Genomic DNA, 48,575 nt, shown 5'->3' with positions numbered 1-48,575 from the left:
ATGATTGCTTTATATTGTTAAAGAACGTTGCGATTAAAGCGTTAAACTTTATCTCGCTAGGGCTGCGCATCTTACGCCCTCCTATTTTTTTGTCAATACTTAATTTTGTTAAACTTGAAAGTTTTTAAAACTAAGTTTTACTCGACTCACTGAGTAGCTCGTTCCTCGCTATGCGTTGCGCTCTGCCGTCTCAGTGGGGTCGCATTATAGGGAGAACGGATTTTTACGCAAGCGTTTTTTGATAAAAACTATAAATAAAAGCTCTTTCGTGCATTTTTCACTCTAAAGAGCTAAAAGCAGTACAAAAAACAAACTAAACCTAAACACAAAGGCCAGTTTGTTTTAAATATAGCGATGTATAAAACGCAAAAAGCACCTATAAGGTGCTTTTAAGTTAATTTATTAACTGCGCGTATTAATACAAAATACTATAAAGCTTTCTTCTGTATTTCGCTGCAAGTGCATCTCCATCTGGTAGAGAAGCGATAATTGCTAAAAAGCTTGCTTTAGCGTCATTAAAGTTAAGATCCTTTTTAAGTACGCTGAACAGTGTTTCGAGTGCTTCTTCTTTTCGTCCTGCATCATTTAGCAATTGGCTTAGCTCTATTTTCAGGTCTAAGTCATTTGGGTACTTTTCTACTTGAGATTGCTTTTCTTTTATCTCTGGCGAGTCGGTAGCTTCTAGAGCCGCTTCGCATTTAGCTTTTATATTATGAAAATAAGCATCTTGCTCTTGGGCGTCAATGGTATCAATGAGTGCTTGCGCATCATCTAACTTGTGTATTTGAATGCATATATCGGCTAACACAAGCTTTATACGTGCGTTTGCACTGTCTATTTCATACGCTTGCTTTGCGTAATTAAATGCAGCATTTAGATCCGACTTTAATAATGCTTGTTTTGCTTGTTCAAGAAGTAGGTCCTGCTGCGCTGGTAAATGCTTACTCAGGGCTTCGCGAATTTGCGCGTCTGTTTGTGCACCCGCTAATAAATCTACTGGAGCTGAATCTTTTAACAACACAAGTGTAGGTAATGTTTGCAAGCCAACCTGCTGCGCTAATTGCGAGGCGAGTGCTTGTTCTGCGTCACAATCAAGATTAGCCACTACAATATGGTCTTTATATTGCGTAGCCAAATTTTCTAATATACCGATTTGGCTAATACACTCAGGACTTTGTGGCGAGTGGAAGTTAAGCAGCACCAACTTTTGTTGTGATGTTTCACCGAGTACTTGCTGAAGGTTTTGTGCGTTGATACTAACTATGTTGCTCATTGAATTAATTGCCATATTCATTTATTTAGGTTTTTATATGGAGACGAACATAATAAATACAAGTATTAAATACTTTCAAATAATGAGGGAAAACATGAAAATCACCTATCTAGCTGCAGCATTTATGATAGCAAGCCCACTTACTTACGCTAAGTCACTAAACTTAGATTTAACTAAGAGTATGCCAGCTATTGAAAAGTTTTACCTCGACTTACATCAATCTCCAGAGCTTTCATATCACGAACAAGAAACTGGCCAAAAAATAGCATCGCAATTAACAAAACTTGGGTTTGATGTAACAGATAATGTGGGCGGCTACGGTGTGGTAGGGATTTATAAAAATGGCACCGGCCCTACAATAATGATTCGTACTGATACCGATGGCCTACCAATCACAGAGCAAACCGGTAAACCTTATGCATCTAAAGTACAAGTGACCAATGAGCATGGGAATAAAGTAGGTGTAATGCATGGCTGTGGCCACGATATACATATGAGCTCGTTTATTGGTACTGCTGAGCAACTTATTGCCCATAAAAATAAGTGGCAAGGAACGTTAATGATGGTTGCGCAACCTGCAGAAGAAGTTGGCGGTGGAGCAAAAGCCATGTTAAGTGAAGGCTTATTTAGTAAATATGCTAAGCCTGATCATGTTATTGCGCTGCATGTTAGTGCCAGCGCGCCTGCGGGTAAGGTATCAATGAAAAATGAATACACCATGGCAAGTGTTGATTCGGTAGATATAACTATAAAAGGTAAAGGCGGACACGGCGCCTACCCACACACTACCGTAGACCCTGTAGTTATTGCGGCGCGTACGGTATTAGCATTACAAACAATCACAAGCCGCGAGCTTTCTCCACTTGAGCCTTCTGTTGTGACTGTGGGCTCTATTCATGGTGGCTCAAAGCATAATGTGATTTCCGATGAAGTAATACTACAGCTTACGCTTAGAAGCTACAACCCAGAGGTACGGACGGCGCAAATAACAGCAATAAAACGTATTACAGCGGGTATTGCTCAAAGTGCTGGCCTTACTGAGTCACACTACCCTGTTGTTCACGTTCATGAAGATGAATCTATTCCATCTACTTACAATAACCCTCAGCAAACTAATATTGTTAGGAGTGCTATTGCTGATGCAATTGGCGAAACTAATGTACTTGAGACAAAAGCGGTTATGGCTGGTGAAGATTTTGGGCTGTACGGTAGAACTGACGAAAACATTCCTATTACGTTATTTTGGTTAGGTGGAGTAAACCAGCAGCAATATACAAATGCGATGAAAAGTAACCAAATACTTCCTTCATTACACTCAAGTAAATTTGCGCCAGATTATAAAGTAGCATTACCGACCGGTATAAAAGCCATGAGTAACGCTGTAGTCGCGTTATTTAATAAAAAATAAGCCGTATTTGAGAGCTCAGCGATTAAGTGGTTGCTGAGCTCTTTTTATAATTTGATTTTTTAAATGGTGCTTTTTTACCACCCTTAGCAAAGCGCTTTTTAGGCGGTGTTTTAGGCAGCTTTGAAAATACATGGCTATCACAACTAGCTGCTTGCTGTACAAAACCTTCAAGCTCCACCAGCAGTGGTTGTAAAAATTGTTGGTAGCTCATTGCTTGTTGAGCAATGTTGCCTAAGCTCGCCTCCCATTTAGCGGTCAAATCGGGGCTAGCTAAGCCCTCTGGTAAAACACTAATAAGTGCCAAGCCTGTTTGTGTAGCTTTAATTGATTTACCTTCGCGCTTTAAAAAACGACGCCTAAATAATAATTCAATAATGCCTGCGCGGGTTGCCTCTGTTCCTAGCCCATCGGTCTCTTTGAGTATTTTTTTAATTTGTGAATCTTTTACATAACGACTAATGCCGGTCATGGCACTTAGCAATGTTGCATCAGTAAAATGAGACGGTGGCGTAGTATGTTTTTCTACCACTTCATCTTTAGTGCAGTTAAGCGCCATGCCTTTTGTTAAATGAGGTAAGGTTGCTTCATCTTTTAGCTCGGCTTTGCCCATTAATACCTTAAACCCTAAGCTTACATCTTGCTTTGCATTGGCTTTAAATAAACCTCCCGCAATTGTTACCTCTACTTTAGTTTCGTTATAAATATAATCGGGGTAAAACTGAATTAGGTAATGCCTGCTAATAAGTTGATATACTTTTGCTTCATCAGGCGCCAAAGTCGCTGTTTTTAGTTGTTTAGCGGTAGGTACAATTGCATGGTGTGCAGCCACTTTTGCATCGTTAAAACATTTGCTGCGTTTTTTAGCGTCTGCCCCATTCACAAACTCAGTATTTTGACCGCCATTAGCTGCAATTGCTTTTAAAATTACAGGCGCATCTAAATGATGCTCTTTAGGCAAATAACGATTATCAGAACGAGGGTAAGTAATTAACTTATGACGCTCATAGAGCGTTTGGCAAATATCGAGTACTTGCTGAGCTGCCATACCAAATGCCTTTGCAGCATCTATTTGCAGTGCCGATAAATTATAAGGCAGCGGCGCGCTTTGTTTTTTTTGTTTTTGTTCAAGTGCTGTAACCTCGCCTGGTTGATTGGCTATTCGCGAAGCGACGTTTTCGGCTAATGCATTATTTAAAACGCGGCCCTCTTCATCTTGGTACGGCTCGCAGGCTTTGCTTGGTACCCATTTGGCCACAAAGCTTTGCTGCTCTGGGGTTATTAAATGCGCCAACACTTCATAAAATGGTTTTGACACAAAGTTAGCTATTTCGTTATCCCGGTTAACCACTAAACCTAAAATTGGAGTTTGTACGCGACCCACCGACAACACATTGCCAAAGCCTGCTTTTTGTCCCGCCAGCGTATAAGCACGCGTAAGGTTCATACCAAATAGCCAATCTGCACGTGAACGCGCAAGCGCCGACACACTAAGCGGAATAAATTCACGATTTGAACGCATAGTAGTAAGCGCTTTTTTTACCGCCGCTAAATTTAAATCACTTATAAGTAAACGTTGAATGCTTTGCTTTTTGGTTTTACTTATTTTGGCTTGCTCTATGACTTCATCAACCAACAATTGGCCTTCGCGATCGGGATCGCCCGCATGCACGAGTACTGATGCCTGCTTAATTAGCTTTTTTAAAATAGTTAATTGTTTACGCGTTTTCGTTTTTGCCTTGAGCTGCCATTGCTGTGGCACTATGGGAAGGTGTTCAAATTGCCACTTTTTAAAACGCGCATCATAATCATCAGGTTCAGCTTGCTCAAGTAAGTGCCCTATACACCACGAGACACAGTCACCATTAGCCACTTCTATATAACCATCGTGTTTTTTATGTGGTTTTGGCAATGCATCAGCAATAGCTCTGCCAAGTGATGGCTTTTCTGCGATATAGAGTTTCATGGGAGTTGCTCATTAACTGTTTATATGAACAGTAGTTTAGCACAGCTATTTAGAAGGTGGAGCGCTTTCTATTTTTGAGGGGGAATTACTTTTTTTAGCGAAAAGCATAATTAAAGGTAAATAACACACTATGACGGTGCCAATGTTGATAAAGGGCATTAACGTTTTGTAAATAATGGTGCTGTACGCTAAATCCCAAAGATGACGGTCAACCAATCTGAATAATTGTAATATAGGTGCGCCAATAACCACTAACTGACCAATAACGCATTGCCATAAATAAACTTTATCTTTTATTCCCCAATAAGCTATTAACGCCATCCATATAATATCGGTAGCCGCCCATACTAAATAACGATAGATATAAATATCGTCAAATTCTCTCAAGCTAGAGGCTGTTATCCCCCCAAAAAAGAAAAAAGCGACGGTCAGTAATGCAAATCTAAAGGCTAAGTAATCTTTAAATATAAAAAATATAAAAAGAGCCGGGCTTAGCATAAAGACCCAGCTTTTACTTAAAATACTAACGAAATACAAAAACCAATCAGGCAAAATGTTTTACCTTATTTTTCTTTTGTATCGTCGTCGGTACCATCACCATTACCTGGCATATCACAATATTTAATTATAACTTTCACAGCGCATCCATTACATATGTTAAGGAAATGTACTTTAAGCTAAAATAATGAGCGTGCCAAGATACTTAGGTGATTAAGTACCTTAAAAAGAAACTTAATTAGAAAAATTAGCGCCCGCTACTCGCCTAGCGCACATCAATAGGGTCTGACTCTTTAGCCTTACCTTGTAAGATTGATATTTCTACTCGGCGATTTCTACGCCTATCTTCGTTTGAATCATTCGGAACAAGTGGACGAGTATCAGCACGCCCTACTACCATCATGCGGTTTTTATCAAACCCTTGTACCGTTTGTAATTCGCTTGCTACTGCTACTGCACGCTTTGACGATAAGTCCCAGTTATTAATATATAACTCGTTAGAAACCTGAAAATCATCGGTGTGACCCGATACCGTAATTTCACCAGGTACATCTTTTAATAACTCACCAATATCTTGAATTATGGGCTTAAACTTAGGTTGTAAAAAAGCACTGCCAGAGGGGAATGAGCCATTTTCACGGATACGAATAATGATTTGCTGCCCTAAAGATTCAAGCTCGATTGCACCGTCGATAATTTGTTTTTCGAGCTGTTGCGCTATTTTTTTCACTAACTCGTTAGTTTGTTCTTGATCGGCGGCTGAAGTTGCTTGCTCTGAAGATTGTTGCTGCGATGTACTACGTGACTCGCCACCACGTTTATCGCCACGTTGCTCTTGTCTACCACCAGCTGAGCTTTCATCACCCGCTTGAAACTCTAACATTTGCTGGGTCATTTCAACGGTTTGTTGCTGAATGGTTTCTATCGGGGTAGGTTCAGGCTTACCTGGGGTAAATTCCATAGCAATAACCGAGGTCCCTTTAGGGATATCTTTTACTTCTATTTTGTTTTGCACACCAAATGCAAACTTCATCGAGCCTGCTATTTGCTTAAATTTAAGTACATCCATTTCTGAAAACGCGAGCAAAAGTACAAAAAAGCACATTAAAAGCGACATTAAGTCGGCAAATGTTCCCATCCAAGCAGGCAAACCTGGGGGTGGGCATTTGCACTCTTGATCAGACATGGTTACTCCTCGGTATCTACTTTGCGCTTAGACTCAGCAAGGTAGTTTTTCAAAATACCTTCAATTACTTTCGGGTTTTGGCCATCTTGAATACCTAAAATAGCATCCAGTATTAGACGCTGATTCATGGCTTCTTCGTCTTTACGAAGCTCCAGTTTTACCTGAATAGGAATAGCCACTACATTTGCTAAAAATGCACCATATAAAGTAGTTAATAATGCCACCGCCATCGCGGGGCCAATGGCTTTAGGGTCATCCATGTTAGATAACATAGCAACTAAGCCTATTAACGTTCCTATCATACCCATTGCAGGGGCTATATCGGCAAGTGACTTAAATAAACCGGCGCCCAGTTCGTGACGAGTTGTGGTTAAAGAAATGTCTTTTTGAAGCGTGGCACGAACTACATCAGCATCGTGGCCATCAACGAGCATATCTACACCTTTGCGCATAAAGGGGTTTGGTATTTCGGCTTCTTCGAGGGCTAAAAACCCCCCTTTACGGGCTGAATCAGCAAGTTCAACTGCTTTTTCAATCAGCTCTTCTGGCGATTCGATTTTAAACATAAATGCTTTACCAACAACCTTACCTATGCCCAAAAACTGCGACAAGGTAAAGTTTGATAACACAATAAATAGTGAGCCACCAAATACAATTACACTAGAAGGCGCATCGGCAAACATCCCCATTTCACCGCTACTACTCATAAACATGGACATGACAATTAAACCAATTGCGCCAAGGATCCCAATTATGGTTGCTAAATCCACATTTCCTCCAAAGTATTATACTTTGTTATTCAAACTTTTATTGTTAACTGCTTATCGGCAAGATACTGAAATACTTAAGCCATTTTTGAAAAAAGTGTAAAACACTGTGTTTGGCCTAATTTTAGATCAAGATACCCTACTCGCCTAGCGACTGATTAATTTTATTGTACACAGTGAGCACTAATACGCATCTTATACATGGTAAAAATGCGATTTAAACTGATATAACTCAAAAAACAACGATCATCCTTTGACCTAGTTTAGCATTCCCCCTAAAATTGGCTCCTAAATTTATCATGCTGGCTGAAATTAAACATGGCGACTAAAAAACCTGAAAACCTAAGTTTTGAACAAGCACTCGAAGAACTATCAACCATTGTCGGTGAAATGGAACAAGGTGATTTATCGCTTGAGCAGTCGTTAAAGCAATTTGAGCGTGGTATAGCCTTAGCTAACGCCTCAACGGGTAAGTTACAACAAGCAGAACAAAAAGTGTCTATTTTGATGGGTAATGACGAAAAAGCAGCGCTTACTTCATTTAACAACGATATGGAATAACCGTGAGCATACAAGAAAAAATAGAATGTGCTCAACAAGATGTCGTAAAGACCCTGCAACAGTACTTTGATCAACCCCTTGATACCGCACACACGGTAAAAGAAGCTACGCAGTACGGCTTATTTAACGGTGGCAAGCGTTTACGCCCCTTTTTAGTCTACGCAAGTGGTGAAATGCTCGGAGCTAATAAGCAAGATTTAGATATTCTTGCTGCTGCTATTGAGTGTATTCATAGCTACTCGTTGGTGCACGATGATTTACCAGCCATGGATGATGACGACCTTCGCCGTGGACGCCCAACTTGCCATATAGAGTTTGACGATGCGCATGCAATTTTAGCGGGCGATGCACTACAAACATTGGCCTTTGAGCTTATCTCGACTCACAATTTTACCTGCAGCGCATCAACACAAGTAAAAATGATCAGCGCACTGGCTAAAGCATCGGGGCTTGAAGGCATGGTCGGCGGGCAAGGGCTAGATATTGCCGCCACAGATAAAGTGATTACAGTACAACAGCTTGAACGAATTCATAGATTAAAAACGGGTGCCTTAATCAACTGTGCCATTACATTGGGTGCATTATGTAGCGAAAAAGCAGACAAACAAACCTTAGAAAACTTACGTGTTTTTGGGTATGCTATAGGGCTGGCATTTCAAGTGCACGACGACATTTTAGATGTTGAAGGTGACACATTTACTTTAGGTAAGCCACAAGGCTCTGATTTAGCTGCTAATAAAGCAACTTATCCGGCCCTATTAGGTATGCAAGGTGCCAAACAAATGGCGCAAAATTTAATAGAGCAAGCGCATCAAGCATTAAACAAAATAGATGCTGATACCTCTACTCTAGCGGCGCTGGCAAACTACCTGATTAAACGTGACCATTGAGTGTTACATATACGTATTGCCATTTAGCACTGACATTATTACTCAACAGCGGTAACAACTAATAAGTTAGCACCGGTGTTAGCGAAGGATAAAATAAATACCATGACACTTGATAGTAGCAAGTATCCATTACTTAACTTGGTTGACGAACCAGCCCACTTACGCGATATAGCGCAAGATAAACTCCCTGCGTTTAGCAACGAGTTACGAGACTATTTACTCAACTCTGTTTCGCAAAGTAGCGGCCATTTAGCGTCTGGTTTAGGAACTGTTGAGCTTACCGTTGCTCTACATTATGTGTATAACACACCAGAAGATCGCCTTGTATGGGATGTAGGCCATCAAGCGTACCCGCATAAAATTTTAACGGGACGACGCGATTTAATGCATACAATTCGTCAAAAAGACGGATTACATCCATTCCCTTTTCGTGAAGAAAGCCAATACGATACCTTTAGCGTAGGCCATTCAAGTACCTCTATTTCGGCAGCACTTGGTATGTCTATTGCGGCTCAAAAAGAAGGTAAAGGCCGCAAAACTGTTGCCGTTATAGGCGATGGCGCCATTACAGCAGGTATGGCATTTGAAGCCATGAACCACTTGGGCGATGTAAAATCTGACATGTTAATCATTTTAAATGATAACGAAATGTCGATTTCTGAAAACGTCGGTGCGTTAACTAATCACTTTGCGCGTATTTTATCTGGCAGCTTTTACACAAATATTCGCGAAGGCAGTAAAAAGTTACTCTCTGGCGTGCCTCCTGTTAAAGAGCTTGCCAGTAAAGTAGAAGAGCACCTAAAAGGAATGGTTATTCCAGGTACCTTTTTTGAAGAACTAGGTCTTAATTACATTGGCCCAATTGATGGCCACGATGTAAATATGCTCGTAGATACACTGCGTAATATGCGTAATTTAAAAGGGCCTCAGCTTTTACATATAAAAACTCAAAAAGGAAAAGGCTATAAACCCGCAGAAGCTGATCCTATTGGCTATCACGGTGTGCCAAAGTTTGACCCTAATACATCAAGCTTACCTAAATCTAAACCTGGCGCCGCCACTTTCTCTAAGGTGTTTGGTGATTGGTTGTGTGATATGGCCGAGCAAGATAAAAAATTAATGGCTATTACCCCGGCAATGCGTGAAGGCTCAGGTATGGTGCGTTTTTCAAAAGAGCACCCAGAGCAGTATTTTGATGTAGCTATAGCTGAGCAGCACGCTGTCACATTAGCCGCCGGTTTTGCCTGTGAAGGGTTAAAACCCGTTGTAGCTATTTACTCGAGCTTTTTACAACGTGCGTATGATCAACTTATCCATGATGTTGCACTGCAAAACTTACCAGTGCTTTTTGCTATAGACCGCGCTGGTATTGTAGGCGCCGACGGCGAAACACACCAAGGTGCGTACGACTTAAGCTTTATGCGCTGTATTCCAAACATGGTTATTATGGCCCCAAGTGATACTAACGAGTGCCGCCATATGCTTTATACCGGTTATAAGGCTAATTGCCCTGTAGCAGTTCGCTACCCTCGTGGTAGTGCCGGTACTGCCGAAATTCAAAGCGAAATGACACTACTAGAAATAGGCAAAGCCAATACCATTAAACAAGGCGCTAAAATTGCTATTTTATCCTTTGGTACTTTGCTTGAAAACGCGCAACTTGCTGCAAATGAGCTAGGTGCAACGCTAGTTAATATGCGCTTTATTAAGCCACTCGATACAAGTTTATTAGATGAGCTTAGCCAAACTCATGATGTAATAGTAACGCTTGAAGACAACGCTATTTGTGGTGGCGCAGGCTCAGCGGTTAATGAATATTTAGCAGCGCAAAAAGCTAACCTAAAAGTGCTTAACTTAGGTATTCCTGATGAATTTATTAAGCACGGCACACAAGCACAAATGCACGATGAAATGGGCTTAGGCGAACAAGGCATTTTAAATTCAATAAAATCGTTTATCGCTTAATTAAATAAAAAAAGGAGCTTTTAAGCTCCTTTTTTTTACCTATGCCTTTTACAGCTTAGCTTTCTCATTACTTCATACGTTTGGTTTAACTATCAATAGCCAACACGCATATAAAAGGTATCGATTTAACTTTATCGCATCCACACTTTAATATCTGCTAAGCCATTACTTTGTAAAATACCCAGCTGCTGATCTACATTCGAATTTTGCTCAAACTCAAACGCATCCAACTGTTTATCAAACGTAATATTTGCGACACCGTCACCACCGCGTTTTTTAACCTGATGAAGCGCTATATCGGCTAAGTTTATCGACGTTTCCCAGCTTATTACTTGCCCACCTAAAAGTGGCAGTGGGTAAAAAGACCACCCTAGTGAAGCCGTAATATTGGTTGTTTTACCGTTTGGTAATTGAAACGAATTTAATGCGATTGCTTGGCATAAATCAGAGGCATAGCTGTCAATCATGTTGCACTTAAAATCGCGCAGCAATAATAAAAACTCATCCCCACTCCAGCGTGCTACATAGTCAGAGCCTTGGGTACGCGAATTAAGTAATGCTGCCATTTGTTGTAAACAGCTATCCCCTGCTATTGGGCCATACGCATCGTTTATACGGCTAAAGTTATCAAAGTTGATAATAAGCAGTACAAGTGACTTACCTTGCGCTTGTAAAGACTGTGCATTACGTTGGAAGTGCTCAATATCTTTAGGGAGCTGATCAAACAAAAAGCGGCGGCTACGTAGCCCTGTAAGCTCATCTGAGTGACTAACTAGTTTAAGCTGTGAGTTTACTTGGCCTAATTTATCGTTAGCTTGGCGCAGCTCTAATGTACGCTCTGTAACCAGGGCTTCGAGTACTTCTTGCTTACGGCGCTCTTGCGCTCTAAACACCCAAAAAATAAAGTAAAACAGTAAAATAAACCCACTAACAATTAGCAATCTAAAGTAAATAGTTTCGTCAAAGCGCTGCGGTACTACAAATGCATACTCGACAGTTTGCGCTCTCTCCCAATCTTCGCCTTGGCGTTTTGCCTCAAGCTCAAATAAAAATGACCCTGCCGGTAAGTTTGTATAAATGGCTTCTCGGCGTGCATTAGCATAGCGCCAATCGCTATCTAACCCACTTAACTTATATCTAAACTCAATACTATTTGGCGCATAATAATCGATGGCGGTGTACTTTAACGTTATGTCGCGCTCATCAGTATCTAGTAAAGGCTTTTCGCCCAATGCTGCGGTAGTTAACGCGCGCAGTGGTGTGGTCAGTGTTTCTACTTTAGGCTTTAATACATTTAGGCCAAATAGCTCGGTATTTTTAGGTATTTCTACAATGCCTTGTAAGCTTGGGTACCAAATTGAATAATCGGTCATGGCAACGGCATCGTGTCCTAAACCGTTACAACACTGGCTTGCTTTACCATCGAGCTGCCTATCAAAAGAAGAAATAACCTCTTCCACTTTTAAGCTCGACACCTCTGATTTAAATTGCGCTACTGGCATACGGTAAACACCTTTCATGGTACTTACCCATACACGCTTATAAGTTTCGTCATACTCTAGGCTAAAAATAGAGCCATAAGGTAAGCCGTTGGCTGCATCTAACTGTCGCCAATGCCCTTGCAAACTTCTGTAAAATAAGCCGTCATTAAGCGAGCCAATTAAAATACCTACACCATCTATGTGTAATACGCTGGTGATGTATGCACTTTCGAGCGAAGTTTGGTCACCTATTTTTTCAATGCCACGGTCAGTAAAGTAATACGCCCCTTTACTGGTTCCGATTACACCAAAGTTTGCTTTATCGAGCACATACGTTATAAATTTACTGCCTAAAAAGGCATTGTATGCAAAGGGTGTTAACCCGCCATAACTTAGCCTATACAAGCCACGCCCTGTACCTATCCAAAAACCACCTTTGCTTGATGGGCTAATAGCAAATACAGGGTTGTCGCGCAGGGCTCTGCCAGGAAAACTGTATAGTTTATCTTGCTCGTAAAAAAACAGCCCTCGTCCGGTGGCTATATATAAACGCGAGCCATCAAACTGTAAGTCGTGTACTGTTGCGCGGCCAAATTGCGCACTGGGTATTTTATTGACAAAGTTTTTATTTAAATCGAAATAACCAATACCACTTTTATTTGCCACCCATAAATTACCATCGGGCGCTTGGCTGATTGCCATAACGGCCTCTGTCATTTGCGATAAAGCAGAGTGGCGCTCAATACGCCCTTCGTGTGCAAGCCATAAGCCTTCGCTAAAACTTGCAAGCCAAATATTATTTTGGCTATCGCGGTAAATATCGGCAAACCAAATACTTTGATCTAGCTGACTTGGCTCAACCCATTGCCACTCACCCGACTTAGCTCTAAAAAGCAGTCGTCCATACGTAGAAACCCATAAGCCACCATTGGTGTCGCTCATAAATTTATACACAGCTGAGTTATTCGCATTCGGCAGCGGAAAAGGTCTTAGTTCATCGTCTAAATCCAAAAAGTAGGCACCCAGTTCAGAGGCTAAATATAAATTACCATTTAAAAAAGACAGATCATGAACAATGGTTTGTGCTAACCGCTCAGGCAACGACACCTTAGCTGTTAACTCCAACCTTAGTTTTGAAAAATCTGAGGCGCTTTTAGTTAAGCGTAGTAAATGACGGTCGTTGACAAGCCAAATCCCCTCTGGAGAAAGCGCCATTTGACTAACCGACCCCACTATTTGGGTGATCACGGTGGCATTTACAATAGGTACGAGTTCGTTCGCTTTATCACGTAAATCAACTTGGTTGCGGTCTACATAATAAAGCCCATTAGCTGCAATCCAAATGCTGCCCTTGGCATCTTCTAATATGTCTCTAACTGGGCCTTTAATATTAAATTCTTGTGCGGCAAGCGTTTGCGGGTTTATGACCACCAAGCCACTTTTAGTGCCCACCCACAGATAGCCATTACTATCTATGAGCAGTTTATTAATACCATTGCTTGGCAAAAAAGGACTATTTTGTGTGTTGTAATTAGTAAAAGTTGTGCCGTCAAAGCGACTAAGGCCAAATTGCGTTCCGACCCACATATAGCCTTGCTGATCTTGCACAACACTTTTTAGCGATTGCGAGGGCAAGCCATCTTTGATATTCCATTGCTTAACAACGTAATCAGTAATAGAAGCCCAACTTGGCATGGCACACAACATAAGTACACATACCAGTAAAAATCGCATCATTTCGCTGCCACCTAGTTAAACAAATAAAACACAAAAATTAAAAGGGTAGTAAACCTGCTTTTATTAACGCTTGCAAACAAATAAGCGAAAAAATACCGGCAAGTACATCATCTGCCATTATACCCACGCCGCCGTCCATTCGCTTATCGAGCGTTTTGATCGGGCCAGGTTTGGCAATATCAAAAAATCTAAATAATAAAAAGCCTACAAGTAAGGTTTGCCAACTAAGCGCTGCACCAATCATCGTAATGTAATAACCCGCAACTTCATCCCACACTATGGCTGGATGGTCGTGCACACCTAAATCATCGGCGGTTTTGCCACACGCCCAAATACCAAAAATACTAATAACCACGGCAAACACTATCTGTAGCCAAAGCGGAAAATACATGGTCATAAAAATAAATGGTAAAGCAGCAAATGTACCAAAGGTGCCTGGCGCAACAGGCGCAAGGCCAGTGCCAAACCCTAGGCCAAATAACTGGTGCGGGCGCTTTAAATTAAACTGTTTTTTGCTAGTCAAACCTGCTCCTTGGCAAAGTGCTCAAAGCCCTGTTGCTCAAAATTAAATTTTTCACCGTGGTGTAAAAGCTCAATGTGCCCTTCGCCACTTTTTATTTGCCCTATGCACGTTGCTTCTACGCCGTATTGACGTAATTTAAGCTCCAACATGCTTTTATTATCTTCAGAGACAGTAAAAAGTAATTCGTAGTCATCGCCATAGCCTAAAATATACGGCAATTGCGCCTCAAAGCTCAGGCTTGAACGCATAGCGTCTGAGGTTGGGATGTTTTCAATATTTATACTGGCGCTGACTTGTGACATATCAAGTATGTGGCTTAAATCCGCCACAAGGCCATCAGACACATCAATAGCTGATGAAGCAAGGCCGCGTAATACTTGCCCTGCAGCCACCCGTGGAGTGGGGTAATCAAAGCGGCTATTTATGTACTTTAAGTGCTCAGGCTCAATACTTAGGCCACGCTTGCGAGATTCAATAGCCAAGCCGGCATCACCTAGCGTGCCGGTTACACATACCCAGTCGCCCACTTTAGCACCTGCACGGCGTAAAGCTTTTCCCTCTGGCACAGTGCCTTTAGCGCATATAGTAACTGTTAAAGGGCCCTGCGTAGTGTCGCCACCAATTATTTGTACATTAAAGTACTCAGCAATTTCGTGCATTCCCTCAGTAAATTCTTCAATCCACTGCTGGTTAATATTTGGTAGGGTTAATGCCACCGACACCCAAGTAGGCTCAGCCCCCATAGCTGCTAAATCACTTAGATTTACGGCCAGTGCTCGGTGTCCTAATGCTCGGGGAGAAATGTCATCAAAAAAATGAACACCCGATACAAGCGTATCAGTTGTTACTGCAAGTTGGCAGTTTTGCGGAACGGTAACTAATGCACAGTCGTCCCCTATTCCTAGGCTTACATCACGACGAGTTATACCACGACCTTTAAAGTAGCGGTTTATTAATTCAAATTCCTTCATACACAAAAAAGCCGACCTATGCCGGCTCTCCTTTTTAACGTGTACTAACTGTTAAAGCTAAGCTCTTTAGCAGAGCGCTTTAGCAAGGTTAGTATTACTTGCGTAAATGCTTAACAGCTTTATCAAGTACACCGTTTACAAATTTATGGCTGTCTTCAGCGCCAAATATTTTAGCAAGCTCAATGCCTTCATTGATTGCTACTTTGTATGGCACATCTTCACGGAATTTAAGCTCATACGCGCTTAAACGTAAAATTGCACGCTCTACCATATCTAAATCATCAAATGGACGTGTTAAATGCGGAGATACAGCTTCATCTAGTTGCTTATAATTAACGGCAACGCCACGCGCTAAATCTTTAAAGTATTCAACATCAATTTTAGTCACGTCGTTTTCGATCAACATTTGTTGTTCGATATCGGCAATTAAATTGCCACTTAATTGCCAAGAATAAACGGCTTGAAGTGCTAAGATACGTGCTTTACGTCTTGCTGCTGGTTTCACAAAAATTCCTTAAACTTAAATTTTATCTAACACATTAACCATTTCAAGCGCGCCTAATGCCGCTTCGCCGCCTTTGTTACCCATTTTGGTACCAGCGCGTTCAATTGCTTGTTCAATGCTTTCTGTGGTTAATACGCCAAATGCAACCGGGATATCATACTCAAGCGATACATTTGCAAGGCCTTTGTTAGATTCGCCAGCAACGAGGTCAAAGTGTGGTGTACCACCTCTGATCACTACGCCTAATGCGATGATTGCATCATACTCTTTTTTTGCCGCAATGCGTTTTGCCGCTAAAGGTAACTCTACTGCACCGGGTACATACACAACGGTAATGTCATCATCGGCTACGCCACCAGTACGCTTTAGCTCATCAACAGCACCTTCTAGTAGGCTGCTACCAATAAAATCGTTAAAACGAGAAATAACAATAGCGAATTTTTTGCCTGGAGCGTACTTATTACCTTCAATAATTTTCATTTGATAACCCTAAAAATATGTTCAAGCGGTTGCGATTGCGCAAAAATTGCTGCGCATCATACCATAAAAATAAAAAAATAGACTAGTTAAAAGCTGAGCCCTTATTGTGGCTCAACGTAATCAACCACTTCTAAATGAAAGCCCGAAAGTGCATGGTACTTTTTAGGGCGACTCATTAAGCGCATTTGCTTAATACCTAAATCAGCCAGTATTTGCGAGCCCACACCAACAGTGCGTGATGTGCCTTTAAATTTACGCGGCGTAACATTCTCGCCAGCATCGGCAGCAGCAAACGCTTTTACTGTGGCCTCTAGCTCTTCGGTGCTTTCTTGTTTACCTAAAATAACCAGTGCACCGTTATTTTTTGCAATGTAAGCCATCGCATCTGAAAGCCCCCAACTACGGTCCGCACTTCTGTCTGAAAGCAAAATATCGTTAAAGGTGCTTTGTAAGTGCACGCGCACAAGCGTTGGTTCTTGCTCTTTAATTTCGCCTTTTAGCAATACGTAGTGCAGTTGGCCGTCAATCGTATCTTTGTAGGTTACTAAATCAAACTCACCGTGCTCAGTGGGTAATTTACACTTAGCCACTTGCTCTATGGTGGTTTCGTTAAGGTTTCGGTATTCAATTAAATCTGCAATTGTGCCAATTTTAATACCATGCTCTTTAGCAAATACTTCTAAATCAGGGCGGCGCGCCATAGTGCCATCAGCATTGAGGATTTCTACAATAACTGATGAGGCTTCAAGGCCGGCTAAACGTGCTAAATCACACCCGGCTTCGGTATGGCCTGCGCGCGTTAACACGCCACCTGGCTGTGCCATAATAGGAAAAATATGTCCAGGTTGTACGATATCGCTTGGTACAGCACCCTTTGCAATTGCCGCTTGAACTGTACGCGCTCTATCGGCTGCTGATATACCCGTTGTTACACCTTTAGATGCTTCAATCGACATAGTAAAGTTAGTAGAAAACGCTGCGCCATTGTTTTTAACCATTAACGGTAAATCAAGCTGCTCACAACGCTCTTGCGTCATGGTTAAACAAATTAAGCCACGGCCATGAGTGGCCATAAAGTTAATTGCTTCGGCGCTAATGTGCTCTGCTGCAATGATTAAATCACCTTCGTTTTCTCTGTCTTCGTCATCCATTAAAATAACCATTTTACCGGCTTTAATGTCGTCGATGATTTCTTGTGCGCTGTGTAAATTCATAAATTTGCTCGTGTAAGTTATCAGTGTCGTTATTTAACAAAACCAGCTTTAGCTAGTAAGCTCATTGAAATATCTGAGCCAGTCGGCTGCTCAGCCCCTTTAATAAGGCGCTCTAAATAACGTGCAATTTGGTCGACTTCTAAATTAACGCGTGTGCCCACTTTAAAATCAGCAATGGTGGTTTGCTCGCTTGTGTGCGGCACTATGGTTAATTTAAATGTATTACCTTGTACAGCGTTTACTGTCAGGCTTATACCATCTATACATACAGACCCTTTGTAAGGAATGTACTTCATTAAATTTTCATCGGTGCTTAGCCAATATTCTGTGGCGCGCGCATTACTAGTAATAGCTGTAATGGTTGCAATGCCATCAACATGACCTGACACTAAATGCCCGCCTAAACGTGAAACCGGCTGCATGGCTTTTTCAAGGTTAACTGTTTGGCCAATATTATAATTTGCAAACCCAGTTAAGCTGATAGTTTCGTTTGATAAGTCGGCACTAAAGCCATCAATGTGCTTATCAACTACCGTTAAACATACGCCATTTGTGGCAATGCTATCGCCAAGCTTTACATCGCTCATATCAAGATTAGCGCTTTGAATACGAATGGCTAAATCGCCTTGTTTTTTTTGTAATAGCGCAATTTTGCCTGTGGCTTCAATTATTCCAGTAAACATAGCCCTACTCTTTTAATTAAGTGATTGGAATGTGTTTTGTGGCGGTTATACGTAAATCATCGCCTATTTTCACACACTCTTTAAACGTCAAATTAACGGTGTTTTGCATATCTGTCAGCGGTGCAAAATTAACTAAGCTTTTTGCATCGCACCCCATTAGTTTAGGCGCTAAGTAAAATATATATTCGTCTATTAAATTAAGCTCTGTCATTTTACCGGCAAGTGTAGCACCCGCTTCTAAATAAACATGATTAAATTGCAGCTTAGCAAGGTGCGCTAAAACAGACGTTAAATTAACTTTGTTATTTTGCTGTGGCACTTCTATATGCCTTACAAAATGCGGCCACTGCGTTGATTTATCAACCTTGGTAGTGAAAATTATTATTTCACTTTCAATATTAAATACTGCCAGCTCTGGTGTAAGCCTATTTTGTGAGTCAATTATAACACGCACCGGTTGGCGTAGGGGTAATTCAGTAGGCAAAGCCTGTGGCAACTCGCTTAACCTCACATTGAGCTTAGCATCATCGGTAATAACCGTATCGGCGCCCGTTAAAATAGCGCAGCTTTGTGCTCGGTGTAATTGTACATCTTGTCGCGCAGCGCTGCCGGTGATCCACTTACTTTGGCCATTTTTAAGCGCGGTTTTACCATCAATGCTGGCCGCCATTTTACACGTAACATACGGAAGTCCCTGCTCCATACGCTTAAAAAAACCTAAATTAAGTGCCCGCGCTTGCTGCTCTAAAAGCCCAAATGCAACCTCAATACCGGCATCGCTGAGTATTTTAAGCCCTTTACCTGCTACTTGTGGGTTGGTGTCGACCATAGCTGCAATAACTTTTACTACACCTGCGGCTTTTAAACCCTCTGCGCACGGCGGAGTGCGTCCGTAATGGCTACACGGTTCAAGCGTAACATACGCTGTCGCGCCTTTTGCATTTTCTCCTGCTACAGCAAGGGCATTAACCTCAGCATGCCCCTGCCCAGCTAATTGATGAAACCCTTCACCAATTATGTGGTTATCTTTAACTAAAACACACCCTACATTAGGATTGGGGGTGGTTGTAAATCGCCCTTTTTTTGCAAGCTCGATGGCACGTGCCATGTACATTTCATCTTGCGCGGTAAAGGTTGTTTGGTTTTGCATTATTACTCCCCTAAACGGGCAATTTCTTCACCAAATTCGCGTATATCTTCAAACGAGCGATACACAGAGGCAAACCGCACATAAGCTACTTTATCCAGCTTTTTAAGCGCCTCCATTATGCACTCACCCACAAGGTGACTTGATATTTCTCGCTCGCCGGTAGCACGCAACTGCGATTTAATAATATTAACCACTTCATCCACTTGCTCTGTACTAACAGGGCGTTTTTCTAGGGCGCGATTAAGGCCATTGAGTAGCTTATCTTCATTAAAGGGTTCTCGGCTGCCATCTTGTTTAATTACACGTGGCATAACTAACTCGGCGCCTTCAAAGGTAGTAAATCGCTCGTGACACTCGTTACATTCACGACGACGGCGAACTTGGTGGCCTCCGCCGACTAGGCGAGAATCAATAACTTTAGTATCTTTTGCGGTACAAAATGGGCAATGCATAACTCGGTACTTCCGTTTTAAAACAAAAAAGGCCGCTATTTAGCGGCCTTTTATCTTAGCAAAAAAATAGGGCCTGTTGGCCTTTCAGGATTAAATTTGTTCTATCTAGGGGTGATTTGATCGCGGCGCGAGGTTTGTAACCTAGTGGGCTAAGTAAAAACCGAGCAAAGCTTCCGCGTCCTGCTCACGCCCCTTACCTACATCCATGTAGGCAACAAAGAGTAAATCACCCCTAGGACGAACCCGAGGGCAGTGCATGTTTGGCATTTATGCTGCGTTATCGCCTATTTGTGTGGAGTAACCACACTACATAGACTCTGCCTTGCCTAAAAACCAAACATACTACTGCAAATTAAACCTCGAAAGGTAAACAGGCCCCTTGTTGTGATCTAAATTACTGCTGCTTATGCAATTAAGCGTATACAGGTAGTTTTGCACAAATTGCTTTAACTTTTTCTTTAACTTGCGCTTGTACTGACTCATCGTTGATGTTGTCTAATACGTCACAAATCCAGCCAGCAAGTTCTTTCGATTCAGCTTCTTTAAAGCCACGACGCGTAATTGCAGGTGAACCAATACGCAAACCAGAAGTAACAAACGGTGAGCGAGGATCGTTTGGTACAGAGTTTTTGTTCACAGTAATATTTGCATTGCCAAGCGCTGCGTCGGCATCTTTACCTGTGATATCTTTATCGATTAAATCAAGTAAGAATAAGTGGTTTTCTGTTTTATCAGATACGATTTTGTAACCGCGCTCTTGCATAACAGCAACCATAGCTTGAGCATTTTTAACTACTTGTGCTTGGTATGTTTTAAATTCTGGTTGTAGAGCTTCTTTAAATGCCACTGCTTTTGCAGCAATAATGTGGCATAAAGGACCACCTTGGCCACCAGGGAACACAGCGCTGTTAAGCTTTTTGTAAATTGCTTCGTCGCCACAAGCAGAAATAATTAAACCACCACGAGGGCCTGCTAAAGTTTTGTGTGTTGTTGTTGTTACAACATGCGCGTGAGGTACTGGGCTTGGGTAAACACCCGCCGCAATTAAACCAGCAACGTGAGCCATATCAACGAATAAGTAAGCACCTACTTTATCAGCAATCTCACGGAATTTAGCCCAATCAACAATACCTGAGTACGCAGAAAAACCACCAATAATCATTTTTGGTTTGTGCTCAAGTGCTAGCGCTTCTACCTGTGCGTAGTCAATTTCGCCAGTTGCTTCGTCTAGCCCGTACTGGATTGCATTGTATAGCTTACCTGAGAAGCTTACGTGTGAACCGTGCGTTAAGTGACCACCATGAGCTAAGCTCATACCAAGTACAGTGTCGCCCGCTTCTAATAATGCTAAGAAAACAGCTGCATTTGCTTGAGAACCCGCGTGTGGCTGAACGTTTGCATAGTCAGAACCAAATAGCTCGTTAGCACGATCAATTGCAAGTTGTTCAACAACGTCTACGTGCTCACAACCGCCATAGTAACGTTTGCCCGGGTAACCTTCTGCGTATTTGTTTGTAAGCTGTGAACCCTGTGCTTCTAGTACGCGTGGGCTACAGTAGTTTTCTGATGCGATTAATTCAATGTGCTCTTCTTGGCGAGCAGTTTCTTTGTTTATCGCGTCAAATAACTCTGGATCAAAATCCGAAATATTCATGCTACGTTCTAACATTGGGGTCTCCTAGGGCAACGTGTATGGTGTTTTTTAGAGGCTTTATTGTACGCTTTAAACGACTCTTTGCCTACGCTCTTAAGTTGAGGATATTTAAACAGGGATTGAATCTATTTCACAGCGTTTTTAAGATGATATTTTTTTATAAATGCATTAATAATTTAAATGATTTTTATTTTTTACATTTAATTAGTTAATGATAAATACTTTATTTAGTGCGTTCAAAATACAAAAAAAGCGGCCAAAGCCGCTTTTTTAACGCTAGGTTAGTTAGCCTAACTTAGCGAGTATTTCAGTGCGTAACGCTTCATAATCAGGGTTAATGTCGCTTGCTAAACAAGGTTTAGCAAGTGCGTCGCTAAGTGGTTTTGGCATATCAAGTTCAATATTTAGAATCTCTTCTACGCTTTCTTTAAACTTAGCGGGGTGAGCAGTTGCTAAAAAGATACCTGCTGCGCCGGGTGCTTTATTCTCTACAAGACCTTGGTATGCAATGGCGGTATGCGGCTCTGCAACATAACCAGTTTGTTGAATATTTTTCATCACTGCTTGCGTATTTTCTTCGCTCACACTGGTTGAGTAAAAATTATCGTAGCTAAACCAGTTATTATCTAACATTGTTTGCACACGTGGCCAGTTATTTGGCTTGCTCACATCCATCGCATTTGAAAGCGATTCAAGTGTGGCATTTGGCGCCCAATTTTTATCAAGCATGTAACGTGGCACGGTGTCGTTTTGATTTGTAGTCGCGCTTAGCTTACCCACCGGCAAACCAATTACAGCACCAATCATGGCGGCACATACATTGCCAAAGTTACCACTAGGGACCGAAATATGCGCTGTAGCACGCTTTTCTTTTGGTAGCTGAGCAATGGCTTCAAAGTAATAACATACTTGTGCCACTAGGCGGCTAATGTTGATTGAGTTAGCTGAATTAAGGCCAAGTGTAGATTTAACTTCGTCATCTAAAAACGACTTTTTAACCAGCTCTTGGCAATCATCAAAACTGCCATCAACCGCGTAACAATGAATGTTGTTACCAAGCGTAGTAAATAGCTTTTGCTGAGCAAGCGAAATTTTGCCTTTAGGGTATAGAATAACCACATCTATGTTTGGCTTGTTGTAAAACGCATGCGCAACAGCAGCGCCGGTATCGCCAGAGGTTGCCGTTAAAATCGTGACTTTTTCGCCTTGATTAAACTGTGCTAAACACTCAGCCATAAAGCGCCCGCCAAAGTCTTTAAACGCAAGCGTAGGGCCATGAAAAAGCTCTAAACAATAGTTATTATCTTCAACCTCTACCAATTTTACGGGGAAGTTAAATGCATTTTTAACCATTTGAGCAACGGTATCAGCGGGTAATTCATCACCAATAAGGTGTGATAAAATTTTGCTACTGCGGGTAACAAAGTCCATATCTAATAACGCATCTACATCGGCGAGTGGCGCTAAGCTTTCAGGGAAAAATACCCCCTGATTACGCCCAAGCCCTGTTTTTACCGCTTCAACAAACGACACTTTTTGAGAATTTTCTTTTAAATTATGTAATTGCATAAATGCCTATCCTATAAAACTGTTAATTGACGCGTGCCGTCGTTATCTAATTTACAAATGTGGCAAAAGCCCTGCTCATTTATATAGTTTTGCGCTAACCACTGCGCACATTTTTCAGCAGCTTCTAATGTTTTACACACCGTAAATAACGTAGGGCCCGCACCTGAAATACTGACAATTTCTGCACCAAGCGCTGGCAAATTTGCTTTCGCTTCGCTAAACCCTGTTATTAACGGCGCTCGGTACGGCTCTGCTATATCGTCTTGCATAATACTCAGTGCATCATCAAAACGCTGCGTTAATAACAAACTGCTAAATGCCGATAAACGCTGTGCAAACTCAACCCCTGCATGCATGCTTAGCTCTTTAGGTAATACCGAGCGCGCCTTTGCGGTATTAAGCGAAAACCCAGGAAACGCCGCTACGTAGTACCAGTTTTCATCAACTGGTAGAGCGATTGACTTATCAGGAATTAAATCGCCTGTAAGCTGTAAGCCCCCTAAATAACACGGGGTGATGTTGTCATAATGACGTCCGCCACTGACAATCGCTTCAAAATCAGCCATTAATTCAATCAGCTCAACTTGGCTTAAATTGGTTTGAGCAAACTTATCAAGCGCAGCAAAGGTTGCTACCACCGAGCACGCACTCGAACCTAGCCCTGAGCCAATTGGTAAATTCTTTTTAAGCTCTAATTTTACACTTGGCATATCTGGCGCAACGTGCGCTCTAAAATGCACTAAACATTGATATGCTAGGTTTTCGCTCGCATCGCTTGGTAACTTATGCGCATATTCGCCAGAGCAAACAAACTCATCACTTGCTGCGGCGCTTACTACGGCTACATCACCTAATAAACTGCCATCAATAGGCGCAAGCGCTGCACCAAGTGCATCAAAGCCCACTGCAAAATTACCTATAGACGCCGGAGCATATACTTCTATCATAATGCTCTCCTAGCGCGATAATGTTTTTAATACGTCGGCAAATACGCCTGCAGCGGTTACTGCAGAGCCTGCACCGTAACCACGAATTACAAACGGGCGTGGTTGATAATACTGGCTTAAAATAGCTAATGCGTTTTCACCATCACGAATAACATTTAATGCATGCGATGAATCGACCGCTTCAATGCCTACTTTACAGTGGCCTTCTTTAATTGTACCTACATAACGCAGTACCTTGCCCTCTGCCGCCGCACTTTGAATACGGTCGTTAAACTCAGCATCTAAACTTGGCAGTTTAGCCATAAATTCATCTACGCTGTCACCTTGTGCAAAACCTTGAGGCAATACCGACTCTACTTCTATATCGCTAAGCTCTAATTTCATGCCGGCTTCGCGAGCAATAATAAGTAATTTACGTGCTACATCGGTGCCCGATAAATCATCGCGTGGGTCTGGCTCTGTAAAACCGCTTTCTTTTGCTTTAATAGTTGCCTCAGAAAGTGATAAACCATCTTCTAGTGCACCAAACATGTACGACAGTGAGCCTGATAAAATACCACTAAACTCAAGTAATTCATCACCTGCACCAAATAACGACTGTAGGTTATCGATTACCGGTAAGCCTGCACCTACGTTTGTTTCGTATAAAAACTTGCGGTTATTTTTTTGTGTTGCTGCAATTAAGTCTTGGTAATAATCATACGAGCTGGTTGTTGCTTTTTTATTAGCAGCAACCACATGGAAGCCCGCATTTAAAAAATCCACATACTGAGCTGCTAGCGCATCAGAAGACGTACAATCTACAAGCACGGGGTTTACTAAGTGATTTTGCTTTACAAACTGCTCAACTAAATTTAAATCAAACGCTTGCTCTGATGCTGCAAGCTTTTGCTGCCAGTCATCAAATGCAATACCTTCGCTGTCTAAATGCAATTGACGAGAATTAGCAACGCCATATAGGTTTAACTTAATATTACGTTTTTCAAGCCACGCTTGCTGGCGCTCTAACTGAGAAATAAGCTCTTGGCCTACTAAGCCACAGCCAAGTAAAAATACGTCAATTGAAGGGACGTGCGTAAAAAAGTTTTCATGGCATATTTTCACTGCATCGTTACACAGCTCGCCATCAATAACCGCCGAAATAGCACTTTCTGTAGAATCCTGCGCAATGGCTACAATGTTTACTTGGGCCTGTGCAAGAGAAGCAAAAAACTGTGCTGCTAAACCTTTGTGTGCACGCATGTTATCGCCCACTAAAGTAACAATGGCAAGATTACGTTGTACTTGTACCGGCTCAATTAAGCCTGCTTGTAATTCAAGTTCAAATGCACTTTGTAAGGCTTCTAGCGCGAGCGCTAAATCACTTTCGTGCACACAAAAGCTAATGCTAAATTCACACGATGATTGAGTAATTAATACTATCGATACGTTATCGTGCGCAAGGGCATTAAATACCTTAGAGGCCATGCCCACTTTACCTTTCATGCCAGGGCCTGACACGGTAAGCATTGCTAAGTCTTGCAAGCTAGAAAGCGCTTTTACTGGCTCATCAGATGAATAGTCGTTACCAATTAATGACCCTTGAGCATCTGGGTTATGGGTATTTTTAATTTCGCACGGTACGCCCGCTTTCGCGCACGGTAAAATGGTTTTAGGATGAAGTACTTTAGCGCCAAAGTAAGAAAGCTCCATCGCTTCTTTATAAGATAAGAAATCAACTTTAGTTGCTTTTTTGATGTAGCGCGGATCAGCACTGTACACACCATCTACGTCAGTCCAAATTTGGCAAATTTCAGCATCTAAACATGCCGCTGCAATAGCTGCTGAGTAATCAGAGCCATTACGACCAAGTGTAGTAAGTTCGCCTTGCTCGTTGCTTGCTGTAAAGCCTGGCATAATGTAAATGGTGGCTGGGTTTTCTTTAAGTACTGCTTGAAAGCGTGCTTTACTCGTTACTAAGTCGGCCTCAGCATCAATGTAGCCACCAGTAGAGGCAACACAACGCGTTGCTTCAAGGTATTGTGCATTGTGCGAGCTTAATAAACTTTGCATTAGCGATACGCTAACACGCTCACCAAAACTAATTACAAAAGCACGAATTTGATCTGGGCAACACTTAATAAGCGCCACACCATCTAGCTTATTTTTAAGCTCATTAAAATCAGGCCAGTTTGTTACTTCGCCACTGCTTTTTTCTACTTCTGCTTTTAATGTCTCGCATCGGCTTAGTAAAGCTTGCCATTGCTGAGAAAAATCTTGACCTTGCTCTGCGGCACTGGCCAACGCAACTAATGAATCAGTCATACCTCCGGGTGCAGAAAGTACCAGTAACATTTCATCTTTTAACTGTGCTTTTACCAGCAAAGCTACTTGTTGCAGACAGGCAAAGTCGGCAAGCGAAGAGCCTCCAAATTTTAAAACGCGCATTATTTATGTTCCTCATCCCATAAAACGAAAAAAGGCCTGTGTTCTTAGTGAACACAGGCCTTTAAATTTGTTGCACCGACCTATGCCACTATCCAGTAAGAATGGTGGTTGTAATAATAATGGTCAGTGCGCGATTAATTGTTTTCATAGAGCTAAGACTGCCTTAACAAAGGCTATGCTGTCAACCCCAAATTAAAAGATAAAACAGCCTTTTTAAACATGAAAAAACCTAATGAATGCCAAATTTATGCAAAACTTCACTTAAAGCCGATTTATTAATAGGTTTATTTATAAAGTCGATAGCACCAAGCTGCGCGACTTTTTGCTTCATTTGTTGTTGTATATCAGCGGAGATCACCAGTACAAAACACTCTATTTTTTCTGCTTTAATGCGCTCCAGCACTTGTACGCCGTCAACTTCTGGCATGGTTAAGTCTAAACACAAAAGATCAAATTGCTGCAAGCGTAAAAGCGCCAGCGCATCGGCCCCGTTTGCGGCTTGTTGAATGTCGGCACTCACGCACTCATTTAAACAACGCACAACTTGTTTGCGTGCAACAGTGGAGTCATCACACACTAATATAGAAAATTTCATCATGTTAACTACTAAAATAACCTTTTAAAATTATAAAAACGAGCCGTCCGTTGGTTTTTGCTATTCTAACACGTTCCTAAAACTCTAACACTTTGCTTGTTCGCATAATGTAGTACTTTAACCTTACAATAAAACGTTAAATATTATTAATAATTGCCTTAGCTGCCTATTAAAAATCATCGTTTTTGTAATCTCAGTAGCCATTAAAATTAATTTAAATCAGTTTAGTGCACTATTATTAAAACAAAACGACTCAATAGCTGGGCTATCTCTTTAAAATATAAATTTTTTATTTATTTTTAAGGTTTTATTGACTAACTTTTAAGTTAGAAATTGCAACTTAGATATAATTACACCGGATGAGTAAATCCCATATGTTACAAAAAAGCCTTTCTAAGAAATTGTTAACTAATGTTTTATCAGTGTATTTTTTGCTTACCTTTGTGGTGACATGTGGACAGGTGCTTGCAGAATTTGTAAATACTAAAGACTACATTCGTGATGAGCTAAGTACGCTACAAAAAACCTTTAGCCGAAGCTTAACACGCGCAATTTGGGAACTAAATACAAAGCAAACAATTACAACCGCAGAAGGCTTACTTGCTATACCTATGGTGGAGGGCATTATAGTGCGCGATGACAGCGGTGAAATTATTTCGCAGCTGGGGCGCTCTTTGGATATACACAAACTTTATAACCAACAACTCGTACAAGAGGAAGTCATTATAGAGGACACCAAATCGGGTCTCTTTGGTTATACCTTTCCCCTAATTTTTGAATTTTCGGGACGCGCTACTCAAGTAGGTGATGTGACCTTGTTCTCTAGCCGCGATGTGGTATTTAGCCGAATAATGGTATCTATTTACTTTTTAATTGGTAACGCCATGATCAAAACCACCTTTTTGATCATTCTGTTTTTAATGGCATTTAGAAAGCTGCTCACCGACCCTTTAAACGAGTTAACCGATCAAATAGAAAACTTAGAGCTTGATGACTTAGAAGGTCAACACATAGACATTGAGACCGAAGAGCATAACGAGCTAAACGTTATGGAGCAGTCTTTTAATAACTTAATAGATAAAGTAGTTCAATACAGAAAAGAGCTTGAGCATACCCAACGTGAGTTGATTGTTAGTAACGAAAAGCTCGACCAGCACAATATACAGCTTGAACAAGATGTTGCCCGTAAAACGTCAAACTTAAGCCAAGCTATGATGGATTTACAACAGCAAAAGTACGAACTAGAAAAACAAAAGCTGGTACTAACCGAAGAAGTTGATTTACGCAGACATACCGAAGAAGAGTTATTAACTAAACAAAAAGAGCTTGAACGCTACCTAGACGAGCTAAGCCTTGCTCAAGAGCGCTTAGTAGGCACCGAAAAAATGGCTGCACTAGGCGGATTAGTCGCCGGTATTACACACGACATAAACACACCTATTGGTATTGGTGTAACCGCTATATCGTTTTTACAAGAGCGTTTAAACACGTTAGAAAATGCCTACAAAGAAAAAAAGTTATCGCCCAAAGCATTAGAAGAATTTATAAACGAAGCTAAGCAAAGCACAAGCTTGCTTACAACCAACCTTGATAGAGCCTCTGAGCTTATTGCCAGCTTTAAACAAATAGCGGTAGACCAAGCCAGTGAAGCTGTAAGAACAATTAACTTTAAAGATTATTTAAACGAAGTAATTTTATCGCTCCACCCTAAACTAAAAAAAACCAAGCACACCATAAATTTACAGTGTCCGGATGATTTAGTTCTTAACCTGCCTGCAGGGGCAATTAGCCAAATTTTTACTAACTTAATTATGAACTCAATTATTCATGGTTTTGATAATATTGCGCAGGGCAATATTGATATAAATATTAGCGCCGATGACACACTCCTTATTATTGACTACACCGATAACGGCAATGGCGTAACAAAAGAGCAATTAGCCAAATTATTTGACCCATTTTTTACGACAAAACGCGACCAAGGCGGTAGTGGGTTAGGCACACACATAACCTTTAACTTAGTTAAGCAAACACTTAGCGGCTCAATAGAGGCAAGCAGTGAGCCTGGCAAAGGGCTTCATTACCATATTGAATTTCCTAAAAACATGCCAAAGCCATTATTTAATCAATAACGGCTTTGCTTAAAATCAGCCATTTCGAGAACCCCATTTTATTGCTATGATTGAGCAAATTTAAAAGATGGAAAAGTTACCTTATGTGGTTTAGTAACCTGATTTGTTATCGCTTTAAGCAAGATGTTTCGTACACTCAAGAAGAGTTTGAAAAAGCGTTAGAACAAGATGTATTTCGCCCTTGTGGCTCTCAAGACCTTTCTACATTTGGTTGGACAAAAGCATTTGGTAAGCATGGTGACTCGCTGGCGCATTTTTCACAAAAAAGCATTTTAGTGTGTGCCAAACGTGAAGAAAAAGTGCTGCCTGCATCTGTTGTTAATGAAATGGTTGCCGAAAAAGTAGATCAAATAGAAGCGGAAGAAAACCGCCCTGTTAAAAAGAAAGAAAAAGACGAGTTAAAAGAAAACATTTTAACTACCTTATTACCTCAAGCGTTTAAAAAATCGAGCCTACAGTTTGCTTTTATTGACCAAGAAAACGGTTGGGTTGTAGTAAACAGCGGCAGTTTTAATAAAGCAGAAGAGCTACTTGCATTGCTGCGTAAGTCTCTGGGCACATTACCGGTAGTACCTGCTTTTGCAAACTACGACCTAGATGTATTTTTAACTGATTGGTTAACTAACTTCAGCACCCCTGAAAACTTTGCTATAGGTTTTGATGCTGAGCTAGAAGAAGCCGACGACAGTGGCGCACAGGTTAAACTAAAAGGTCATGATTTATCGTGTGATGAAGTTAAATCGCACCTAGAAAATGGTAAACGGGTGACCAAACTTGCACTTGATTGGCAAGAACGCCTGAAGTTTATGCTGCAAAACGATGGCTCTATCAAGCGTTTAAGCTACTCAGAAACTTTAAAAGAAGAAAACGCCGATATTCCTAAAGAAGATATGGCGGTTAAATTAGATGCTGACTTTATTTTAGCCTCAGAAGAAATCAAGCTACTGCTTGAAGAGCTGACGGCCGGTTTAGGTGATGCAGAAGATTTATAAAACGCTAAAATTATAAGCGCTATTAAAATCGAAAAAAGCACGACTTAGTCGTGCTTTTACCTTATAACTGCTAATTAGCTAAATGTGTCTTTTACATTTTCAAGCATGTCGTTGTATTCGTCACTTGAAAATAGCTGCATAGAAGGAATAACGCCTTTATCTATGTAGGTTTGTAAAGCCGCTGATTTATCAGAAACCTGTAAAGTCCCCTCTAAGATAGCGCCAATTCGAATAAAATCAACATAACCAATCTCTTCAGGGCGATACGTAGGGTCTGCCCAATGTCTAGCAACATTTACAAATTCAGGTGGAAACTCCCACGCTCCCATAATTGAGCCACCAATTTTACCACTGAGCTTTTGAATTGCATGCGCTAAAAAGCTTGGGTTAGCAAACACCTCTGGGTGGCGCTCAGCTTCGGTTAAAATAGGCAGTACACCAATGTTATATACCAACGACGCCAACGTAATAGCGTCACTATTTAACGATGTACGTTTATTATTTTGTAAATAAAACGCCATAAGCGTTATTGAGTGCCCCGCCACATTTAACGTTTTTTGCCACGCTTTACTCATGTAGCCTTTTATTAGCTCATTATTAGAAACAAACAGCTGCTCCATTGCCATTGCGGTTGCTATATTTTTAATTTGGCGTAAACCAATGCGCGTAACCGCTTGCTGTAAGTTAGACACTTTAACCGCTCGGCCCATAACTGCACTGTTAGCCACTTTAATCATGCGCGCTGAAAGAGCCGGGTCTTGCCCAATCACGTCTGACATTTGCATTAGGTTTACATCAGGGTTATCGGCCGCTTGGCGCACTTTAATTGCAACTTCAGGTAACGTAGGTAAAACCAAAGTGTCGTTATTGATTCTATCAACCAAAATCGTTAATAGTGCATTTTCTGTAGACATAGAACTGTCATCCTTTTGTTTCTGGGCCGCAATGCAACTGCTAACCTCGGATAAAATGAGTAATACAATGAGTATTATCTAACTTACCGATAAAGTTAAGAAAATTATATAAATTAATTGTTATTATCGCCTGTAGGCGCGGTACACCGCCAAACACTTGCTATTTACCATTTAGTTTTGCTTTAATGCAGTCACTATAAGGAAGCGTTTGTACGCGCTAGCAATTAAATTTAAGCGTACAAATAATTAAACTTACTTTTTTAACAGGCAATCAAATGATCTTAAACAAAATTAGCCAAGCAATTTTACTCTCAGGCGTCGTTTTTCTTAGTGCATGCTCAGAGCAAGCCCCCTCTTCGACCGAAGCCACAGGTGTAGAACTTGCTCAAAAAAGTGCCGCGCAAGCTGGCCCAGATTTAATTAATATTGATAAACAGCGTTTAGATATTTACACCGACTTTAGCCTAAAAGCCGACCTATCTCATTTAAGTGAGAATCAAAAAGCCATGGTTGCTAAGCTTATCGATGCCTCTAAAATTATGGACGAGCTATTTTGGAAGCAGGCTTTTGGCGATAATAAAGACGCTTTTTTAGCAAAACTAAGTGATGAAAAAGTACGTAAATTTGCTGATATTAACTACGGCCCTTGGGATCGTTTAAATGGTGACGAACCGTTTTTATCAGGTTACAAAGAAAAAGCCCTTGGCGCACAATTCTACCCAGCCGACATAACAAAAGAAGAGCTAAATAATGCCGACGTAGAAGATAAAAAAGGCCTTTACTCATTAATTAAACGTGATGAGCAAGGTAACCTTTACAGCGTGCCTTACTCAAAAGAATACGCTGAGGAGTTAGCTAAAGCAGCAGATTTGTTACGTGAAGCCAGTAAGCTTGCCGATGATAAAGAATTTGCCAATTACTTAAACCTACGTGCTGATGCACTACAAAATGATGATTTTCAGGGTTCTGACTTTGCCTGGATGGACATGAAAAATAACCCAGTTGATGTGGTTATTGGCCCAATCGAAACCTATGAAGATCAACTCTTTGGCTACCGCTCTGCTTATGAGTCGTATGTACTAATTAAAGATTTAAAATGGAGCGAGCGCCTAGCTAAATTTGCGGCCTTTTTACCAGAGCTTCAAAAAGGTTTACCGGTAGATGCTAAATATAAGCAAGAAGTGCCAGGTTCAGACGCTGACTTAAATGCTTACGATGTGGTTTACTATGCAGGTCACTCAAATGCGGGCAGCAAAACGATTGCCATTAACTTACCAAACGATGAGCAAGTACAGCTTGAAAAAGGCACTCGTCGCCTGCAGCTTAAAAACGCAATGCGTGCAAAATTTGATAAAATTTTAGTGCCAATTGCTGAGCAGTTAATTGTACCTGAGCAACGTAAGCATATTACCTTTAACGCCTTTTTTGCCAATACCATGTTTCACGAAGTGGCTCATGGCCTAGGTATTAAAAACACCATTACAAATAAAGGCACTGTGCGCCAATCATTACAAGAGCACGCAAGTGCACTTGAAGAAGGTAAAGCCGATATTTTAGGTTTATACATGGTTGAGCAGTTACTTAAAAAAGGCGAAATTACCGAAGGCACATTAGAAGATTACTACACCACCTTTATGGCGGGTATTTTCCGTTCAGTACGTTTTGGTGCATCAAGCGCACATGGTAAAGCCAACATGATCCGCTTTAACTTTTTTGCTCAAGAAGGCGCTTTTTCTAAAAATGAAGAGGGTTTATACCGTGTAAATATGGAAAAAATGGGCGTGGCTATGGCTAAGCTGTCGCGCTTAATTTTAACATTACAAGGTGACGGCGATTACGAAAAAGTAGATCAACTAATTGCCACTCATGGCGATATTAAAGAAGAGCTTGCTAAAGACTTAGAAAAACTAAGCCAAGCGAATATTCCGGTTGATGTAACCTTTAAACAAGGTAAAGACGTGTTAGGCCTTAACTAACCCAACACGTAATACTTTCTAATACTTTAATAAAGCGCTGTAGTTTATAACTGCAGCGCTTTTTTTAGCGCTATTATTTGCTCATCTGTGTATGGTTTTGCAGGAAACTTACCCCACACCGGTGCAGGCCACGCAGCATCAGTTGTAAAACGTGCAATATGATGAATATGTAATTGCGGCACCATATTACCCAAAGCGGCCACGTTTAATTTATCAGGGCTAAACACTTGCATAATAAGCTTGCTGAGTTTGGCCGACTCTTTTAAATATACAATTTGATCGGCATCAGATAAATCGATGATCTCTTTTAAATTAGGTTTTCTGGGCACCAATACAAACCAAGGGTATTGGCTGTCGTTAAGTAATAGCACCTTACATAAAGGCCAATCTGCCAGTTCTATACAATCGCGCTTAAGCTCTGGGGCGAGTTCAAAAGTGTGGTTCGTCATCGTCACATCCTAGTTAGTCTTTAATAATGGCCACTTTATAGCATTTATTTGCAGTTGCACACGCTTAGCTTTACCATTTAATACAATATTTATAATAAGCTAAGGCAACCTTGTGCTAAAAAAAATAAAACACTTAACCCTCGCACTACCGCTAGCTGTTGGCGCACTAAGCGTACAAGCAAAACCATTATCGCTAGAGCGTATTTTTGATGATCCGAGCTTGTCGGGTAAAGCTCCCGTACAACTTAAATTTTCACCAGACGGTAGCCGCGTAACTTACCTGCAAGGTAAAACCGATGACTACAACCGTTATGATTTATGGGAATACAACTTAAAAGATAACACCAACAGAATACTGGTTGATTCTGCAAAGCTATTTTCAGGCCCAGAAAACCTCTCTGATGAGGAAAAAGCACGCCGCGAACGCCAACGTATTTTTGGTAAAGGTATTTTAGAGTATAAATGGTCTAAAGACGGCAAAGCTCTGTTATTCCCACTCAATGGTGACCTGTATTATTACGAGCTTGCATCTGGTAAAAGTAAAAAACTTACCAATACAGAAGCGTTTGAAACCGATGCCCGTTTTTCTCCTAAAGGTAACTATGTATCGTTTATTCGCGAGCAAAACCTTTACGCTTTAGCACTTGATTCAGGTAAAGAAATACAACTGAGCAAAGATGGCGGCGGCGTTATTAAAAACGGCATGGCCGAATTTGTAGCACAAGAAGAAATGAGCCGTATGACTGGCTACTGGTGGGCTGGCGATGAATCTAAAATTGCATTCACTCGCGTAGATGAAACCCCAGCAAAAGAAGCCATCCGTAACGAAATTTATGCAGACGAAGTAAAGCTATTTAATCAACGTTACCCATTTACAGGCACCGACAACGTTGAAATACAACTGGGCGTGGTGTCTTTAAATAATCAAAACGTTGACTGGGTTGATTTAGGCGACGATAAAGACATTTACATTGCACGTGCTAAATGGCTAAAAGACAGCACTACCCTTTCGTATCAATGGCAAAATCGCTCACAACATAAGTTAGAACTACGTTTTCACAATAGCGATACTAAAACGCAAAAAGTAGCGCTAACAGAAAACAGCGATACGTGGATCAATTTAAACTTTGATCTGCATTTCTTAAAAGACAAAAAGCATTTTGTATGGGCTTCTGAGCGTGATGGTTTTAAACACCTTTATTTGTACCGCACTAACGGCCAGCTAATTCGACAAATCACCTCAGGAGACTGGGTTGTTGATAGCTTAAAAGGCGTGGATGAGAAAAAAGGCATAGTGTACTTTGCAGGACGTAAAGACACCCCGCTTGAAAGCCATTTATACAGCGCACCACTGTTTAAAAAAGGCAATATTAAGCGCATCACCGAACAAGGCCAATACCACAAAGTGGTAATGGCTAAAGACAGCAAAACGTTTATTGATAATAGCTCATCGGTAAACAAGCCTAACTCGGCGGCACTACGTAAAGTAAATGGCGAATTTATCACATGGCTTGAACAAAATAAGCTTGATGATAGCCACCCATTAACACCTTATTTAAGTGATTTAGCAACTCCAGAGTACGGCACAATTAAAGCTGAAGATGGCCAAGTAATGCATTACCGCTTGTTTAAACCAAGTAATATTGCCGACGGTAAAAAGCACCCAGTAATTGTTAATGTATATGGCGGCCCGCATGCACAACGCGTAACAAATAGCTGGCGCAGCAAAAACTTGTACTTTCAATACATGGCGCAACAAGGCTATGTTATTTTTCAGCTAGATAACCGAGGCTCATACAACCGTGGTAAAAAGTTTGAAGACGCTATTTACAAACACTTAGGTGTTGTAGAAGTAGCAGATCAAATTAAAGGCGTTGAGTTTTTACGCACGCTTGATTACGTAGACCCTCAACGCATTGGTATTTATGGCCACAGTTATGGCGGATACATGGCCCTAATGACCATGTTTAAAGCAGGCGATTACTTTCAAGCCGGTGTATCGGGAGCACCAGTTACTGACTGGGCACTTTACGACACCCATTACACTGAGCGCTACCTTGGTCATCCAAAAACCAATGCCAAAGGCTACGAAGACAGCGCCGTATTCCCATACGCTGATGGCTTAAAAGGCCCGTTAATGATTTACCATGGCATGGCCGATGACAACGTGTTATTTACCCACGCCACTAAATTATTTAAACAACTACAAGATAACGAAAAACAGTTTGAAATGATGACCTACCCAGGCTCAAAACACAGCTTACGCGGTAAACAGGTGCAAACACATTTACACCAAACCATCACAAACTTCTTTAATCGACATTTTGATGTTAAATGATCATATGACGACTAAATAGACTAAAGGCTGATTGAAAAATCAGCCTTTTTTTTGTCTTAATAAGTTAGTAAGCCTAGATTAAACGCTTTTTTTAGCTACGCTTATTCTATGCGCTAAGGCGTACACTAATTGAGGACAAATTAATGCTTAACCTACGTAGTTTCAGTATTTTCCAGCGTTTTTTACTGTTAATAGCCATTGTTGTATTTGGCCTAATAGTACTTAGTATATCTAGCTTAACTCATCAATATAGCTCACTCAAAAACGAGCAATATCTAAAAACCCAAAATGTGGTAGAAACGGCATACAGTGTTATTGAGCATTACCACCAGCTTGAACAAAACAATACACTCACACAAGCGCAGGCTCAAACACAAGCACTGTCCGCTATAAAAGCGCTGCGCTATGACAAAACAAATTACTTTTGGGTAAACAACTATCAGCCCCAAATGGTAATGCACCCAATAAAGCCTGCGCTTAACGGTAAAGACTTAAGTAATAATAAAGACCCCGATGGCAAAGCACTTTTTGTAGAAATGGTGAGCATTGTAAAACAACAAAAAGAAGGTTTTATACCTTATAAATGGCCAAAACCAGGAAAAGATCAGCCGGTAGATAAAGTCGCATTTGTAAAAGGCTTTAGCCCGTGGCAATGGATTATTGGCTCAGGCGTATACCTAGATTCAATAGATGAAGCATTTAGCGAGCAGCGTAATCTCATCATAATTAGCGCTTTAGTTATGATTATTGCTGTCATTTTATTAAGTTACTTTATTGGTAAAAGTATACTCACGCCTACTCGTCTTGCCGCAGACATGATGAAAAACATATCGCAAGGTGAAGGTGACTTAACACGTACGCTAAACGAATCGGGCAATGATGAAATATCAGAGCTGTCACGCTCTTTTAATTTATTTGTTTTAAAAATGCGCGAGTCGTTAGTACATGTATCGCACAGTGCTGATGATGTAAGCAAACACGCTCATACGGTGGATGAGTCAAGTAAAACAAGCCACTCCTTCATTGAACTACAAAACGACAGTTCCACACAAGTAGCCGCCGCCATGGAGCAAATGACGCACCAAATTCATGATGTGAGTCGTAATGCCGAAGCCGCTGAACAAGCAGCCAATGATGCAGCGCACAATGCCTCAACCGGTAAAAACGTGGTAGCGAATACCATTACCGCCATAGAAACACTTTCAAGTAATATAGAAACAGTGAGCCAAGTAACTGAAGATTTAGCAAACGAAAGTAACAATATAGGCTCTGTGCTTGATGTGATCAGAAGTATATCGGAGCAAACAAACTTACTTGCACTCAACGCTGCTATAGAAGCGGCTCGTGCAGGCGAGCACGGTAGAGGGTTTGCAGTTGTTGCCGATGAAGTGCGCACATTAGCCAGCAGAACTGGGCAAAGCACAGATGAAATTCAAGCCATGATCACTAAATTACAAGAAGGCGCTAAAGCGGCAGTAGAGGCGGTAAAATCAAGCCAAGCACTGTCGGTGACGACGGTAGAGCAGGTTTCATCTGCAGATACATCGCTCAATGAAATAGAAAGGCTGGTATCTATAATTACCGACATGAACAGCCAAATAGCCCGTGCCACCGAGCAGCAAACACAAGCTGCTGACGAGGTTAATTTACGTATTAACGAGCTATCTCAATCAACCGAGCAATCACTAAATAATACAAAGCAACTTACCGATGCCAGCGATAACCTTAAACAAAGTAGCCAAGGGCTTTCGAGCGTGGTTAATCGCTTTAAATTAAAATAATTAAAAAACAAAAGCCCTGAATTAACAGGGCTTTTTATTACATAAGCGTTTTTAGCTTATACCATTTCGCATAATTAAGTGATCTATTTTTAGGATGGAAAAACGTGTTGATGGCTAGGCAAAAAATTTGCTATTTAGTTGTTCTAAATGAGAATTTTTTAACACAGATAGCGACACGTTTAGCCCCGAAAAATGATTAAGTATTATTGCGGATTGGTATTACATACAGTAGCGCGCAAACAAGCTCGTTACTGATGCTGCGGTTGGCTTGCCGTGCTGCCAATCACCGCCTTCAACACCACTACCAGCAATGTCCATATGTACATAAGGAAGCGGCTGCTCAGAGTCGTTACCGTGTTTATCAAGCCCACCAACAACGGCTAAAAACGCCATAGGGAATTGATGCCCACGGGCTGTAACAGCAGAGGCGGCATTATTGCTTGATAAAACATCATCAGCGAGGGTACGCGGTTTGATAAAGTCGTAATCTTCACGGCGAGAGCGAGAAACCTCAGCTGCATCTGCCCATAAATCACCACAATCCGCTATTTGACGAGAGGTATTAGCGCTACGTGCAGGTCCGTTTTCAACATACGCTCCGTAAGGGCCCATAGCACGTGCCGCATGGCCTGTAAGGGTTGCCACGGTGAACAGTGTTGGGTTAACTTCACCTTTGGCGACATCTTTCATTTCGCTAAGTAGGTCACCCATAGCTAAACGCCCTTCTGCATCGGTGTTACCAATGCGTACACGTACGCCTTCACGGCTAGTGATAATTTCATCTGGTACAAAACAATCTGAGCCAATTGAATTACGAACCACAGCTAAGTAAGAAATAACTTTAACGCCTTTAGGTTGGTAATCTGCCACGGCTTTCATAAAGCCCGCAACGGATGCAGCCCCGCCTTTATCACGGCTCATACCCGCCATGTAACCGCCTACTTTTAAATCGGCGCCGCCGGTATCGTATACTAAGCCTTTACCAACAAACATTAGCGTGCGCGATACTTCACCTTCTGGCACGTATTCTAGCTTAACAACACGTGGGTGGTGGCGCTCAACCGCATAAGATGCGCGCGCAACAGTGCTAAGCATAGGGTAGTTTTTATCTATCGTGTTAATATCGTCAATCACATCAACCGCTACTTTAGAGCCTTTAAAAAGCTCAACACAGTAATCAGCAAAACGTGGTGGCGCCATACGTTCAGGCTCAGTACCACATAAATCACGTGCCGCATATTGCCCTGCTGCAATTGCATTTACAGCTTTAATTGTTTGCTCATTTGCATCTATTAAACCTATTTGCGTAATAGGTTCAATGCTTTCGCCGTGGTATTCGCGTGCTTCAAGAGGCTGCCATAATGCTTGGCATGCCCCTAAATACGCCACTTCTAACGCATGCTCGTAACGCGCATCTGTATGTAATTTAGGTAAGTAAATAGCAGGGTTTACACTACCCGCGGCTTTTGCTTCGTTAATCGCTAGTTTAGCAGCATCAAAGTAGCGCCTTACATCATCGTAATCGCGGTTAAGCGGCCCCGTAGGTGCTAAAACAACGCGTACATTATCAACCACTAAAAACGTAACTTGTTTACCAATACGAGAATCTACTTTAGCGTGTGATTCGATAGCATCACTTAATGAGTTATTGGCTAATTGAGAAAAGTCATCACAAATTATAATAAGTGCATCGTGAGAAAATGAGTCAAAGCTTGCACTAAGTGATTGTGCAGCTATCGCTTGAGGATATGCCATAAGTAAAACTCCTGTTAGAAAACATAAGGGGCTATTATCGTTGATATAAAAACACAAAACCAGCCAACTGCGATCAGCTCATTTTAATCTGGCAACTTGGTTTTACAGCAAACTAAAGTGACTCCATGTTTTAAGAAGAAATTAACAACCACTATATAGTTTTTAGTAAAGGCAGCCCCTGCTTATACCACGTTTAAATTACTTTGCTAAAGCACTCTAAATTGCAAAAAAAGCGTGTAGTTAATCAAGAATACTCAGTTGCAGATTTAAATTAGGTTCATTTTTAACACCTACCCCAATACCTAATAAACGCACCGGTTGCTGCATCCCACGTTGATACGCCTTAGAGAGTAATTCAGTAAAAATAGCAGTATTTAATTGATGATGAGCTTGATCAGCTGAGGTAACAACAAAGTTTGCAAACTTCACTTTTACACTTAGCTTATTAATACGATTTTGTAGCTGTTGCTTATTAAGGCGCGCTGTTAGCTCTTCGAGTAATTTAGGTAACTGATCTAAACATTCTTGTAAGCTATTTTTATTGTATTCATAGGTGTGTTCAACACTAAGGGATTTACGGACTCGCTCAGTGGTTACTTTACCAATATATTCGCCAGCACATTTTTGATAAAGCGATACACCAAAATTCCCCACATGCTGCTGCATCCAATTAACGCCTTTCTCGCGAACGTCTTTACCTGTGTATAACCCCTTTAAATTAAGCTTTTCGAGGGTTACTTTGCCCACACCAGGGATTTTACCCAGCGGTAAATTATTTAAAAACGCATCAACTTCATCCGGTAAAACCACAAATTGACCATTGGGTTTATTTTCGTCACTGGCTATTTTGGCAATAAACTTAATGGGGGCAACCCCGGCAGAGGCAGTAAGGCCGGTATCGTTATAAATATCTGCTCTAATTTGCTGAGCAATAAGCGTTGCGCTGCCTTTGCATGCGGTGCTGTTGGTTACATCTAGGTAAGCCTCATCAAGCGACAGCGGCTCTATTTGGTCCGTGTAGCGTTTAAATACAGCGCGTATTTGGTTAGAAATTTCTTTATAAACCGCCATGCGCCCAGGCACAATAACTAAATCGGGGCATAATTGCTTAGCGTGGTAGTTAGACATAGCCGAGCGAACACCATATTCGCGCGCTATATAATTTGCTGTAGAGAGCACGCCACGACGGCTATTGCCACCAATCGCTAAAGGCACACTGGCAAGTTTGGGGTTATCACGCATTTCAACCGCTGCATAAAAGCAGTCCATGTCGATATGAATAAACTTTTTCATTACCACATAATAACTGTTTATTTATACAGCCATTATTAAGGATTCACTTTCATTAAGCAAGTCCATTAAAGCCTGTTTAACTTGCTAAAGTTAAAAGTGCTACTAGGTGTAGCGCGTTAAACCGTGCAAACTTTAAACAGCTTTTTTAAAACGGCTGCTTAAAGCGCTTTGATTTTTTAAAGCAATGTAGCCAAAAAACAAACTCCAATAAAAACCCAGCAGCTAAAAGCATTATGCCGCCGGAGGCATTACCCATTGCATAGCAAGCAAAAGACGCTATAAAAACTAAACTGGCTAAAGCCCAATTAATTATATTTTGCATGTGTGTTCTCGTGTGTGTGTTGTCTGTGTTATTTAACTGTAGTCCTAAAAATAAATAGGTACAATCATCTTATAAAAAAACATGGCATTTATTGTCTTGAGCTACAAACACCATATTGATAACCTCATTCATTTAAAACTAAGAGTACACATACATGCAAAGGTTCAAAGATCAGCACCCTATACATACCGATATCACCGTAGCATGGGCCGATATGGACGCCCTACAACATGTTAACAACGTGGTGTACTTGCGTTATTTTGAAATTGCGCGTATCGATTTTCTAAATAAAATAAATCAGTTTGATACGATAAAACCAGGTGGAATAGGCCCGGTCATTAGTGAAAACAATATTCGCTATAAACGTCCAGTGACCTTCCCAGATACCTTAACCGTAGGTATTACTATTTCAGATATAAAAAGCGACCGTTTTATGATGAATTACTCTGTATTTAGCCATGCTCAGCAAGCTATTACTACCACAGGCTATTCTCAAGTTGTTATGTTTGACTTTAAAACAGGACAAAAAGCGGCGATTTCAGAGCCATTACTATCGGCACTACATCAATTCGCTTAATTAGGTTTTATTGCGAATTGGTATTAATTATCCACTCTCAAGATCTTACATAATTTAAGGATTTTAAATGCAATACAGTCCGTTAGGCAGCAGCGGTGTTGATGTTTCTAGAGTATGCTTAGGCAGCATGACTTGGGGTAAACAAAATACCCAACAAGACGCCGATGAGCAAATAGCTTATGCCTTGGCACAAGGCGTTAATTTTATAGATACTGCCGAAATGTATGCCGTTCCTCCTTCACCAGAGACCTATGGTAAAACAGAGCAAATTATAGGTAACTGGCTAAGTCGTAATGCGCAAAAGCGCGGTGATATTGTATTGGCGAGTAAAATTGCAGGCAATGGCTTGTCGTGGGTACGAGATGGCGGCGATATAACACGCAGCGCTGTCATTGAGGCCGTAGATAACTCGCTTAAACGCCTACAAACCGACTACATAGATTTATACCAATTGCATTGGCCTAATCGCTCTACCCCACACTTTGGCAGGCAGTGGCCAGGTAAACTCACTTTTAGTGACGTAGATTCTGAGCAGCAACAAGCGGGTATGCTTGATATTTTAGAGGGCCTTAATGAGTGTGTTAAAGCCGGGAAAATAAAATATTGTGGCCTTTCAGATGACACCCCATGGGGCATTAGCCAATTTTTAAATTTAGCAAAAGCGCATAACTTACCGCGTATGGTGTCTATTCAAAACGAGTTTAGCCTAGCGCACGCTAAAGATTGGCCCTACTTAATTGAGCAGTGTATCCATGAAGACATTGCTTATTTACCTTGGTCGCCGCTTGCTGCTGGCCTGCTAACGGGTAAATACCTAAACGGTGCACGCCCAGCGGGATCGCGTTGGACATTTATGCAGCGCAATGGCATTTTTAGAGATACCCCTAACGCGCAAAAAGCCACGCAGCGTTATGTAGAGCTTGCACACGCAAGCGGCATAACCCCAGCCCAATTGGCACTTGCTTGGTGTAATCAAGTCGATGGCGTTACCTCATCAATTATTGGTGCGACCAGCATGGCCCAATTAAAAGAAGACATTGACGCTTTTAGCATAACTTTAAGCGACGACACTCTAACTGAAATTGGCACTATTTTTAAAGATTACCCGCAGCCATATTAAACCAAAATAATAGGCAGTTTTTTTACTGCCTTTTTCTCTCTTACATTTGAACATATACAAAGTAAAACTATACTAAAGTTACCTTAAAATGATTGTTTTTAGTGAGTTATGCTTAGAAATGTAATTTTATTCTTTGGTGTACTAGGTGGTTTAATGCGTTACGGGTACGCTGACAATACTCACCCAATTAAAGAAATTGTATGGTTACAAAGTTACACGCCCCCGTTTCATATGAATAAAGATTCGCATGCGCCGCAAGGCGGTATTTGTGACAACCTCACCGAGCAACTAATTAACAGCATTGATGATGTAAAACATACACGACTAATCGTGCCGCAAGAGCGAATTAATAAGCACTTAAATGAAGGCGATAATGTATGCTTTCCGTGTGTTATTCATAAAAAAACAGCCAATGGGGTGTTACAGTTTTCTACCCCCACCACGGTTTACCCGCCTTTTTCGGTTTTAACCACTCAAAAACTTGCTCCAGAAATACACGCTAAGCATGGCAGCCCTATTAAACTTATTCATTTATTGTCAGACGAGCAATATGTATATGGTCAAGCCGCGGCGCGCAAGTTTACTTCAAAAATTAATAAAATAATCGAAAACACCACGGTGTATCATAAAGCATCGCTAAGCTGGAGCAGCGAAAATGAAAGCCAAGCTGTTATTGCTCGCTTAAGTCGCGGCTTTTTAGATTACACAATAGACTACCCGTTTATGGGGGATTATTTTGTCAATCACAGTAAGTTTAAGAATATAGTCAGTTTGCCAATTGAAGAAGACCCCAGAGAGTTTGTTTTAGGGGCTATAGGGTGTGCAGTAAGAGCACCGAATGATTTTGCTACCAAGGCGCTTAATAAAATAAATAAAGCGCTACATAAGCAGGTATTGCAGTCGCCTGCTTATATAAATAGTCAGCGTTTTTGGTTAGAGCAAAGTTTTCCGCAGTTTACTAAGCATTACCAACAGCAAATACTTAATCCTATTGCGCCTGCCAGCTCTGCGATAACAAGCAGGTCGAATTAGCATACAAGCTTACTGTAAATACGCTGTTTGCAGGCACTTCCCCTACGCCTGCAGGCGTTCCAGTCATTATTACATCGCCATTTTCTAAGTGCATAAACTCATTAATTTCACTTAAAATATCTTTAGGCTTATGTATCATAAATTGCGTATCGCCTTGTTGAATAACGTTATCGTTAATTTTAAGCTCAAACGTAAACGCCTGCTCAGCATCCGCTATAGCTACAAAGGGCGTTAATAATACCGAGCCGTTAAACGCCTTGGCGCGCTCCCACGGTAACCCTTTATTTTTAAGCTTACTTTGCACGGTACGTTTAGTTAAATCTAACCCTAAACCTACACCTGCCAACTCATTATTTTTAATAACAAAACACAGCTCGGTTTCATAATGCAGCGTGTCGTTATTATGCGTAGTAAATAAGGTATCCGTTATGGCACTATTTGGTTTATTAAACAATACCATTTGATCTGGTAGCTCATTATTAAGCTCGGCAATATGCGCGGTGTAATTACGCCCAACACACACTATTTTCGAGGGCGCTAATATCTCACTTTTTAGTTTTATCGACTGCATAAAATAACTTCTAAATTACGAGCTGATCAAGGTTTCTAATAAGCTCAGGTTAATCGGTTTCAAAAGTACATGATTAATATTTAAATCTTTGATCTGCTTAGGATCGGGCTCTGCACCACTAACAATCACTAAGCTTAAGTCAGGGTAACGTTCGTTAATTTGTTTACCTAAATCTACACCACGCCCGTCAGGTAAGTGCATATCGAGCAATACCTTATTAAATTGTTGGTCATGATTGAGGGTTTGTAAACACTGTGCACACGTTGAGGTAATAACGGTTTCTACCCCTAAACTTTCTAGCAGCAACTGCGTAATTTGCGCTGCATCTTGGTCGTCCTCAACCAATAAAAAGCGCTGTTTTTTCTCTATTACAGCTTTGTCGCTGTGAATATTTTTAGCTTGAGGCGCATGCTCTGGCGATACTAAGTAATCTTGTAAGCATTGATACAAAGAAGAGCTATCAACGGGCTTTGGTATTACATCGTTAAAGCCAAGGGCTGCCAGCTCTTCATGTATACCTTTCATAGTGGCGGCAGTAAGCGCAATAATTGGGCCTGTGTAGCCCATTTTTCTAAGCTCTATTGTGGCTTCTTTACCACCCATTACAGGCATATGTATATCAATAAAAATAATATCATAAGGAGAGCGATACGCCTCGGCAATTCTTACTTTTTCAAGCGCTTGCTGGCCATGCTCGGCGTAGTCTACACGCGCACCACATGTGCTAATCATATGGCCAACTAACATGCGTAAATCGCGTAAATCATCAACCACTAGTACGCGGCCGGTCACTTTGCATGGTGCTGATTTTGTCTGTAGTTGCGAGCCACTACTAAAGTTTAATACTTGGCGTTCTACTTCACTTATATCGCCTGGGTACACCGAAATAGTAAAGGTAGAGCCTTCGCCCATTCTAGAGGTTAAATCAATACTGCCGTGCATACGCGCTAATAGCTCGGCACAAATAGCAAGGCCTAAGCCTGCTCCGCCAACAGAGCGCGATTCTACATCGGCTATTTGCTCAAAGGGTTTAAAAATTAATGCTTGTTTTTCAGGGGCAATCCCCATGCCTGAATCTTTAATACTAAAAAATAGCATTTCTTGGCCTTCAACCCACTCGGTCCAGGCACTAACCACTATTTCGCCCTTTTCGGTAAATTTAACCGCATTATTGATTAAGTTAATGAGTATTTGGCGTACGCGGGTGGCATCTACTCTCACAATAAGAGGTAGAGGCTGTAGAGACTCAAAGCGAAGGTTTAAGCCTTTATCAAGCACAGATACACGCATTAAAGTGTAAACATCAGCCAGCATGCTATCTAAGTTTACTTCACTTAATGTGAGCTCTAATTTGTCGGCAGCAATTTTAGATAAATCGAGCACATCGTTTAACAAACTTAGCAAGTGCTTACCGTTTCGGTAAATAACCCCTAGTTCGTTTTCGGCCTGTTTGCTAAAGTCGCTTTGTAGCAGTAACTCTGTGTAACCTAATATAGATGAAAGCGGGGTACGTAATTCGTGGCTTAAGTGGGCTAAAAATCTGTCTTTTGAGCGGTTCTCTGCTTCGGCTTTTAAACGCTCTACTCGCTCGCCTTCAACATCTTTACGCGCTAAAGCATAACGTATAGCGCGAGCAAACCGGCTCGAACTCATTTCTGTTTTTATAAGGTAATCTACCGCGCCGGCATCAAGTGCTGCAGAGTCTAATTCATCATTAGATTGCCCCGTAAGCATAATAATTGGCCCGCTAAACCCATTAGCAATGGCCTTTTTTAATACACTTAGCCCATTTGAGGCGCCTAATCGATAATCAAGCAAACAAATATCGTGATCGTTTTTACTTAAAATGCTTATTGCTTGCTCAGGAGAGCTTATCCAATCTATGTCAAATGTATGTGAATCTAACTGATCTAAGTAGTCGCAAGTGAGAATGTAATCATCTTCATCGTCTTCTACTAAAAGTAAGCGAGTCACTTTATCTAACATACTACCTCCTTTTGTTTGCATTTAATAAGCCCCTAATTAGGGGCTTAATGTTGCTACTTATTTAGTCGTTAAACGTTGTCGGCAGCTCTACAAATTCTACCCAGTATTTTCCTAGGGTTTTCATTAAATCAACCAAGCCATCAAACGTTACCGGTTTAGTAATATAAGAGGCCGCTCCTAAGTTATAGCCTTTAACCATGTCTTCTTCTTGCTTAGAGGTGGTTAAAATAACAACCGGTATGCCTTTAAGGTTTGGGTTTGCCTTAATGGCCTCAAGTGCTTCACGGCCATCCATACGTGGCATATTTAAATCAAGCAAAATCAACCCCGGGCGTGGCGATGAATTTTTATCTTCAAACTTACCCTTGCGCTCTAAGTACTCTAATAATTCAACCCCATCTTCCACAAAATGCAGCTCGTTTAATACACGGCTTTCGGCTAGCGCATCTTGCGTGAGTAGGCGATCATCCTCGTCATCATCTGCCATTAATATTGTAATAGGTTTCACTTTTGAATACGGCATCTAAGCCTCTCCTTGAAGTGTGAAAAGCGTTGTTTCCACAGGTAATTTTATTATGAAGGTTGCCCCTTCACCGTCTTTACTATGAGCGGTAATTATCCCACCATGCCGCTCAACTATACGCCTACAAACTGAAAGCCCAATCCCTGTGCCTTTATATTCCGAGCGCCCATGCAGGCGCTGAAATGGTACAAATATTTTATCAGCATACTCTTGTGAGAAACCAATACCATTATCTTTTATGGTAATAATTTGCCAACCCACTTTTTCGTTATGCTCTTCACTAAACTCGTCTTTGTGCTCGTACATTACGCTTATATGTGGCTCAACACCTGGCTTTCTAAACTTAACAGCGTTAGACAGTAAGTTTAAAAACAACTGCTGCATTTGGCTTTTATCGGCTTGAATAACCGGTAGTTCGCCCACCTCTACGTGCGCATTGCTTTCTTTAATGGCAACCTCTAAATCACTTAAAATATCGTTAACTACGCCTTTTAAGTCAGTGTCATCAAAGTCTTTACCTCGGGTTGTTACCCGCGAAAACTCTAGCAAGTCGTTAATAAGGTTAGACATACGTTGCGCTGCATTTTTCATACGGCCTATGTAATCTATGCCTTTTTCGCCCAGCTCATCTTTAAACATGGTTTCTAGGCGGTCACTAAATGCTTGAATTTTTCGTAGTGGTTCTTGTAAGTCATGGCTGGCAACAAACGCAAACTCTTCAAGCTCACGGTTTGAGCGGCTAAGCTCATCTGAATATAAGGTCAGCTCTTGCGTGCGCTCAGACACTTTAGTTGCAAGTGTTTCGTTTTGTATTTCAAGCTCCTCACGGTATTTAGCCGCGTTTCTTAAATTTAGGCGTGTTAATAAAAACATACCTATTATTAAAAGCGCACTGGTAACCGCTGTAATAGCAAAGGTGATTTTTGCTTCATTTTTTATTTGTGCCAGCTTAGAAAAATGGCTCACCTTAAACAGTAATTCTCGGTCTTGAATATCATTAACTTTAACGCGAATATCTTTGTATAGCTCTCGCCCTCTGTGCGTATTTAATACATATAACGCACGGCGCTCTTTGTCATTAGTAGCCAGCTTAACCGTTTGTTTAAGCTCTTTAATTTTAGCTTCTGTTAACACTAATAGCTCAGCAATTCGCTCAGCTTGGCCATCAATTTCAGAGTGTAGAGACTTTACATGCTCCATTTGCGATTCTATTTGCCCTATCGCATCGTAATAAGGCATTAAGTAGTCTTCTTCTTCGGTGAGTAAGTAGCCGCGCTGGCCAGACTCTGCCTGCACAATTGATAAGTGAAGACGCTCAATGGCATCGGCTAATAAGCTGGTGTTATCCAAGCTTTTTTGCGTTTGCGTTAATCCCTGAATAGTACTTAATGCCAAAACTGCATTGCCAACAACAATACACAGTACTATTGCGATAAAAGCGGCCCACGTTATATTCGTTTTACCCTGCTGCTTTTGCTTACTCATTATGTGTAAATACCTAATTTTAAATGACTACTTATTATTAAAATCAGTAATGTTTTGCAAGCTTTCGCTACATTGCTGACAGTTTGAAATTATTTTATCGAGTGCTGCTAACGCTTTATCTTTTGGCATATCGTTTTCTAATACCAGTTTAATGAGCTCTGCATTCATAGAAATTCTATTCAGTGGAGCTCTCGCATCATGTACCAATTTATTTAGCGTATTAACTTCTTTTTCATCACTCATATTACTTCCTATACTTATTCAACCTGAACTCTGGTTAAGAGACTTACTAAAATATTAAATTATAGTGATAACCAAATTCTTTTCTCTAGCCAGAGATTTTCAATGAAAACAAGCCGAATTTACGCGTCAATAGCTGGCCTATTGCAAACAAATTTAACGCAGTTAACGTTGAAAATAGCTGCTAGAG

40 protein-coding genes are annotated in these 48,575 nt (G+C 41.1%); 12 read left to right on the top strand and 28 right to left on the bottom strand.

From position 1 onward, the window contains the following. Positions 1-415: 415 nt before the first annotated feature. Positions 416-1,273 carry a tetratricopeptide repeat protein gene (locus MTF64_RS16465; protein ID WP_024031324.1) on the bottom strand — a complete coding sequence of 286 codons (858 nt, stop codon included), beginning with the start codon at positions 1,271-1,273 and terminating at the stop codon, positions 416-418. Positions 1,274-1,367: 94 nt separating this feature from the next. Here MTF64_RS16465 and MTF64_RS16460 point away from each other — a divergent pair, with 94 nt between their 5' ends. Then, the gene (locus MTF64_RS16460) at positions 1,368-2,681 is read left to right on the top strand and encodes an amidohydrolase (RefSeq protein WP_248452027.1); all 1,314 of its coding nucleotides are present in this window, start codon (positions 1,368-1,370) and stop codon (positions 2,679-2,681) included. A gap of 22 nt (positions 2,682-2,703) precedes the next feature. Here the strand turns inward: MTF64_RS16460 and MTF64_RS16455 are convergent, their stop codons facing one another. From MTF64_RS16455 to pomA, 4 genes are all read right to left on the bottom strand, one after another. After that, positions 2,704-4,644, bottom strand: coding sequence for a DNA topoisomerase III (locus MTF64_RS16455; RefSeq protein ID WP_248452026.1), 1,941 nt, complete (start codon positions 4,642-4,644; stop codon positions 2,704-2,706). A 45-nt stretch (positions 4,645-4,689) separates the two neighbouring features. Further along, the gene (locus MTF64_RS16450; protein ID WP_031289574.1) at positions 4,690-5,196 is read right to left on the bottom strand and encodes a hypothetical protein; all 507 of its coding nucleotides are present in this window, start codon (positions 5,194-5,196) and stop codon (positions 4,690-4,692) included. A 211-nt stretch (positions 5,197-5,407) separates the two neighbouring features. Then, on the bottom strand, positions 5,408-6,328 hold the full coding sequence (locus MTF64_RS16445) for a flagellar motor protein MotB (protein ID WP_004586875.1): 921 nt from the start codon (positions 6,326-6,328) through the stop codon (positions 5,408-5,410). A 2-nt stretch (positions 6,329-6,330) separates the two neighbouring features. Then, positions 6,331-7,098, bottom strand: coding sequence for a flagellar motor protein PomA (gene pomA, locus MTF64_RS16440; protein ID WP_004586874.1), 768 nt, complete (start codon positions 7,096-7,098; stop codon positions 6,331-6,333). 315 nt (positions 7,099-7,413) lie between these two features. Here pomA and MTF64_RS16435 point away from each other — a divergent pair, with 315 nt between their 5' ends. The 3 genes from MTF64_RS16435 to dxs all read left to right on the top strand — a co-directional run bounded on the left by MTF64_RS16435 (position 7,414) and on the right by dxs (position 10,511). Beyond that, a complete protein-coding gene (locus MTF64_RS16435; RefSeq protein ID WP_004586873.1) occupies positions 7,414-7,656 on the top strand; it encodes an exodeoxyribonuclease VII small subunit in 243 nt (80 codons plus the stop codon). A 2-nt stretch (positions 7,657-7,658) separates the two neighbouring features. Then, a complete protein-coding gene (gene ispA / locus MTF64_RS16430) occupies positions 7,659-8,546 on the top strand; it encodes a (2E,6E)-farnesyl diphosphate synthase (RefSeq protein ID WP_029773764.1) in 888 nt (295 codons plus the stop codon). Positions 8,547-8,648: 102 nt separating this feature from the next. Beyond that, positions 8,649-10,511 (top strand): 1-deoxy-D-xylulose-5-phosphate synthase, encoded by a 1,863-nt coding sequence (gene dxs / locus MTF64_RS16425; RefSeq protein ID WP_248452025.1) that lies wholly within the window; start codon positions 8,649-8,651, stop codon positions 10,509-10,511. 131 nt (positions 10,512-10,642) lie between these two features. Here the strand turns inward: dxs and MTF64_RS16420 are convergent, their stop codons facing one another. From MTF64_RS16420 to MTF64_RS16355, 14 genes are all read right to left on the bottom strand, one after another. Further along, entirely contained in the window at positions 10,643-13,729 is a 3,087-nt protein-coding gene (locus MTF64_RS16420; protein ID WP_248452024.1) for a ligand-binding sensor domain-containing diguanylate cyclase, read from the bottom strand. Between the two features lie 37 nt (positions 13,730-13,766). Beyond that, positions 13,767-14,252, bottom strand: coding sequence for a phosphatidylglycerophosphatase A (locus tag MTF64_RS16415; RefSeq protein ID WP_024031690.1), 486 nt, complete (start codon positions 14,250-14,252; stop codon positions 13,767-13,769). Next, a complete protein-coding gene (thiL, locus tag MTF64_RS16410) occupies positions 14,249-15,223 on the bottom strand; it encodes a thiamine-phosphate kinase (protein ID WP_248452022.1) in 975 nt (324 codons plus the stop codon). The genes MTF64_RS16415 and thiL overlap by 4 nt, the downstream gene beginning before the upstream one ends. Positions 15,224-15,317: 94 nt before the next feature. Continuing rightward, positions 15,318-15,728 (bottom strand): transcription antitermination factor NusB, encoded by a 411-nt coding sequence (nusB, locus tag MTF64_RS16405; RefSeq protein ID WP_004586866.1) that lies wholly within the window; start codon positions 15,726-15,728, stop codon positions 15,318-15,320. Between the two features lie 15 nt (positions 15,729-15,743). Further along, positions 15,744-16,208, bottom strand: coding sequence for a 6,7-dimethyl-8-ribityllumazine synthase (gene ribE / locus MTF64_RS16400; RefSeq protein ID WP_004586865.1), 465 nt, complete (start codon positions 16,206-16,208; stop codon positions 15,744-15,746). A gap of 101 nt (positions 16,209-16,309) precedes the next feature. Beyond that, on the bottom strand, positions 16,310-17,422 hold the full coding sequence (gene ribBA, locus MTF64_RS16395; protein ID WP_029773770.1) for a bifunctional 3,4-dihydroxy-2-butanone-4-phosphate synthase/GTP cyclohydrolase II: 1,113 nt from the start codon (positions 17,420-17,422) through the stop codon (positions 16,310-16,312). Between the two features lie 29 nt (positions 17,423-17,451). Beyond that, a complete protein-coding gene (locus MTF64_RS16390; protein ID WP_054983490.1) occupies positions 17,452-18,105 on the bottom strand; it encodes a riboflavin synthase in 654 nt (217 codons plus the stop codon). 16 nt (positions 18,106-18,121) lie between these two features. Beyond that, positions 18,122-19,255, bottom strand: a complete 1,134-nt coding sequence (gene ribD, locus MTF64_RS16385; protein WP_055254706.1) for a bifunctional diaminohydroxyphosphoribosylaminopyrimidine deaminase/5-amino-6-(5-phosphoribosylamino)uracil reductase RibD — start codon at positions 19,253-19,255, stop codon at positions 18,122-18,124. A gap of 2 nt (positions 19,256-19,257) precedes the next feature. After that, entirely contained in the window at positions 19,258-19,707 is a 450-nt protein-coding gene (gene nrdR / locus MTF64_RS16380) for a transcriptional regulator NrdR (protein ID WP_004586861.1), read from the bottom strand. Between the two features lie 412 nt (positions 19,708-20,119). After that, a complete protein-coding gene (glyA, locus tag MTF64_RS16375; protein WP_024031685.1) occupies positions 20,120-21,376 on the bottom strand; it encodes a serine hydroxymethyltransferase in 1,257 nt (418 codons plus the stop codon). A gap of 270 nt (positions 21,377-21,646) precedes the next feature. After that, entirely contained in the window at positions 21,647-22,930 is a 1,284-nt protein-coding gene (gene thrC, locus MTF64_RS16370) for a threonine synthase (RefSeq protein WP_029773772.1), read from the bottom strand. An 11-nt stretch (positions 22,931-22,941) separates the two neighbouring features. Next, the gene (thrB, locus tag MTF64_RS16365; protein ID WP_029773773.1) at positions 22,942-23,877 is read right to left on the bottom strand and encodes a homoserine kinase; all 936 of its coding nucleotides are present in this window, start codon (positions 23,875-23,877) and stop codon (positions 22,942-22,944) included. Between the two features lie 9 nt (positions 23,878-23,886). Continuing rightward, positions 23,887-26,304 carry a bifunctional aspartate kinase/homoserine dehydrogenase I gene (gene thrA / locus MTF64_RS16360; RefSeq protein ID WP_055254712.1) on the bottom strand — a complete coding sequence of 806 codons (2,418 nt, stop codon included), beginning with the start codon at positions 26,302-26,304 and terminating at the stop codon, positions 23,887-23,889. A gap of 229 nt (positions 26,305-26,533) precedes the next feature. Next, the gene (locus MTF64_RS16355; RefSeq protein WP_024031682.1) at positions 26,534-26,902 is read right to left on the bottom strand and encodes a response regulator; all 369 of its coding nucleotides are present in this window, start codon (positions 26,900-26,902) and stop codon (positions 26,534-26,536) included. A 371-nt stretch (positions 26,903-27,273) separates the two neighbouring features. Here MTF64_RS16355 and MTF64_RS16350 point away from each other — a divergent pair, with 371 nt between their 5' ends. Together MTF64_RS16350 and rdgC are read left to right on the top strand one after the other, a co-directional pair. Next, positions 27,274-29,031 (top strand): HAMP domain-containing sensor histidine kinase, encoded by a 1,758-nt coding sequence (locus MTF64_RS16350; protein ID WP_029773775.1) that lies wholly within the window; start codon positions 27,274-27,276, stop codon positions 29,029-29,031. Between the two features lie 83 nt (positions 29,032-29,114). Then, the gene (rdgC, locus tag MTF64_RS16345) at positions 29,115-30,023 is read left to right on the top strand and encodes a recombination-associated protein RdgC (protein ID WP_004586854.1); all 909 of its coding nucleotides are present in this window, start codon (positions 29,115-29,117) and stop codon (positions 30,021-30,023) included. A 74-nt stretch (positions 30,024-30,097) separates the two neighbouring features. Here the strand turns inward: rdgC and MTF64_RS16340 are convergent, their stop codons facing one another. After that, a complete protein-coding gene (locus MTF64_RS16340; protein WP_248452021.1) occupies positions 30,098-30,937 on the bottom strand; it encodes an HDOD domain-containing protein in 840 nt (279 codons plus the stop codon). A 275-nt stretch (positions 30,938-31,212) separates the two neighbouring features. Here MTF64_RS16340 and MTF64_RS16335 point away from each other — a divergent pair, with 275 nt between their 5' ends. Continuing rightward, a complete protein-coding gene (locus MTF64_RS16335) occupies positions 31,213-32,913 on the top strand; it encodes a Zn-dependent hydrolase (RefSeq protein WP_248452019.1) in 1,701 nt (566 codons plus the stop codon). Between the two features lie 44 nt (positions 32,914-32,957). Here the strand turns inward: MTF64_RS16335 and MTF64_RS16330 are convergent, their stop codons facing one another. Beyond that, positions 32,958-33,362, bottom strand: a complete 405-nt coding sequence (locus MTF64_RS16330) for an HIT family protein (RefSeq protein WP_004586851.1) — start codon at positions 33,360-33,362, stop codon at positions 32,958-32,960. A gap of 112 nt (positions 33,363-33,474) precedes the next feature. Here MTF64_RS16330 and MTF64_RS16325 point away from each other — a divergent pair, with 112 nt between their 5' ends. Together MTF64_RS16325 and MTF64_RS16320 are read left to right on the top strand one after the other, a co-directional pair. Then, entirely contained in the window at positions 33,475-35,700 is a 2,226-nt protein-coding gene (locus MTF64_RS16325) for a S9 family peptidase (RefSeq protein ID WP_248452018.1), read from the top strand. Between the two features lie 143 nt (positions 35,701-35,843). After that, complete coding sequence (locus MTF64_RS16320) at positions 35,844-37,481, top strand: methyl-accepting chemotaxis protein (RefSeq protein WP_248452017.1); 1,638 nt, start codon at positions 35,844-35,846, stop codon at positions 37,479-37,481. 219 nt (positions 37,482-37,700) lie between these two features. On the opposite strand, the gene MTF64_RS16315 is transcribed toward MTF64_RS16320, so the two are convergent. Beyond that, positions 37,701-39,236 carry a leucyl aminopeptidase family protein gene (locus tag MTF64_RS16315; RefSeq protein WP_248452016.1) on the bottom strand — a complete coding sequence of 512 codons (1,536 nt, stop codon included), beginning with the start codon at positions 39,234-39,236 and terminating at the stop codon, positions 37,701-37,703. Positions 39,237-39,476: 240 nt separating this feature from the next. Continuing rightward, positions 39,477-40,529 (bottom strand): DNA polymerase IV, encoded by a 1,053-nt coding sequence (gene dinB, locus MTF64_RS16310; RefSeq protein WP_024031675.1) that lies wholly within the window; start codon positions 40,527-40,529, stop codon positions 39,477-39,479. Positions 40,530-41,005: 476 nt separating this feature from the next. Between dinB and MTF64_RS16305 the strand changes: the two genes are divergently transcribed. The 3 genes from MTF64_RS16305 (at position 41,006) to MTF64_RS16295 (ending at position 43,580) form a co-directional block, all read left to right on the top strand. Then, positions 41,006-41,428, top strand: a complete 423-nt coding sequence (locus MTF64_RS16305) for a thioesterase family protein (protein WP_004588512.1) — start codon at positions 41,006-41,008, stop codon at positions 41,426-41,428. Between the two features lie 67 nt (positions 41,429-41,495). Continuing rightward, positions 41,496-42,548 (top strand): aldo/keto reductase, encoded by a 1,053-nt coding sequence (locus MTF64_RS16300; protein WP_248452015.1) that lies wholly within the window; start codon positions 41,496-41,498, stop codon positions 42,546-42,548. A gap of 153 nt (positions 42,549-42,701) precedes the next feature. Then, positions 42,702-43,580 (top strand): ABC transporter substrate-binding protein, encoded by an 879-nt coding sequence (locus tag MTF64_RS16295; RefSeq protein WP_248452029.1) that lies wholly within the window; start codon positions 42,702-42,704, stop codon positions 43,578-43,580. On the opposite strand, the gene MTF64_RS16290 is transcribed toward MTF64_RS16295, so the two are convergent. From MTF64_RS16290 to MTF64_RS16270, 5 genes are all read right to left on the bottom strand, one after another. After that, positions 43,537-44,151, bottom strand: coding sequence for a fumarylacetoacetate hydrolase family protein (locus MTF64_RS16290; RefSeq protein ID WP_248452014.1), 615 nt, complete (start codon positions 44,149-44,151; stop codon positions 43,537-43,539). The genes MTF64_RS16295 and MTF64_RS16290 overlap by 44 nt on opposite strands. Before the next feature lie 15 nt (positions 44,152-44,166). Then, entirely contained in the window at positions 44,167-46,137 is a 1,971-nt protein-coding gene (locus MTF64_RS16285; protein WP_154945752.1) for a hybrid sensor histidine kinase/response regulator, read from the bottom strand. A gap of 61 nt (positions 46,138-46,198) precedes the next feature. Next, complete coding sequence (locus tag MTF64_RS16280; protein WP_024031669.1) at positions 46,199-46,660, bottom strand: response regulator; 462 nt, start codon at positions 46,658-46,660, stop codon at positions 46,199-46,201. Further along, positions 46,661-48,145, bottom strand: coding sequence for a sensor histidine kinase (locus MTF64_RS16275; protein ID WP_121637056.1), 1,485 nt, complete (start codon positions 48,143-48,145; stop codon positions 46,661-46,663). A 27-nt stretch (positions 48,146-48,172) separates the two neighbouring features. Next, positions 48,173-48,388, bottom strand: coding sequence for a hypothetical protein (locus MTF64_RS16270; RefSeq protein ID WP_004588505.1), 216 nt, complete (start codon positions 48,386-48,388; stop codon positions 48,173-48,175). Between the last annotated feature and the right edge of the window lie 187 nt (positions 48,389-48,575).

This window comes from Pseudoalteromonas sp. 2CM41L (assembly GCF_023161905.1).
In the GTDB taxonomy this organism is placed as follows: Bacteria; Pseudomonadota; Gammaproteobacteria; order Enterobacterales; family Alteromonadaceae; genus Pseudoalteromonas; species Pseudoalteromonas atlantica.
Note: the sequence above shows the minus strand (reverse complement) of the source record. Positions and strands in the feature narration are given on the sequence as shown.

What these genes read in the sequence shown, in the direction of transcription:
- MTF64_RS16465 (WP_024031324.1), bottom strand. Translation starts at nt 1,273, where the DNA reads ATGAGCAACATAGTTAGTATCAACGCACAAAACCTTCAGCAAGTACTC.
- MTF64_RS16460 (WP_248452027.1), top strand. Translation starts at nt 1,368, where the DNA reads ATGAAAATCACCTATCTAGCTGCAGCATTTATGATAGCAAGCCCACTT.
- MTF64_RS16455 (WP_248452026.1), bottom strand. Translation starts at nt 4,644, where the DNA reads ATGAAACTCTATATCGCAGAAAAGCCATCACTTGGCAGAGCTATTGCT.
- MTF64_RS16445 (WP_004586875.1), bottom strand. Translation starts at nt 6,328, where the DNA reads ATGTCTGATCAAGAGTGCAAATGCCCACCCCCAGGTTTGCCTGCTTGG.
- MTF64_RS16435 (WP_004586873.1), top strand. Translation starts at nt 7,414, where the DNA reads ATGGCGACTAAAAAACCTGAAAACCTAAGTTTTGAACAAGCACTCGAA.
- dxs (WP_248452025.1), top strand. Translation starts at nt 8,649, where the DNA reads ATGACACTTGATAGTAGCAAGTATCCATTACTTAACTTGGTTGACGAA.
- MTF64_RS16420 (WP_248452024.1), bottom strand. Translation starts at nt 13,729, where the DNA reads ATGATGCGATTTTTACTGGTATGTGTACTTATGTTGTGTGCCATGCCA.
- thiL (WP_248452022.1), bottom strand. Translation starts at nt 15,223, where the DNA reads ATGAAGGAATTTGAATTAATAAACCGCTACTTTAAAGGTCGTGGTATA.
- ribE (WP_004586865.1), bottom strand. Translation starts at nt 16,208, where the DNA reads ATGAAAATTATTGAAGGTAATAAGTACGCTCCAGGCAAAAAATTCGCT.
- ribBA (WP_029773770.1), bottom strand. Translation starts at nt 17,422, where the DNA reads ATGAATTTACACAGCGCACAAGAAATCATCGACGACATTAAAGCCGGT.
- MTF64_RS16390 (WP_054983490.1), bottom strand. Translation starts at nt 18,105, where the DNA reads ATGTTTACTGGAATAATTGAAGCCACAGGCAAAATTGCGCTATTACAA.
- ribD (WP_055254706.1), bottom strand. Translation starts at nt 19,255, where the DNA reads ATGCAAAACCAAACAACCTTTACCGCGCAAGATGAAATGTACATGGCA.
- nrdR (WP_004586861.1), bottom strand. Translation starts at nt 19,707, where the DNA reads ATGCATTGCCCATTTTGTACCGCAAAAGATACTAAAGTTATTGATTCT.
- glyA (WP_024031685.1), bottom strand. Translation starts at nt 21,376, where the DNA reads ATGTTAGAACGTAGCATGAATATTTCGGATTTTGATCCAGAGTTATTT.
- thrC (WP_029773772.1), bottom strand. Translation starts at nt 22,930, where the DNA reads ATGCAATTACATAATTTAAAAGAAAATTCTCAAAAAGTGTCGTTTGTT.
- thrB (WP_029773773.1), bottom strand. Translation starts at nt 23,877, where the DNA reads ATGATAGAAGTATATGCTCCGGCGTCTATAGGTAATTTTGCAGTGGGC.
- thrA (WP_055254712.1), bottom strand. Translation starts at nt 26,304, where the DNA reads ATGCGCGTTTTAAAATTTGGAGGCTCTTCGCTTGCCGACTTTGCCTGT.
- MTF64_RS16355 (WP_024031682.1), bottom strand. Translation starts at nt 26,902, where the DNA reads ATGATGAAATTTTCTATATTAGTGTGTGATGACTCCACTGTTGCACGC.
- MTF64_RS16350 (WP_029773775.1), top strand. Translation starts at nt 27,274, where the DNA reads ATGTTACAAAAAAGCCTTTCTAAGAAATTGTTAACTAATGTTTTATCA.
- rdgC (WP_004586854.1), top strand. Translation starts at nt 29,115, where the DNA reads ATGTGGTTTAGTAACCTGATTTGTTATCGCTTTAAGCAAGATGTTTCG.
- MTF64_RS16340 (WP_248452021.1), bottom strand. Translation starts at nt 30,937, where the DNA reads ATGTCTACAGAAAATGCACTATTAACGATTTTGGTTGATAGAATCAAT.
- MTF64_RS16335 (WP_248452019.1), top strand. Translation starts at nt 31,213, where the DNA reads ATGATCTTAAACAAAATTAGCCAAGCAATTTTACTCTCAGGCGTCGTT.
- MTF64_RS16330 (WP_004586851.1), bottom strand. Translation starts at nt 33,362, where the DNA reads ATGACGAACCACACTTTTGAACTCGCCCCAGAGCTTAAGCGCGATTGT.
- MTF64_RS16320 (WP_248452017.1), top strand. Translation starts at nt 35,844, where the DNA reads ATGCTTAACCTACGTAGTTTCAGTATTTTCCAGCGTTTTTTACTGTTA.
- MTF64_RS16315 (WP_248452016.1), bottom strand. Translation starts at nt 39,236, where the DNA reads ATGGCATATCCTCAAGCGATAGCTGCACAATCACTTAGTGCAAGCTTT.
- dinB (WP_024031675.1), bottom strand. Translation starts at nt 40,529, where the DNA reads ATGAAAAAGTTTATTCATATCGACATGGACTGCTTTTATGCAGCGGTT.
- MTF64_RS16305 (WP_004588512.1), top strand. Translation starts at nt 41,006, where the DNA reads ATGCAAAGGTTCAAAGATCAGCACCCTATACATACCGATATCACCGTA.
- MTF64_RS16300 (WP_248452015.1), top strand. Translation starts at nt 41,496, where the DNA reads ATGCAATACAGTCCGTTAGGCAGCAGCGGTGTTGATGTTTCTAGAGTA.
- MTF64_RS16295 (WP_248452029.1), top strand. Translation starts at nt 42,702, where the DNA reads ATGCGTTACGGGTACGCTGACAATACTCACCCAATTAAAGAAATTGTA.
- MTF64_RS16290 (WP_248452014.1), bottom strand. Translation starts at nt 44,151, where the DNA reads ATGCAGTCGATAAAACTAAAAAGTGAGATATTAGCGCCCTCGAAAATA.
- MTF64_RS16285 (WP_154945752.1), bottom strand. Translation starts at nt 46,137, where the DNA reads ATGTTAGATAAAGTGACTCGCTTACTTTTAGTAGAAGACGATGAAGAT.
- MTF64_RS16280 (WP_024031669.1), bottom strand. Translation starts at nt 46,660, where the DNA reads ATGCCGTATTCAAAAGTGAAACCTATTACAATATTAATGGCAGATGAT.
- MTF64_RS16275 (WP_121637056.1), bottom strand. Translation starts at nt 48,145, where the DNA reads ATGAGTAAGCAAAAGCAGCAGGGTAAAACGAATATAACGTGGGCCGCT.
- MTF64_RS16270 (WP_004588505.1), bottom strand. Translation starts at nt 48,388, where the DNA reads ATGAGTGATGAAAAAGAAGTTAATACGCTAAATAAATTGGTACATGAT.